Annotated in this window: 43 protein-coding genes and 1 pseudogene (1 of these 44 only partly in view); 22 read left to right on the top strand and 22 right to left on the bottom strand. The window is 74.0% G+C overall.

Annotated elements, in window-relative coordinates:
• Positions 1 to 110 precede the first annotated feature (110 nt).
• Positions 111 to 940 (bottom strand): annotated as a pseudogene (locus AB0F01_RS24190) (IS5 family transposase).
• Positions 941 to 1,615: 675 nt separating this feature from the next.
• Between AB0F01_RS24190 and AB0F01_RS24185 the strand changes: the two are divergent.
• Positions 1,616 to 2,080, top strand: coding sequence for a nitroreductase family deazaflavin-dependent oxidoreductase (locus AB0F01_RS24185; RefSeq protein ID WP_362099405.1), 465 nt, complete (start codon positions 1,616 to 1,618; stop codon positions 2,078 to 2,080).
• A 349-nt stretch (positions 2,081 to 2,429) separates the two neighbouring features.
• Here the strand turns inward: AB0F01_RS24185 and AB0F01_RS24180 are convergent, their stop codons facing one another.
• Complete coding sequence (locus AB0F01_RS24180) at positions 2,430 to 3,686, bottom strand: geranylgeranyl reductase family protein (RefSeq protein ID WP_362099402.1); 1,257 nt, start codon at positions 3,684 to 3,686, stop codon at positions 2,430 to 2,432.
• A 213-nt stretch (positions 3,687 to 3,899) separates the two neighbouring features.
• Between AB0F01_RS24180 and AB0F01_RS24175 the strand changes: the two genes are divergently transcribed.
• On the top strand, positions 3,900 to 5,261 hold the full coding sequence (locus tag AB0F01_RS24175) for a dipeptidase (RefSeq protein WP_362099399.1): 1,362 nt from the start codon (positions 3,900 to 3,902) through the stop codon (positions 5,259 to 5,261).
• 695 nt (positions 5,262 to 5,956) lie between these two features.
• Here AB0F01_RS24175 and AB0F01_RS24170 read toward each other — a convergent pair.
• The 3 genes from AB0F01_RS24170 to AB0F01_RS24160 form a co-directional block, all read right to left on the bottom strand.
• Positions 5,957 to 7,000 (bottom strand): NUDIX domain-containing protein, encoded by a 1,044-nt coding sequence (locus tag AB0F01_RS24170; RefSeq protein ID WP_362099396.1) that lies wholly within the window; start codon positions 6,998 to 7,000, stop codon positions 5,957 to 5,959.
• A 142-nt stretch (positions 7,001 to 7,142) separates the two neighbouring features.
• Positions 7,143 to 7,337, bottom strand: a complete 195-nt coding sequence (locus AB0F01_RS24165; protein WP_362099394.1) for a hypothetical protein — start codon at positions 7,335 to 7,337, stop codon at positions 7,143 to 7,145.
• 247 nt (positions 7,338 to 7,584) lie between these two features.
• Positions 7,585 to 8,556, bottom strand: a complete 972-nt coding sequence (locus tag AB0F01_RS24160) for an ROK family protein (protein ID WP_362099391.1) — start codon at positions 8,554 to 8,556, stop codon at positions 7,585 to 7,587.
• A gap of 220 nt (positions 8,557 to 8,776) precedes the next feature.
• On the opposite strand from AB0F01_RS24160, the gene AB0F01_RS24155 reads away from it, so the two are divergent.
• Complete coding sequence (locus AB0F01_RS24155) at positions 8,777 to 9,871, top strand: LacI family DNA-binding transcriptional regulator (RefSeq protein WP_362099389.1); 1,095 nt, start codon at positions 8,777 to 8,779, stop codon at positions 9,869 to 9,871.
• Positions 9,872 to 9,886: 15 nt separating this feature from the next.
• Positions 9,887 to 10,681, top strand: coding sequence for a hypothetical protein (locus AB0F01_RS24150; RefSeq protein WP_362099387.1), 795 nt, complete (start codon positions 9,887 to 9,889; stop codon positions 10,679 to 10,681).
• On the opposite strand, the gene AB0F01_RS24145 is transcribed toward AB0F01_RS24150, so the two are convergent.
• The 4 genes from AB0F01_RS24145 to AB0F01_RS24130 all read right to left on the bottom strand — a co-directional run bounded on the left by AB0F01_RS24145 (position 10,627) and on the right by AB0F01_RS24130 (position 14,561).
• Complete coding sequence (locus AB0F01_RS24145) at positions 10,627 to 12,330, bottom strand: serine/threonine-protein kinase (RefSeq protein ID WP_362099384.1); 1,704 nt, start codon at positions 12,328 to 12,330, stop codon at positions 10,627 to 10,629. The two genes, AB0F01_RS24150 and AB0F01_RS24145, sit on opposite strands and share 55 nt — an antisense overlap.
• Positions 12,331 to 12,379: 49 nt before the next feature.
• Positions 12,380 to 12,628: a helix-turn-helix transcriptional regulator gene (locus tag AB0F01_RS24140; RefSeq protein ID WP_362099381.1), complete on the bottom strand. Its 249-nt coding sequence runs from the start codon at positions 12,626 to 12,628 to the stop codon at positions 12,380 to 12,382.
• Complete coding sequence (locus AB0F01_RS24135) at positions 12,628 to 13,125, bottom strand: DUF2975 domain-containing protein (protein WP_362099429.1); 498 nt, start codon at positions 13,123 to 13,125, stop codon at positions 12,628 to 12,630. Before AB0F01_RS24135 ends, AB0F01_RS24140 begins: the two co-directional genes overlap by 1 nt.
• 104 nt (positions 13,126 to 13,229) lie before the next feature.
• Positions 13,230 to 14,561: an aldolase/citrate lyase family protein gene (locus AB0F01_RS24130; protein WP_362099378.1), complete on the bottom strand. Its 1,332-nt coding sequence runs from the start codon at positions 14,559 to 14,561 to the stop codon at positions 13,230 to 13,232.
• A 278-nt stretch (positions 14,562 to 14,839) separates the two neighbouring features.
• On the opposite strand from AB0F01_RS24130, the gene AB0F01_RS24125 reads away from it, so the two are divergent.
• On the top strand, positions 14,840 to 15,778 hold the full coding sequence (locus tag AB0F01_RS24125; protein ID WP_362099376.1) for an endonuclease/exonuclease/phosphatase family protein: 939 nt from the start codon (positions 14,840 to 14,842) through the stop codon (positions 15,776 to 15,778).
• A 27-nt stretch (positions 15,779 to 15,805) separates the two neighbouring features.
• Here AB0F01_RS24125 and AB0F01_RS24120 read toward each other — a convergent pair whose 3' ends face one another.
• From AB0F01_RS24120 to AB0F01_RS24105, 4 genes are all read right to left on the bottom strand, one after another.
• Positions 15,806 to 16,768: an electron transfer flavoprotein subunit alpha/FixB family protein gene (locus AB0F01_RS24120; RefSeq protein WP_362099373.1), complete on the bottom strand. Its 963-nt coding sequence runs from the start codon at positions 16,766 to 16,768 to the stop codon at positions 15,806 to 15,808.
• 63 nt (positions 16,769 to 16,831) lie between these two features.
• A complete protein-coding gene (locus tag AB0F01_RS24115; protein WP_362099370.1) occupies positions 16,832 to 17,620 on the bottom strand; it encodes an electron transfer flavoprotein subunit beta/FixA family protein in 789 nt (262 codons plus the stop codon).
• 216 nt (positions 17,621 to 17,836) lie between these two features.
• A complete protein-coding gene (locus AB0F01_RS24110; RefSeq protein ID WP_362099368.1) occupies positions 17,837 to 18,349 on the bottom strand; it encodes a flavin reductase family protein in 513 nt (170 codons plus the stop codon).
• 201 nt (positions 18,350 to 18,550) lie between these two features.
• Entirely contained in the window at positions 18,551 to 18,856 is a 306-nt protein-coding gene (locus tag AB0F01_RS24105; protein ID WP_362099426.1) for a thioredoxin family protein, read from the bottom strand.
• 387 nt (positions 18,857 to 19,243) lie between these two features.
• Between AB0F01_RS24105 and AB0F01_RS24100 the strand changes: the two genes are divergently transcribed.
• Positions 19,244 to 19,972: a lysophospholipid acyltransferase family protein gene (locus AB0F01_RS24100; protein WP_362099365.1), complete on the top strand. Its 729-nt coding sequence runs from the start codon at positions 19,244 to 19,246 to the stop codon at positions 19,970 to 19,972.
• 126 nt (positions 19,973 to 20,098) lie between these two features.
• Here the strand turns inward: AB0F01_RS24100 and AB0F01_RS24095 are convergent, their stop codons facing one another.
• Genes AB0F01_RS24095 through AB0F01_RS24085 form a run of 3 tightly spaced genes read right to left on the bottom strand, consistent with a single transcriptional unit; the run spans position 20,099 to position 23,351 of the window.
• On the bottom strand, positions 20,099 to 21,172 hold the full coding sequence (locus tag AB0F01_RS24095) for a low specificity L-threonine aldolase (RefSeq protein ID WP_362099423.1): 1,074 nt from the start codon (positions 21,170 to 21,172) through the stop codon (positions 20,099 to 20,101).
• Positions 21,169 to 21,915 (bottom strand): SDR family NAD(P)-dependent oxidoreductase, encoded by a 747-nt coding sequence (locus tag AB0F01_RS24090; protein ID WP_362099420.1) that lies wholly within the window; start codon positions 21,913 to 21,915, stop codon positions 21,169 to 21,171. Before AB0F01_RS24090 ends, AB0F01_RS24095 begins: the two co-directional genes overlap by 4 nt.
• 38 nt (positions 21,916 to 21,953) lie before the next feature.
• Entirely contained in the window at positions 21,954 to 23,351 is a 1,398-nt protein-coding gene (locus AB0F01_RS24085; protein WP_362099363.1) for a DUF6421 family protein, read from the bottom strand.
• Positions 23,352 to 23,604: 253 nt separating this feature from the next.
• Between AB0F01_RS24085 and AB0F01_RS24080 the strand changes: the two genes are divergently transcribed.
• Positions 23,605 to 24,291 (top strand): glycerophosphodiester phosphodiesterase family protein, encoded by a 687-nt coding sequence (locus AB0F01_RS24080; protein WP_362099362.1) that lies wholly within the window; start codon positions 23,605 to 23,607, stop codon positions 24,289 to 24,291.
• A 3-nt stretch (positions 24,292 to 24,294) separates the two neighbouring features.
• Here AB0F01_RS24080 and AB0F01_RS24075 read toward each other — a convergent pair whose 3' ends face one another.
• Positions 24,295 to 24,837, bottom strand: coding sequence for a GNAT family N-acetyltransferase (locus tag AB0F01_RS24075; protein WP_362099359.1), 543 nt, complete (start codon positions 24,835 to 24,837; stop codon positions 24,295 to 24,297).
• 91 nt (positions 24,838 to 24,928) lie between these two features.
• Here AB0F01_RS24075 and AB0F01_RS24070 point away from each other — a divergent pair, with 91 nt between their 5' ends.
• From AB0F01_RS24070 to AB0F01_RS24050, 5 genes are all read left to right on the top strand, one after another.
• Complete coding sequence (locus AB0F01_RS24070) at positions 24,929 to 25,321, top strand: VOC family protein (RefSeq protein ID WP_362099356.1); 393 nt, start codon at positions 24,929 to 24,931, stop codon at positions 25,319 to 25,321.
• 849 nt (positions 25,322 to 26,170) lie between these two features.
• On the top strand, positions 26,171 to 26,719 hold the full coding sequence (locus AB0F01_RS24065) for a DUF5134 domain-containing protein (RefSeq protein WP_362099353.1): 549 nt from the start codon (positions 26,171 to 26,173) through the stop codon (positions 26,717 to 26,719).
• A 135-nt stretch (positions 26,720 to 26,854) separates the two neighbouring features.
• Positions 26,855 to 27,796, top strand: a complete 942-nt coding sequence (locus tag AB0F01_RS24060; RefSeq protein ID WP_362099350.1) for a M56 family metallopeptidase — start codon at positions 26,855 to 26,857, stop codon at positions 27,794 to 27,796.
• Positions 27,797 to 27,863: 67 nt separating this feature from the next.
• Positions 27,864 to 28,535: a phosphatase PAP2 family protein gene (locus AB0F01_RS24055; protein WP_362099347.1), complete on the top strand. Its 672-nt coding sequence runs from the start codon at positions 27,864 to 27,866 to the stop codon at positions 28,533 to 28,535.
• A 208-nt stretch (positions 28,536 to 28,743) separates the two neighbouring features.
• Positions 28,744 to 29,463 (top strand): helix-turn-helix domain-containing protein, encoded by a 720-nt coding sequence (locus AB0F01_RS24050; protein WP_362099345.1) that lies wholly within the window; start codon positions 28,744 to 28,746, stop codon positions 29,461 to 29,463.
• Here the strand turns inward: AB0F01_RS24050 and AB0F01_RS24045 are convergent.
• Positions 29,451 to 30,953: a hypothetical protein gene (locus AB0F01_RS24045; protein ID WP_362099342.1), complete on the bottom strand. Its 1,503-nt coding sequence runs from the start codon at positions 30,951 to 30,953 to the stop codon at positions 29,451 to 29,453. The two genes, AB0F01_RS24050 and AB0F01_RS24045, sit on opposite strands and share 13 nt — an antisense overlap.
• A 200-nt stretch (positions 30,954 to 31,153) precedes the next feature.
• Here AB0F01_RS24045 and AB0F01_RS24040 point away from each other — a divergent pair, with 200 nt between their 5' ends.
• Positions 31,154 to 31,846, top strand: a complete 693-nt coding sequence (locus tag AB0F01_RS24040; RefSeq protein WP_362099417.1) for a DUF305 domain-containing protein — start codon at positions 31,154 to 31,156, stop codon at positions 31,844 to 31,846.
• 21 nt (positions 31,847 to 31,867) lie between these two features.
• Here the strand turns inward: AB0F01_RS24040 and AB0F01_RS24035 are convergent, their stop codons facing one another.
• The gene (locus tag AB0F01_RS24035; RefSeq protein WP_362099340.1) at positions 31,868 to 32,329 is read right to left on the bottom strand and encodes a DUF6214 family protein; all 462 of its coding nucleotides are present in this window, start codon (positions 32,327 to 32,329) and stop codon (positions 31,868 to 31,870) included.
• A gap of 376 nt (positions 32,330 to 32,705) precedes the next feature.
• Here AB0F01_RS24035 and AB0F01_RS24030 point away from each other — a divergent pair, with 376 nt between their 5' ends.
• Complete coding sequence (locus tag AB0F01_RS24030) at positions 32,706 to 34,076, top strand: FAD-dependent oxidoreductase (RefSeq protein ID WP_362099337.1); 1,371 nt, start codon at positions 32,706 to 32,708, stop codon at positions 34,074 to 34,076.
• A 241-nt stretch (positions 34,077 to 34,317) separates the two neighbouring features.
• Here AB0F01_RS24030 and AB0F01_RS24025 read toward each other — a convergent pair whose 3' ends face one another.
• Positions 34,318 to 35,079: a PaaX family transcriptional regulator C-terminal domain-containing protein gene (locus AB0F01_RS24025; protein ID WP_362099334.1), complete on the bottom strand. Its 762-nt coding sequence runs from the start codon at positions 35,077 to 35,079 to the stop codon at positions 34,318 to 34,320.
• Between the two features lie 74 nt (positions 35,080 to 35,153).
• Between AB0F01_RS24025 and AB0F01_RS24020 the strand changes: the two genes are divergently transcribed.
• From AB0F01_RS24020 to AB0F01_RS24000, 5 genes are all read left to right on the top strand, one after another.
• On the top strand, positions 35,154 to 36,878 hold the full coding sequence (locus AB0F01_RS24020; RefSeq protein ID WP_362099331.1) for an acyl-CoA dehydrogenase family protein: 1,725 nt from the start codon (positions 35,154 to 35,156) through the stop codon (positions 36,876 to 36,878).
• A 380-nt stretch (positions 36,879 to 37,258) separates the two neighbouring features.
• On the top strand, positions 37,259 to 38,413 hold the full coding sequence (locus AB0F01_RS24015; protein ID WP_362099328.1) for an exo-alpha-sialidase: 1,155 nt from the start codon (positions 37,259 to 37,261) through the stop codon (positions 38,411 to 38,413).
• A gap of 106 nt (positions 38,414 to 38,519) precedes the next feature.
• The gene (locus AB0F01_RS24010) at positions 38,520 to 39,197 is read left to right on the top strand and encodes a uracil-DNA glycosylase (RefSeq protein ID WP_362099325.1); all 678 of its coding nucleotides are present in this window, start codon (positions 38,520 to 38,522) and stop codon (positions 39,195 to 39,197) included.
• 68 nt (positions 39,198 to 39,265) lie between these two features.
• Positions 39,266 to 40,225, top strand: coding sequence for a BadF/BadG/BcrA/BcrD ATPase family protein (locus AB0F01_RS24005; protein WP_362099414.1), 960 nt, complete (start codon positions 39,266 to 39,268; stop codon positions 40,223 to 40,225).
• Positions 40,226 to 40,357: 132 nt separating this feature from the next.
• Positions 40,358 to 41,281, top strand: coding sequence for a hypothetical protein (locus tag AB0F01_RS24000; RefSeq protein WP_362099322.1), 924 nt, complete (start codon positions 40,358 to 40,360; stop codon positions 41,279 to 41,281).
• Positions 41,282 to 41,545: 264 nt separating this feature from the next.
• Here AB0F01_RS24000 and AB0F01_RS23995 read toward each other — a convergent pair whose 3' ends face one another.
• A complete protein-coding gene (locus AB0F01_RS23995; RefSeq protein WP_362099319.1) occupies positions 41,546 to 42,586 on the bottom strand; it encodes a lactonase family protein in 1,041 nt (346 codons plus the stop codon).
• 92 nt (positions 42,587 to 42,678) lie between these two features.
• Positions 42,679 to 44,160 carry an FUSC family protein gene (locus AB0F01_RS23990; protein ID WP_362099316.1) on the bottom strand — a complete coding sequence of 494 codons (1,482 nt, stop codon included), beginning with the start codon at positions 44,158 to 44,160 and terminating at the stop codon, positions 42,679 to 42,681.
• Between the two features lie 312 nt (positions 44,161 to 44,472).
• On the opposite strand from AB0F01_RS23990, the gene AB0F01_RS23985 reads away from it, so the two are divergent.
• The 3 genes from AB0F01_RS23985 to AB0F01_RS23975 all read left to right on the top strand — a co-directional run.
• Positions 44,473 to 44,949 carry an Lrp/AsnC family transcriptional regulator gene (locus AB0F01_RS23985; RefSeq protein ID WP_362099314.1) on the top strand — a complete coding sequence of 159 codons (477 nt, stop codon included), beginning with the start codon at positions 44,473 to 44,475 and terminating at the stop codon, positions 44,947 to 44,949.
• 19 nt (positions 44,950 to 44,968) lie between these two features.
• Positions 44,969 to 45,664 (top strand): HAD family phosphatase, encoded by a 696-nt coding sequence (locus tag AB0F01_RS23980; protein ID WP_362099312.1) that lies wholly within the window; start codon positions 44,969 to 44,971, stop codon positions 45,662 to 45,664.
• A 253-nt stretch (positions 45,665 to 45,917) separates the two neighbouring features.
• On the top strand, positions 45,918 to 46,199 hold the beginning of the coding sequence (locus tag AB0F01_RS23975; protein ID WP_362099310.1) for a DUF4142 domain-containing protein. The gene runs 468 nt beyond the window's last position; only the first 282 of its 750 coding nucleotides appear in the window; it begins with the start codon at positions 45,918 to 45,920; its stop codon lies off the right edge, out of view.

Genomic DNA, 46,199 nt, shown 5'->3' with positions numbered 1-46,199 from the left:
GGCTGCACGAAGGCCCACTCGGCATCGGACAGTTCATGGCGACGTATCACCCGACCATGATCCCCGATCGAAGATCATTTGACGACAGACCCTAGGGGGTGTCCGGAAAGTCATGGGAGCCAGAGTCGGAGGCAGGCGAGGGTGACCATGGCTTGGAAGTGGGCGGCTCGTTTGTCGTAGCGGGTGGCCAGGGCCCGGTTCTGCTTGAGCCGGCTGAAGCACCGTTCGACCACGTTGCGCCGCCGGTAGGCAGCCTTGTCGAGGCGGCAGCGGGCCTCGCCGCGGCGGATGCGTCCGTTGATCTGGTCGATCCGCTCCGGGATCGTGCAGGCGATTCCGCGTCGCCGCAGGTAGGCGCGGATCTTCCGCGCGGAGTAGCCCTTGTCCGCGACCACGCGGTCGGGCCGGGTCCGGGGCCTGCCCGGACCCGGCCGGGCGACCTTGATCCGGTCCATGACCGCTTCGAACTGGGTGCAGTCGTTGACGTTCCCGCCGGTCAGGGTGAACGCGAGCGGCCGGCCCTGACCGTCGCAGGCCAGGTGGATCTTGCTGGTCAGCCCGCCGCGTGACCGGCCGAGCGCCTCACCTTCCCAGGGCCCCCTTTTCGGGCCCCGGCCGCGTGCTGATGGGCTCGGACAGTCGTCGAGTCCACGCAGACGACCGACCAGTCCACGGTCCCGACGGCGTCGCAGTGCTGCTGGACATGGGCTAGCAGCCGGTCCCAGGTGCCGTCGGCGGACCAGTGCCGAAACCGTTCGTAGACCGTCTTCCACGGGCCGTAGCGATCGGGCAGGTCACGCCAGGCGGCACCGGTGGACAGCTTCCACAGGATCCCGTTGACGACCTGGCGCCGGTCCCGCACGGGCCTGCCCATCCGGCCCGGCGCCAGCAACGGAGCGATCAACGCCCACGACTCATCCGTCAGTTCATGTCGACGCACCACAACCGGAGCAACGAGCCACTGACTTTCCGGACACGCCCTAGCGGCCCCGGACCCAGGCCCGGACCCGGACCTCAGTCACCCACAGCGGCGTTCACTTGCGCGTGCGTGCCCCCGGCAGCCTGCTCGGTCGTCCGCCGGCGGCCGGCGGCCGGGGTGCGGTTTTCCGGACATCCGATTCGGGGGCGGGCACGATCGATCGCCGCGCTCTGCCCGCCGAGGATGAGGACATGACGGAGACGGAGACGGAGACCGGAAACCGGGACCGGGACGGGCATGACCGCCCTGGCAGAGGACCTGCACCGTGATTACGGACGCGGCCCTTCCGCCGCGCGGGCCGTGCGCGGGGTGTCGGTTGCCTTGACTCCCGGGACGCTCACTGCGGTGATGGGGCCTCGGGCTCCGGTCCCGACCGGGCCGGGCGCGCATACGGGTAACCCCCTCCGGCAAGAGCAGCGCACACAAACAAGAGCAGTGCTCTTGCTTTCGAGCGGTGACCTCATGCAGACTGACTTCCACACCGAGAGCACCGCTCGCAAACGTGAGCACCGATCTCTAATCTTTAGGGCGGTGCGGCGGACCACCGGCCGCCCTAAAGCCGCCAAAGCACTTCGCAGCAGTATGTGCCTCAGCCCGCCCCGTCCCACCCGCCCCGCCCCGTCCAAGGAGGCCCCCATGTCCACTCCCACTCCCACACCGCACGTCGTCAAGCCCGGCCGGTTCACCGTGGGTGTCGTCAACCGCGCCGTCGCCTGGCTGATCCGCCGCGGGTTCGGCGTCTGGGGTTCCCGGATCCTCGCCGTCCGGGGGCGCAAGTCCGGCGAGTGGCGGACGACGCCCGTCAATTTGCTGACGGTGGACGGGGCCCACTACCTCGTCGCCGCCCGCGGTCACGTCCAGTGGACCCACAACATGCGCGCGGCCGGCGGCGGGGAGCTGCGCCTGGGCAAGCGCGTCGACACCTTCACCGCCGTCGAGGTGGCCGACGACGACAAGCCGCCGCTGCTGCGCGCCTACCTCAAGCGCTGGAAGGCCGAGGTCGGTGCCTTCTTCAAGGGCGTCGGCCCGGACTCCTCCGACGCCGAGTTGCGTCGTACCGCTCCGGACCACCCGGTCTTCCGGATCACCTTCACGAGCTGACAGCGAGCGCCCGCTGCACCCTCACTGCTGCACCCTCGCCGCTTCACCACGTCGACCCGCTCACTCCGCCGACCCCGCCCCCCGTCGCGTGGCCCCCCGGTGAGCTCCGGCCGGCCGGAGCACCGGTCGGGCCGAACGCCCGCCCCACCCACGTCGCCCGATGGGCACCAGGCAGGAGCCCGAGACACCAGGCAGGAGCTCGCGGCGGAGAGCTCACCCTGCCCGTCCGGGCCGGTGCGATGCGAAGGCCCGTGCTCCACCGCCCCTGCGGGCCCTGCCGCCCCCGCCGCCGGCATCAACTCCCCGGAAGCATCGGGCCCTTACCGCAGCAAGTACCTCCGCCGAAGACTCACTGCCCCGAACCGTCGACCCTGCGTTCCGTCGTGTCGGCGTCCGCCGGGCGACGGTCGAAGGCCAGCAGGGCACGGTGTGCCAGGGGGTGGGTGCGGACCAGTTCGCCGAGAGTCGTCGAGCCCTGGGTGATGTCCTTGAACGCCTTCCAGGCCGGGCGGAAACCGGTGAGGACCGCGTGGAAGACGCCCGGGCGTCGTTCGAAGGCGGCGAGCATGCGCTTGCCCACGCTCATCTCGACGCCCAGTCCCGCCTTGACGGCGAAGGCGTAGTTCAGGGCCTGGCGCCGGGTGTCCACGGCGTCGTGCGCCTCCGCGATCCGGACCGCCCACTCCCCCGCGAGCCGGCCGGAGCGCAGGGCGAAGGAGATGCCCTCACGGGTCCACGGCTCCAGCATCCCGGCCGCGTCCCCGCACACCAGCACGCGCCCCCGGGACAGCGGCGAGTCGTCGGCACGGCAGCGGGTCAGGTGCCCGGAGGAGATGCTCGGTTCGAAGCCGGCCAGGCCGAGACGGCCGATGAAGTCCTCCAGGTACCGCTTCGTCGCGGCGCCCTCCCCCCGTCGGGAGATCACGCCGACGGTGAGGGTGTCCCCCTTGGGGAAGACCCAGCCGTAACTGCCGGGCATGGGGCCCCAGTCGATGAGCACCCGGCCCTTCCAGTCCTCGGCGACGGTGTCCGGGACGGGGATCTCGGCCTCCAGCCCCAGGTCGACCTGGTCCAGCTTGACGCCGACGTGGGCTCCTATCCGGCTGGCGCTGCCGTCCGCGCCGACGACGGCCCGGGCGAGCACGGTGTCGCCGCCCTGGAGGACCACGGCGACCGTGCGCCGGTCGGGCACGGCCGAGCCGTGCTGCTCGACCCGCTGCACGGTGGCGCCGGTGCGCAGTTCGGCACCCGCCTTCTGTGCGTGTTCCACCAGCTGCTGGTCGAACTCGGGCCGGTTGATCAGGCCGAACAGCATCTGCCGGGAGCGCCGCGTCCGGCTGAAGCGGCCGTTGTGGGAGAAGGTGACCGCGTGGACCCGGTCCTTGAGGGGGAGGTCGAAGCCGGGCGGGAGGGCGTCACGGGTGGGGCCGATGATGCCGCCGCCGCAGGTCTTGTAGCGGGGCAGCTCCGCCTTCTCCAGCAACAGCACGCTCCGTCCCGCGACCGCCGCCGCGTAGGCGGCCGAAGCCCCCGCGGGTCCCGCGCCCACCACGACGACGTCCCACACCTGCCGCACGTCGTCCGCTGAAGAGTTCTCGCTGCTCACGATGGTCTACTGCTCCCGATCCAGCCGCCTGCCGCTCTTGACCCCCGCATCCTACGGCGACGATCACCAGGGGCCGCTGTGGGAGGATCGACGGCATGGGTGGCCCGTACACCGGACGCCTCCCACACCGCACGATCAGCTCGTACGGGGAGCCCTCCCCCGCCACGGGGGAGTTCACACCCTTACAACGTCGCACCCACAAGGAGCGTGCCCATGTCGTCGCATTCGGTCGCCGCGACCGTCGCCTCGCTGATGCCGAGGGCGAAGGAGGAGCTCACCGAACTGGTGGCCTTCCAATCGGTGGCGGACTTCGGCCAGTTCCCGCGCAGTGAGAGCGAGGGAGCCGCCCGCTGGATCGTCGACGCGCTGACCGCCGAGGGCTTCCAGGACGTCGCGGTGCTCGACACCCCGGACGGCACGCAGTCCGTGTACGGCTTCCTGCCCGGCCCCGAGGGTGCCAGGACCGTGCTGCTGTACGCCCACTACGACGTGCAGCCGCCGCTGGACGACGCCGGCTGGACCACCCCGCCGTTCGAACTGACCGAGCGGGACGGCCGCTGGTACGGGCGCGGTACCGCCGACTGCAAGGGCGGCCTCATCATGCACCTGCTCGCCCTGCGCGCCCTGAAGGCGAACGGCGGCGTCCCGGTACACGTCAAGGTGATCGTCGAGGGCTCGGAGGAGCAGGGCACCGGCGGCCTGGAGCGGTACGCCGAGGCACACCCCGAACTGCTGCGGGCGGACGCGATCGTCATCGGCGACTCGGGCAACTTCCGTCCGGGTCTGCCCACCGTCACCTCCATGCTGCGGGGGATGACGTTGGTGCGGCTGCGGATCGACACTCTGGAGGGCAATCTGCACTCGGGGCAGTTCGGCGGCGCCGCGCCGGACGCGCTGGCGGCCCTCGTGAGGGTGCTCGACTCGCTGCGCGCGGAGGACGGCAGCACGACCGTGGACGGGCTGACCGGTGACGCGGTGTGGGACGGATTGCAGTACGACGACGAGCAGTTCCGGCAGGACGCCGGCGTGCTGGACGGCGTGCGGCTGATCGGTTCGGGCACGGTCGCCGACCGCATCTGGGCGCGCCCGGCGGTCACGGTCCTCGGCATCGACTGCCCGCCGGTGGTCGGCGCCACCCCGTCCGTGCAGGCGAGCGCAGGTGCGCTGATCAGCCTGCGGGTGCCGCCGGGCACGGACGCGGCCGAGGCGACCGAGCTGCTGCGGGCGCACCTGGAGGCGCACACGCCGTGGGGTGCCCGGGTGAGCACCGAGCAGGTCGGCCAGGGCCAGCCGTTCCGGGCCGACACCGGCAGCCCGGCGTACCGGGCCATGGCCGACGCGATGGCGGCCGCCTACCCGGGGCAGGAGATGAGCCAGGCCGGCCAGGGTGGCTCGATCCCGCTGTGCAGCACGCTGGCCGCCCTGTATCCGCAGGCGGAGATCCTGCTGATCGGACTGAGCGAGCCGGAGGCCCGGATCCACGCGGTGAACGAGAGCGTCTCCCCCGAGGAGCTGGAGCGTCTGTCGGTCACGGAGGCCCTCTTCCTGCGCAACTACGCCTCCGGCGCGAGCTGACACCGTCCGACCGGGGCCCGGGCCGCCCCCCGGGCCTATGCAGCCACCGGCCCGGGCCCGTACGACCCCCGGCCCGATCGCATGACGGCCCCGGCCCGGGCCCGTACAACCCCCGGCCCGGACCCATGGCAGTCCCCGGCGGGCAGCGAGCCCCCGCCGGGGCGGCATCACGTCCCGCGTGAGGGCCGAGGCCAAGCCTCCTCCTCCGGTCCGCCGGCAAGTCGCCGAGTCACCAGGTCACAGGCCACAGGTCACAAGTGACCTGGCGACCAGGTGACCAGGTGACCGACCCTCACGCCCTCCGGTCAGGGACGACGCTGCCACCGCGCAGGTCCGGGACCGACCGACGCTTCCCGGCGCCTCCGCAGGCCGATCGGCCAGGGTCCGGCGCCTCCCGGCCCTGGCGGCGGAAACGATCCGCGCCCGAATCTCCCCCGCTGCCCGCAGATCCGTCCGGGACCAGCACTCCCCCCGCCCGGCCCAACCCTGCGCACACCGCTCGGCCCGCTCTCGGCGCTTCCCCGACGCTTCCCGAGCCCCGGACACCGATCGGCGGACCGTCGGCGTCATCCGGCCGGGCGGGCGGCCCACCGCGGCCGGCAGCCCGTCGGTCGACAACCCACCGGTCGACGGCCCGCCGGGTAGGCGGCCCCAAGAGCTCAGCGGCCCACCGAGGTAAGCAGGCCCCCAAGAGGTCAGCGGCCCACCGGTGTGCCCGCCTCCAGGTACATGGCCCGGCCGCGTTCCCGCGCCCGCAGGGCCCGGCGGAGGCGTTCGTAGCGCACCGGGGGGAGGAGTTCGGCCGCTTCCTCCTCGGAGGCGAAGCGCCAGTCGCGCAGTTCGGGGCCGGGCAGCAGCAGCCGGCCGGCTTCGGCGGCCGGGAGGCGTCCGCCGTCGAAGAGGAGCCGGAGGCCGCCGTAGCCGGGCGGTGCGGGTGGTTCCCAGTCGACGACGAGCAGGGCCGGTGCCTCGGCCAGGCTGATCCCGGTCTCCTCGGCGACCTCGCGCATGCCCGCGCGCGCCGGCGCCTCGCCGGGTTCGACGACCCCACCGGGGAACTCCCAGCCGGGTTTGTAGGTGGGGTCGACGAGCAGGACGCGGTCGTGCTCGTCGAAGAGCAGGACGCCGGCGGCGACCGTCTCGGCGGTGGGTTCCGGGGTCTGCACGATGTCGCAGGCGCGCACCGATCCGGCGGCGACGGCCTCGGCGATGCGTACGGCGGTGTCGTACGGGCTCAGCGCGCTGTTGTCGACCGGGTAGGCGTCGGCGGTGAGCCAGGAGGCGAGGGCGCCGCGGTACGGCTCGATGTGGTCGTAGGACCACTGGCGGACCCGCAACTCGCCGTCCGGAAGACCCGCGGGTATCTCCCGGCCCGCTATGCGTTCGCGCAGGATCGTTTCCGCCGGGGCGAGGAGCACGTGCCGCACCGCGATGCGGCGGGCCGCGAGGCCGCCGAAGATCTCGTCGCGGTAGTCCTGGCGCAGCAGGGTCATGGGGATGACGAGGGTTCCGCCGAGTTCCGCGAGCATGGCCGCCGCCGTGTCGATCACCAGGCGCCGCCAGATCGGGAGGTCCTGGTAGTCGCCCACCTCCGCGAGGTGCTTGGGCGGGAGCAGGTGACCCAGCGCCCCGCCGATGACCTCGGGGTCGAAAAGCGTGCTGTTCGGGATCAGTTCGATCAGTTCCCGTGCGGTGGTGGTCTTCCCCGCACCGAACGCACCGTTGACCCAGACGATCACGGTTTCCCCCTCTTCGGTTGGCCCCCTGTGGCTTGCCCGCTCCACCCTGCCACGGAAACCAGTTCGGGCTCAGAACGGCGAAACGACGGCGCCGGTGCCCTCGCGTGAGGGCACCGGCGCCGCGCCGTCCGGCCGGGGGCCGTCAGTCGTCGCCCTGCGCCAGGTCACCGGCGGGGGCCAGGCTGTCCGAGGCGACGGCCACCTGGTCGAGGGAGCCGAGGGTGTCGTCGACGCTGACACCGGCGAGGTCCTCGCCGAGGGCGTGGGACGGCGTGACGGCCGCGACGACGAAACCGGTGGCCAGGGAGGCGATGGCGAGCATGCTGCGCTTCTTCATGCCCCGCTCAACTGCCGAGACCGCATCGGGGTCACGCCCCGGACGTGAATCGGTCGAAGTCGAACTCGCGCGCGCCCCTCGGACGTCCCCGGCGCGCGCCGAACGCGCCCCGGGACACCCACGCCCCCGGCCCGGCGGGGGGCAGAAACCGGCCCTCGGCTCGGCAGTTCGCGCCCTCGTCCGCCCGGCGGTCGCCCCGCCGCGCGTCCCCCGTCGGGCGCGGCCCGCACGGCACCGGGCCCGGCCGTCACACCCCAGCGACCCCAGCGACCCCCGCGACCGCCGGGTCCTCCCGCCGGGCCAGGGCCGCCGCCGCGGCGCCCACGAGGCCGGCGTCGGTGCCCATGCGGGCCGGGGCGACCGCGAGCCGCTGGACGAAGGAGAGGGTCGCGTACTCGGCCAGTGCCCGGCGCAGCGGGGCGAGCAGGACCTCGCCGGACTTGGCCACTCCCCCGCCGATCACCGCGATGTCGATCTCCACGAGCGTGGCGGTGGCGGCGATACCGGCGGCCAGGGCCCGGGCGGCCCGGTCGAAGGACGCCACGGCCACGGGGTCACCGGCCCGGGCGGCGGCGGCCACCGCGGCGGCGGAGGTGTCGCCGTCGGGGCCGGGTTGCCAGCCGTTCTCCAGGGCCCGGCGGGCGATGTTGGGGCCGCTGGCCAGGCGCTCCACGCATCCGCGGGCGCCGCAGGGGCACAGGTCGCCGTCGAGGTCGACGCTGATGTGGCCGATGTGACCGGCGTTGCCGGTGGGGCCGGGGTGGAGCCGCCCGCCGAGGACCAGCCCGCCGCCGACCCCGGTCGAGACGACCATGCACAGGGCGTTGTCGTGACCGCGGGCGGCACCCTGCCAGTGTTCGGCCGCCGCGATGGCCACCCCGTCGCCGATGAGTTCCACCGGCAGGTCCCCGGTCACCGCACGGACGCGGGCCACCAGCGGGAAGTCCCGCCAGCCGGGCACGTTCACCGGGCTCACGGTGCCGGCGGAGGCGTCCACCGGGCCCGCGCTGCCGATGCCCACGGCGGTGACTCCGGGCCAGAGCGGGGACGCGGTGAGCTCTCCGAGCACCTCCTCGACCGCGCGCATGACGGTGCCGCCGTCCTGCCGTGCGGGAGTGGGACGCTGAGCGCGGACCAGCAGGCCGCCCCGGCCGTTCACCAGTGCCCCGGCGATCTTGGTGCCGCCGATGTCGAGCGCGGCCACGAGGTCGGTGTGCATCAGTGTCGGAACTCCCCGTCAACCGTGAGACAAATCATGAGACACACATCATGGGATAAATACCGAGCCGGTCCCATGTGCGGCCGAAGGGTACACACGGGACGCATCACAACCCGGTCTCGCGGTGGGGTACGGGCCGGAGTGCACGGTGGACAGTGTCTCCCGACCGTGACAACGTTGTCCAGGTTCTATGCTCGACGCCACATCCTCATACAACCCCATGGACGTACACACCCCCGTGGACGACAGGACAGGACACCGCACCGTGCCGGACACGCACCGCCGCACCCACCGCCTCCCCGGGGCCCGCTACGGAAACCGTCCGACGATGAAGGACGTGGCCGCCCGCGCCGGGGTCGGACTGAAGACGGTCTCGCGGGTGGTCAACGGCGAGCCGGGCGTCACCGCGGAGACCGAACGCCGGGTGCAGGAGGCCATCGAGGCACTGGGGTTCCGCCGCAACGACAGCGCGCGGGTGCTGCGCAAGGGCCGCACCGCCAGCATCGGGCTGGTGCTGGAGGACCTCGCCGACCCGTTCTACGGACCGCTGAGCCGGGCGGTGGAGGAGGTGGCCCGCGCCCACGGCGCCCTGCTGATCAACGGGTCCAGCGCGGAGGACTCCGAGCGCGAGCAGGAACTGGTGCTGGCCCTGTGCGCGCGCCGGGTGGACGGCCTGGTGGTCATCCCGGCCGGTGACGACCACCGGTACCTGGAGCCGGAGATCAGGGCGGGGGTGGCCACGGTGTTCGTGGACCGTCCGGCCGGCCGGATCGACGCGGACGTGGTGGTGTCGGACAACTTCGGCGGTGCCCGCGACGGTGTCGCCCACCTCATCGCGCACGGGCACCGCAGGATCGGGTTCATCGGCGACATGCCCCGCATCCACACGGCGGCCGAGCGGCTGCGCGGCTACCGGGCCGCGATGGAGGACGCGGGCATACCGGTGGCGCCGTCGTGGATGTCGCTGGGCGTCACCGACCCGGAGCGGGTGCGCCGGGCGGCCGAGGAGATGCTGCGGGGGCCCGACCCGGTCACCGCCGTCTTCGCGGGCAACAACCGGGTGGCGGTCACCGTGATCCGGGTGCTGGCCGAGCAGGAGCGCCGGGTGGCGCTGGTCGGGTTCGACGACATCGAACTCGGCGATCTGCTCCGGCCGGGCGTCACCGTCGTGGCACAGGACGCGGCGGCCCTCGGCCGGACCGCCGCCGAGCGGCTGTTCCGCCGGCTGGACGGCGCCCTGCCCTTCCCCGAACGCATCGTGCTGCCGACCCGGCTGATCACCCGCGGCTCGGGCGAGCTGGCGCCGGCGGACTGAGCGGCGGCGCCCGCGATGGAGGACCGCACCCTGGAGGCGTTGGGGCTCGCCGGAGTCCCGCGCGAGGATCCGCTGCTGTACCCGGGTGCCTGGCCGGCCGACTCGGGGCTCCTGGACGGGGACCGGCTGCTGCCGCTGGAGAACCTGGCGCACCCGGACCGGGAGCCCGTCCTCGCCGTCGGATCCAACGCCTGCCCGGGCCAACTGCGCCACAAGATGGCCGAGTCGGGGATCGTGACACCGGTCCCGATGGTGCGGGCGCGGGTGACGGGCGTCGACGTGGGTGTGTCGGCGCACGTCAGCCGCGCGGGGTACGTGTCCGCGTCGCCGGTCGCGTCCCCGGGGACGGTACGGGAGTTGTTCGTGCTGTGGCTGGACCCGGGCCAGCTCGCCGCCGTCGACGCCAGCGAGGGCGCCCACCGGAGGGACGGCAACTTCGCCCGCGCCCTGCTGCCCGCTCCCGCCGTGCGCGTCGACCTCGCCGACGGGACCTCACTGCCGTGGGCGTACGCCTACGTCAACCGTCACGGCGTCCTGCACGACGGCACCGGCGTGCCGCGCGTCCACCCCGGGCAGCGGGAGCTGCTCACCGAACTGCTCGTCGGCTCCCCGGCGTTGCGGGAGCTGTTCGGCGCCACCGCGGAGGAGTTCTGCGCCCGGGCCCGTGCCGACCGGCGGCTGCGGGCGCGGGGCACGCGGTTGTTCGCCGAGGAGAAGCGGGTGACGCACTCCGGCCTGGAGCGGTACCTCGCCGGTCAGCAGACGGGGAGTCCGGGGACCGGTCCGTCGTTGGCGCCGCCTCGCATGTAGACGACGCTGACCCAGACGTCCTTGTTGCCGCTGTCGTCGTCCGTCCGGGCCCACCAGACGTTGGTCCACTTGCGGTAGGTCTCGCGGCGGCCGAGGTTCTGCTGGCAGTAGAAGTAGTTGGTGCCCTCCTTGAGGACGCCCTTGCGGATGCCGGTGGCGGTGTAGGAGGCGGTGGTGCGTCCGACGTGGCAGTTGTACCGGCCGCCGCCGATGGCGTGGCAGGCCGGCGCTTCCGCGCCCGGCACCTCGCCGGAGGACGGTCCGGTCGCGGTCGGCGCCGGTGTCGCGGGGGCGGTGGGTTCGGTGGGGGTTGCGCTGTCCCGGACCGGGCGCTCGCTGCTCCTCCCGCCGTCGTCGCCGTCGTCGCCGTCGCCTTCGTCGCCGCTGTCCGCGGCCGCCTCGGGGGTGCGCAGCGGATCGGTTCCGGTGCGGCCGGGCCCGGGGGCGGTGACATCGGTGCGCGCGTCCGCCCGGCCGCCGCCCGGGAGGCCGACCAGGGCGACGGTGATGCCGGCGGTGGCCAGGACGACGACCGCCGCCACGGCGGCGAGCAGCAGGCGGCCCTGCCGTGGCCGCCGTCCGGGCGGTGCCGGGGCGGCGGCCCCGGGGCTCCGGTCCCGGGCCTGCGGCGGACCGGACGGGGGCCGTGCGGGCGGGGGCAGTGCGGGCGGCGGGGGCGTGCGGGCCGCGCCGGTGGCCGGTACGTCGAGTGCTGTCTCGGTGCGCTCGGTAGGGGCGGAGGGCCGGTGCGGGGATGCCGTCGGGGCCGGGACGGCCACGGCGTCCGGGCCGGCGGTGCCCGCGACCGACCGCAGCAGGTCGCACGCCTCCTCGGCCCCGGGGCGGGCGTCGGGGGCCTTCTCCATCAGCCGGTGCAGGACGGGAGCGAGCGGACCGGCGCGGCCGGGCTCGGGCAGCGGGTCCGCCACGATGGCGGTGAGGGTGGAGAAGGCGGAGGTGCGGCGGAAGGGCGCGGTGCCCTCGACGGCCGCGTACAGGGTGGCGCCGAGGGCCCACACGTCCGAGGCGGGGCCCGGCTCGGCGCCGCGGGCCCGTTCGGGGGCCAGGTAGTCGAGGGAGCCGACGAGTTCGCCGCTGCGGGTGAGGTGGGTGGCCGAGCCGTCGCCCGGGTCCTCCATGGTGGCGATGCCGAAGTCGGTGAGCACGATGCGGCCGGAGCGGTCGAGGAGGATGTTGCCGGGCTTGACGTCCCGGTGCACCACCCCCGCGCGGTGGGCGGCGGCCAACGCGTCCATGACCTCCGCGCCGATCCGGGCCGCCTCCGGCGGCTGCAGGGTGCCGCGCTCGCGGAGCACGTCGTCGAGGGAGGGTCCGTCGACCAGCTCCATGACGATCAGCGGCCGGCCGTCGACCTCGGCGACGTCGTGCACGGCGATGACGGCCGGGTGGCGCACCCGGGCCGCCGCCCGGGCCTCGCGGCGCATCCGCAGCCCCAGCTCGGTCAGTTCGGGGCCGGCGGCGTCGGTGTAGGTGCGCAGTTCCTTGACGGCCACCTCACGGCCGAGGACCTCGTCGCGCGCCTGCCAGACGACTCCCATGCCGCCGCGCCCCAGCTGCCGTACGACCCGATACCGTCCCGCCAGCAGCCGCCCGGTCCCGTCCGGCCGCCCCTCGTCCCCCGCCGACACCGCTGCCCCATTCCTGTTGAGACCCGCCACCCCGTGTGTGGCGTACAGCCTAGAGGGCTTCGGAGGCGGCCATGGACTCGGGCGTCGGGTCCGGGTCGGGCTCCCAGCGCAACAGGTCGCCGGGCTGGCACCGGAGGACCTCGCAGAGCGCGGCGAGGGTGGTGAAGCGCACGGCCTTGGCGCGGCCGTTCTTCAGGACGGCCAGGTTGGCGGGGGTGATGCCGACGCGCTCGGCGAGTTCGCCCACGGACATCTTGCGCCGGGCCAGCATGACGTCGATGTCGACGACGATCGGCATCAGATCACCTCGGCGAGTTCGTCCCGCATCCGTGCCGCCTCGAGGTCCCGGGCCACGGCCTGGGCGAGCAGCATCCGCAGGACCAGGACGACGAGCGCCACGCCGAGCACGGCCAGGCCGGCCCCTCCGATCAGCAGCACGATGCCGGGCGCGACGGCCTCACCGGGCGCGAGGAGCGTGCCCAGGGCGAACACCAGCAGGGCGGCGGCCACGAACGCGCCGATCACGACGTGCACGTAGCGGAACGCGGCGTGGCTGAACACGGTGCCGCGCCGGACCATGGTGACCAGCCGCCAGACGCAGACCAGCACCACCTGGGCCGAGACCACGCCCAGCAGCACGATCAGCAGCAGGGGCAGGCGCAGGTGCGCGTACTGCTCGTTCAGTCCCTCCAGGTCGTTCGCCAGCAGCGGTACCAGCAGGCCCTGCACTCCCACCGATCCCAGCAGCAGTGCCGTCAGTACGGCACGGAGCGCGAACACCGTCACCTGTCCCATCACGTCCCCTTCCATCGAGCGACGATGGGAATCTATCGTTTTTCGATAGGAGGAACAAGCGTGAGGCCCACGGAGGGTGGCCGGGTACGAGGGCGGCCCGAGGGTCAGCGGGCGGAGGCGGTCAGGTCACCGCGCCGGGGGCCGGCGAAGTGCTCCAGGTCGGCGCGGGTCAGACCGGCCGGTCCCGCCGCCTCGGCCGGGTCCAGGGCGCCGCAGTCGAGGCCGCGCAGCAGGTACCCGGCGAGGGCCTTGGCGGTGGCCGGTTCGTCCATCACGTCGCCGCCGGCCCGGTCGGCGTAGCGGGCGAGCCGGGCGGCGGCCCGGGCGCAGCCCTCGCGGTAGAAGGCGAAGACGGCGGCGTACCGGGTCGGCAGGTGACCGGGGTGCATGTCCCAGCCCTGGTAGTAGGCGCGGGCCAGGGCACGCCGGGTGAGGCCGTAGTGCAGGCGCCAGGCGGCGTGCACCTGCTCGCGGGGGCCCACCGGCAGGACGTTGGTGGAGCCGTCCGAGACGCGGACGCCGGTGCCCGCGGCGGCGACCTGCATGACGGCCTTGGCGTGGTCGGCGGCCGGATGGTCACTGGCCTGGTGGGCGGCGGAGACGCCGAGGCAGGCGCTGTAGTCGAAGGTGCCGTAGTGCAGGCCGGTGGCGCGACCCCCGGCGGCGTCGATCATGCGGGCGACCGTGGCGGTGCCGTCGGCGGCGAGGATGGACTGGCTGGTCTCGATCTGGATCTCGAAGCCGATCCGGCCGGGGGGCAGGCCGTGCTCCTTCTCGAACGCCTCCAGGAGCCGCACCATGGCCGTGACCTGCTCCGGGTAGGTCACCTTGGGCAGGGTGAGCAGCAGGCCGTCGGGCAGGCGGCCGGCGGCCATCAGGCCGGTGAGGAAGATGTCGAGCGTGCGGATGCCGCGGTCGCGCACGGCGGCCTCCAGACACTTCATCCGGATGCCCGCGTACGGGGCGGGGGTGCCGTTCCCGGCGGGCGGCCGGCCGGCGCCCCGGGCGTGGCCCGCGGCGATGAGGCGCGCGGCGCGGGCGGCGTGCTCGTCCTCCTCGGCGTCGGTGCGGCCCCCGTAGCCGTCCTCGAAGTCGACGCGCAGGTCCTCGACCGGCTCGCGCTCCAGCTTGGCCCGGACCCGGTCGTGGACGTCCTCGGCCAGGGCCGGCTCCAGCCCGAGGGCGGCGGCGAAGGCGGCGGCGTCCGGGGCGTGGTCGTCGAGCAGGGTGAGGGCGCGGTCGCCCCACACGCGGGGGGTGTCGGCGGCGAAGTCCTCGCCGGGGACGTAGACGGTGTGGACGGGCTGACGGGTGCCCGGGTCGCCGGGGTAGCGGCGTTCCAGTTCGGCGTCGACCGGCGCGAGGAAGGCCCCGACCTCCTCGCCGACGGCCGCCGCGAGACTCGTCGCCACCCGCTCCTGCTGACCCTGGCCCATCCGGCACCCCTTCGCAGTGACCCGCACACCGACATTCCGCGAAATTCCACGATACGGAATCAACAATCCGCAGAACGAAGTTATCCGGCGGTCGATCGCGGGGTCAACACCTTCGCCGAGGGTGTTCCGCTCCTCGACCTCGGCATGTTCACGACTTTCTGGCACCGTCGTCCCGAGAACGGTCCACCACCTCGTCCCGCACCGCCCCGCGCACGAGCCACCCGGAAGCCTCCCGCACGCCCCAGCACCGAGCCGCCCACCGCGCCGAAGGAGCACCCGTGCCGCACCACGTCCGCGTCCCGCGCCGCCTCGGGCTGAAGACCGCACTCGCCGCCTCCGTCGCCCTGCCGCTCTCCAGTACAGCACTGTCCCCCGCACCGGTCGCGGCCGAGCAGGGCGCGCGCCGTCCGCTGGAGGTGATGTCCTTCAACCTGCGGTTCGCGAGCCCCGCGGAGCCCCACAGCTGGTCCCGGCGCAGACCCGTGATGCGCCGGCTCCTGCGCGACGAGCGCCCGCACGTCATCGGCACCCAGGAGGGTCTGTACGGACAGCTGCGCGACATCGCGGCGGACCTGGGTCCCGCCTACGACTGGATCGGCACGGGCCGGGCGGGCGGCAGCCGCGACGAGTTCATGGCCGTCCTCTACGACACGCGCCGGCTCGCCCCGGTGGAGTACGACCACTTCTGGCTGTCCGACACCCCGGACGTGATCGCCTCCAACACCTGGGGGAACGCCCACCTCCGCATGGTCACCTGGGTCCGCTTCCGCGACCTGGGGGAGGGCGGCCGGCAGCTGTGCGTGCTCAACACCCACCTGGACAACGCACGCCGGTCCGCCCGCGAGCGGTCCGCCGCCCTGATCGCCGCCCGCGTCACCGCCCTGGCCCGCTCGCAGCCGGTGATCGTGACCGGGGACTTCAACGCCGCCGCGCACCGCGGCACCGTCCACGGCACACTGCTGCGGGCGGGGCTGGTCGACACCTGGGACGCGGCGGAGCGGCGCGGGCCGTCGTACGCGACGTTCCACGGCTACCGTCCGCTGGTGCCGGACGGCGACCGCATCGACTGGATCCTGACCACGCCCGGCGTGCGGGTGCACCACGCGCGGCTCAACACCTTCGCTCCGCGCGGGCAGTTCCCCAGCGACCACCTCCCGGTCCAGGCGTCCCTGACCCTGCCACGCGCCGAGGCCCCCACGACCGGCGGGGGGTCGTGAGGGCCTCGTGGCGGGGGTGAGGGGTGATCAGCCCTTGCGGGTCTTGATCTCCTCGGTGAGCTGGGGGACGACGTCGAAGAGGTCGCCGACCACGCCGTAGTCGACCAGCTCGAAGATCGGGGCCTCGGCGTCCTTGTTGACGGCCACGATGGTCTTCGAGGTCTGCATGCCCGCCCGGTGCTGGATCGCACCCGAGATACCGGCGGCGATGTACAGCTGCGGCGAGACGCTCTTGCCGGTCTGGCCGACCTGGTTGGTGTGCGGGTACCAGCCCGCGTCCACCGCGGCACGCGAGGCACCCACGGCCGCACCGAGCTGGTCCGCCAGCGCCTCGATCACCGCGAAGTTCTCCGCGCCGTTGACACCGCGGCCACCGGAGACCACGATCGCGGCCTCGGTCAGCTCCGGACGGCCCGTCGACTCACGCGGCGTACGCCCGGTGACCTTCGTCCCCGTCGCCTGCGCGGAGAAGGACACCTCCAGCGCCTCCACCGCGCCCGCGGCCGGAGCCGCCTCCACAGCCGCACTGTTGGGCTTCACCGTGATGACCGGAGTGCCCTTGGAAACACGGGACTTGGTCGTGTACGAGGCGGCGAACACCGACTGCGTCGCCACCGGACCCTCGTCACCGGCCTCCAGGTCGACGGCGTCGGTGATGATGCCCGAGCCCAGGCGCAGCGCCAGACGGGCGGCGATCTCCTTGCCGTCGGTGGAGGACGACACCAGCACCGCGACCGGGGACACGGCCGCGTGGGCGGCCTGGAGGGCGTCCACCTTCGGCACCACCAGGTAGTCGGCGTACTCGGCGGCCTCGTGGGTCAGTACCTTGACCGCACCGTGCTCGGCCAGCGTGGCGGCGGTGTCGGCGGCGCCGTTGCCCAGCGCGACCGCGACCGGCTCACCGATCCGGCGGGCCAGTGTCAACAGCTCCAGGGTCGGCTTGCGGACGGCACCGTCCACGTGATCGACGTAGACGAGAACTTCAGCCATGGGACTTCTTCTCTCCTGCTTGCGAAGTGTGAAGGGGGCGGGAAGCGAGCCGAGCCGTGCGGCTCAGACGAACTTCTGGCTCGCGAGGAACTCGGCGAGCTGCTTGCCGCCCTCGCCCTCGTCCTTGACGATCGTGCCCGCGGTACGGGCCGGACGCTCGGTGGCCGACTCCACCACCGTGTAGGCGTTCTCCAGGCCGACCTCGTCCTCGTCGATGTCCAGGTCGGACAGGTCCCAGGACTCGACCGGCTTCTTCTTGGCCGCCATGATGCCCTTGAAGGACGGGTAGCGGGCCTCACCGGACTGGTCGGTCACCGACACCACCGCCGGCAGCGACGCCTCCAGCTGCTCCGAGGCCGCGTCACCGTCACGACGGCCCCTGACCGTGCCGCCCTCGACCGACACCTCCGACAGCAGCGTCACCTGCGGCACACCCAGACGCTCCGCCAGCAGCGCCGGGACCACACCCATCACACCGTCGGTGGAGGCCATGCCGGAGATGACCAGGTCGTAACCCGCCTTCTCCACGGCCTTGGCCAGCACCAGCGAGGTGCCGATGGCGTCGGTGCCGTGCAGATCGTCGTCCTCGACGTGGATCGCCTTGTCCGCGCCCATCGACAACGCCTTGCGCAGCGCGTCCTTCGCGTCCTCCGGACCCACCGTCAGCACGGTGACTTCCACGTCGTCGTCGGAGTTCTCCGAGATCTGCAGCGCCTGCTCGACCGCGTACTCGTCCAGCTCGGAGAGCAGACCGTCGACATCGTCGCGGTCGACGGTCAGGTCATCGGCGAAGTGCCGGTCGCCAGTGGCGTCGGGCACGTACTTCACAGTGACAACGATCCTCAAGCTCACGCCGGCTCTCCTACTGCATCGACATTTCTGGCTGCCTGCCTGCAGGCAGCATAGGCGCCTGAAGCGGCCGATCCCGGTCGGGGCGACCCACGCTCCGAACGAAATATTACTCGTCAGTACACCCAGTTCGTTCCCGCTAAGCAAGCGCTTTGAACTGTGACCTTCGCAACGCAGCGTAACCGGAACCGGACCACCGCGCAGCGCGGGAGGCCCGGCTCAGTCGCGCAGCCCCGTGAAGCGGCCCTGGTGGTACAGCAGCGGCCGGCCGGAGCCCGCCGGGTCGCCCAGCAGCACCTCCGCCAGCACGATGCGGTGGTCCCCCGCCGGGACCCGGGCCACCACGCGGCACACCGTCCAGGCGAGCACGCCGTCCAGCAGCGGTACGCCCTCCGGCCCGTCCCGCCAGGCGGTGGCCGGGCCGAAGCGGTCGGCGCCGCTGCGCGCGAAGGTGGCGGCCAGCTCCCGCTGGTGCTCGCCGAGGAGGTGGACCCCGACGTGGTCGCCGGCCGCGATCGCGGGCCAGGTCGACCCACCGGTGCCGACCCCGAACGAGAGCATCGGCGGGTCGGCGGAGACCGACGCCACCGAGGTGGCGGTGAAGCCGACCGGCCCCCGGCTGCCCCGCGCGGTGATCACCGCGACGCCCGCGGCGTGCTTGCGGAAGACGGAGCGCAGCAGGTCGGGCGAGCCGGGCAGCGCGGTGGTGCGGAGGTCGGAGGGGGCCGTCATGAACCGTCCTTCTGCGGGTGGGGACCGGGGCGTGGCGAGGGAGCGCGGCTGTTCACCGGGCCGTCCCGCGCGGCGGTTCGACGCGTCCGGGGGTCGCCGGACCGCCGGGTACCCACCTGGGCTGAAGGAGTTCCGACATGATGTCAGGCTGACGATAGGTGGCACACACAGTCAAGTCGGTCCGGAGTTCTGGGAGATGCGTCACGAGGCGTCGTCCCGGCCGCCGACGGCCTCCCCCAGGGCGGCGATCACGTCGGCCGTCCGCGGCTGTCCGGCGGCCCGGCGCACTTCGCGGCCGTCCGCGTCGAGGACCAGCACGGTGGGGGTGCGGACGATCTCCAGCCGGCGGACGAGGCCCAGGTGCGCCTCGGCGTCGATCTCCACGTGTGTCACCCCCGGGACCATCCCGGCCACCTCGGCGAGGATCCGGCGGGTCGCGCGGCAGGGGGCGCAGAACGCGCTGGAGAACTGCACCAGGGTGGCCCGCCCGCCGAGGCGCGCGCCGATCTCCGTGCCCCAGGGCGGTCCCGTTCCGGTGCTTCGGGGCCGCCCGTCGACGCCCCGCTCCCGCTCAGGCACCTGATCGTTCCCTCCTCCGCCGCCGGCGCGGCACCTCGGACGTCGTCACTGTCTGCAGCGTCCGCGGGGGCACGATGATTCCCGCGGGCCCGCCCTCCGGAGAGCGGCGGGGGCGCCCGGGAGGTAACGGCAGCGCAAAAGCAGGAGGTGGATCAGGGCGTCGACGTGACGAGAATCTCGCGGCAAGCAGGCACGAGGGCTGGTTCGAGGGCGCTTCTTGGGGCACCATCAGCCACAAGCCGTAAACCTACGGCTGCGTAACTTCGACTGGGATCCCTCCTTCCCAGGCAGAGACGGAAGGTTTCCACCCCGCTCATGGCAGAACTCGTCTATCGTCCCGTGATCGGTTTCGCCCAGACACTGTTCAAGGTGTGGGACCTGAAGATCGACTGCCGCGGTTCGGAGAACATCCCGCGCTCGGGCGGAGCGGTGCTGGTGAGCAACCACATCAGCTACCTGGATTTCGTCTTCAACGGCCTGGCCGCGCTGCCGCAGAAGCGGCTGGTGCGCTTCATGGCGAAGGAGTCCGTCTTCCGCCACCGCGTCTCCGGTCCCCTGATGCGCGGCATGAAGCACATCCCGGTGGACCGCGCGCAGGGTGACGCCGCCTACGCGCACGCGCTCGACTCGCTGCGCTCGGGCGAGATCGTCGGCGTCTTCCCCGAGGCGACCATCTCCCCGTCCTTCACCCTCAAGAGCTTCAAGTCGGGTGCCGCGCGCCTCGCCCAGGAGGCAGGGGTGCCGCTGGTCCCCATGGCGGTGTGGGGCACGCAGCGCCTGTGGACCAAGGGCCACCCGCGCAACTTCAAGCGCAGCCACATCCCGATCACCATCCGCGTGGGCGAGGCCCTGGAGGCGTCCAGGGACAAGTACGCGGGCGCCATCACCCGCCAGCTGCGCGAGCGGGTCCAGGAGCTCCTGGAGGCCGCGCAGCGCGCCTACCCGGTGCGTCCGAAGGGCCCCGAGGACACCTGGTGGATGCCCGCCCACCTGGGCGGCACCGCGCCGACCCCGGAGCAGGTCCGCGCCGCCGAGGCCCGCTGACACCCGGCCGCGCCCCGGCCCTCCCGGGGCCGCGGTGCGGCCCGCCGGTCGCGCCGGCCCCGACACGGCGGCCGGCCGGTGACCCCGTGGTCCCCGGCCGGCCGCTCACGCGTTCTGGCGGTCCCGCTACGCGCGGGCCATCTCCTCCTTGAGCGCCGCGACGAAGGTGTCCACGTCGTCCTCGGTCGTGTCGAAGGCGCACATCCAGCGCACGTCGCCGGCGGCCTCGTCCCAGAAGTAGAAGCGGAACCGCTGCTGGAGCCGCCGGCTCACCTCGTGCGGCAGGCGCGCGAAGACCGCGTTGGCCTGCACCGGGTGGAGGATCTCCACACCGTGCACCGCGCGCACCCCCTCGGCGAGGCGCTGGGCCATCTCGTTGGCGTGCCGGGCGTTGCGCAGCCACAGGTCCCGGGCCAGCAGGGCCTCCAACTGCACCGACACGAAGCGCATCTTGGACGCCAGCTGCATGGACAGCTTGCGCAGGTGCTTCATGTGCCGGATGCCGTCCGGCTCCAGCACGACGACGGCCTCGCCGAACAGGGCGCCGTTCTTGGTGCCGCCGAGCGAGAGCAGGTCGACGCCGACCGCGTTGGTGAAGGTGCGCAGGGGCACGTCCAGCGTGGCGGCGGCGTTGGCCAGCCGGGAGCCGTCGACGTGCACCTTCATGCCGTGCGCGTGCGCGTGCTCGCAGATGGCCCGGATCTCGTCCGGGGTGTACACCGTGCCCAGTTCGGTGGCCTGGGCGATGGAGACCACCTGCGGCATGGCGCGGTGCTCGTCGTCCCAGCCGTACGCCTGCCGGTCGATCAGCTCGGGGGTGAGCTTGCCGTCCGGGGTCGGCACGGTGAGCAGCTTGATGCCGCCGACCCGTTCCGGGGCGCCGCCCTCGTCCACGTTGATGTGGGCGCTCTCGGCGCAGATCACCGCGCCCCAGCGGTCGGTGACCGCCTGGAGGGCGACCACGTTGGCGCCGGTCCCGTTGAAGACCGGGAACGCCTCGGCGGTGGGGCCGAAGTGGCTGCGGACGACCTGTTGGAGGTTCTCGGTGTAGGCGTCCTCGCCGTAGGCGACCTGGTGCCCGCCGTTGGCCAGGGCCAGGGCGGCGAGCACCTCCGGGTGGGCCCCGGCGTAGTTGTCGCTGGCGAAGCCGCGGACGTCCGGGTCGTGATGACGACGCGCGTCGGTCCTCGGCGGGTTCACGGCTTCTCGGTCAGCCACAGACGGTTTCCGTTCACTTCCGCGGCGGGCTTCTCCCAGACCCCGACGATGGCCTCGGCCAGGTCCTTGACGTCCGTGAAGCCCGCGAACTTCGCGTTGGGGCGGTCGGCGCGCATCGCGTCGTGCACCAACGCCTTCACGACCAGGATGGCAGCCGCCGAGGTCGGCCCCTGCTCGCCCCCGGCCTTGCGGAAGTAGTCGGCCATGGCCAGGGTCCACGCCTCGGCCGCGGCCTTGCCCGCCGCGTAGGCGGCGTTGCCGGCGGTGGGCTTCGTCGCGCCCGCCGCGCTGATCAGCAGGTACCGGCCGCGGTCGCTGCGCTGCAGCGCCTCGTGGAAGGCGAGGGTGGTGTGCTGCACGGTGCGCACCAGCAGCAGTTCCAGGAAGTCCCAGTCGTCCAGGCTGGTCTTGGTGAAGGTCTCGCTGCCCCGCCAGCCGCCGACGAGGTGGACCAGTCCGTCGACCCGGCCGAACTCCTTCTCGGTGCGGGCCGCCCACTCGCGGGTGGAGTCCAGGTCGAGCAGGTCGACCGTGTCGCCGGTGACGGTGGCGCCGCCGTGCGCGTAGCGCGCCGCGTCGACCGCCTCCGCCAGTCGTTCCGGATCGTTGTCCGAGCCGACGACGGTCGCTCCCGCCTCGGCCAGCCTGAGCAGTGTCGCCCGACCCGCGGGTCCCCCCGCGCCGGCCACCGCGATCACCGCTCCGTCGAGCGCCCCGTGCCCCATGTTCCTCGCCTCCTGAGCAGTGGTGTGAACGAGATCGCTCACGCGGCGACCCGCTCGGCGCTGTCCGCCGTGATGCCCTTGATCGAGGCGATCACGTGCTTCAGCTTCTTGGACAGTGCCTCATAGAACATGCTCAGCGGAAACTCGTCGGGCAGCACGTCGTCGACGAGCTTGCGCGGCGGCTGCGTCAGGTCCAGGGCGTCGGGGCCCTTGGCCCAGGTGGAGCCGGGGTGCGGGGAGAGGTAGGTGGAGACCAGTTCGTAGCCCGCGAACCAGTGGACCAGCTTGGGGCGGTCGATGCCGTCGCGGTACAGCTTCTCGATCTCGGCACAGAGCCGGTTGGTGACCTCGGGGGCGCGTTCCCAGTCGATGGTGAGCTTGTTGTCGGTCCAGCGGACCACGTCGTGCTTGTGCAGGTAGGCGAAGAGCAGCTGGCCGCCGAGGCCGTCGTAGTTGCGGACCCGCTCGCCGGTGACGGGGAAGCGGAACATGCGGTCGAAGAGGACCGCGACCTGCACGTCGCGGGCCTGCGGGACGCCCTCACCGGCCAGCTTGACGGCCTCCTTGAAGGCGGTGAGGTCGCAGCGCAGCTCCTCCAGGCCGTACATCCAGAACGGCTGGCGCTGCTTGATCATGAAGGGGTCGAACGGCAGGTCGCCGTGGCTGTGGGTGCGGTCGTGGACCATGTCCCACAGGACGAACGCCTCCTCGCAGCGCTTCTGGTCGTGGACCATGGCGGCGACGTCCTCGGGCAGTTCCAGGCCCAGGATGTCGACGGCGGCGGCGGTGACGCGGCGGAAGCGGGCCGCCTCGCGGTCGCAGAAGATGCCGCCCCAGGTGAAGCGCTCCGGGGCCTCGCGCACGGCGATGGTCTCCGGGAAGAGGACCGCGGAGTTGGTGTCGTAGCCCGAGGTGAAGTCCTCGAAGGTGATGCCGCAGAACAGCGGGTTGTCGTAGCGGGTGCGCTCCAGCTCGGCCAGCCAGTCGGGCCAGACCATGCGCAGCACGACCGCCTCCAGGTTGCGGTCCGGGTTGCCGTTCTGGGTGTACATGGGGAAGACGACCAGGTGCTGGCGGCCGTCCTCGCGCTGCTCGGCGGGCTGGAAGGCCATCAGCGAGTCGAGGAAGTCGGGCACCTGGAAGCCGCCCTCGGCCCAGCGGACCAGGTCCTGGACCAGGGCCTCGTGGTAGGCGCGGTCGTGCGGGAGCAGCGGCGACAGCTGCCGCACGGCCTCGGCCACCTCGCTCACCGCGCTCGCCGCGTCGGAACGGTCCGGGGCACCCTCGGCGTCGAAGTCGATCGAGCCGTCCTTGGACTGCCAGGGCCGGATCCGTTCCACGGCATCCTTGAGCACGGGCCACGCCGGGTGGTCGACCACCCTGTCCGTCGAAGGAACCTTCTCCTCCGCACCCACCTGCACAAGAATTTCCGTCATCGTCCACACTCCACGGGAGAACCTAGCGTACGACGACCGTATACATACAAGGTTTCACTCAGCAAGGGGTCACCCCGGAAGTTATCCTGCCCCACCCCCCGCTTCACCGCACTTTTTCCTGTCGATCACGCGTGTGGGCGACGCTGTGACCGAAGAGGGTTCAGCATCTGGACGCGACGGGCACAGGCGATACGGTCCAGGAGGGCCGTAGGGACGCGGCCCCCCGCCGCCGTCGACGGAAGCGAGTCCAGTCTTGAACTTCCTCACCATCGGTCATCGCGGAGTCATGGGTGTCGAGCCCGAGAACACCCTCCGGTCCTTCGTCGCCGCCCAGGAGGCGGGCCTCGACGTCATCGAACTGGACCTGCACCTGAGCAAGGACGGCGTCCTCGTCGTCATGCACGACCCGGACGTCGACCGCACCACGGACGGCACCGGCGCGATCGCCGACCAGACCCTCGCCGAACTGCGCGCCCTCGACGCCGGGGGCGGCGAGCGGATCCCCACCTTCGACGAGGTGCTCGACGCCGTCCGGACACCGCTCCAGGCGGAGATCAAGGACGTCCGGGCGGCCCGCGCCCTGGCCGAGGTGATCAACGAGCGGAACCTGGCCGACCGCGTCGAGGTGGCCTCGTTCCACGACGACGCGATCGCCGAGATCGCGCGGCTGGTGCCCGGCGTCCGCACCGCGCTGGTGGCCAGCCGCCCCATCGGCACGGACGTCGTCGACCGGGCCGTGGAGGCCGGTGCCTCGACCGTGTGCCTCAACATCCGCCGGCTCACCCTGGAGATCGTGGAGCACGCGCGCAAGGCGGATCTGCGGATCATCGGATGGGTGGTGAACACCCAGGACCACCTCCGGCTGGTGCGCGCCCTGGGCCTGGACGGCGCGACCACCGACTACCCCGAGATCAAGCGCACCGGCCGGTTCACCGCGTGAGGCTCAGGCCAGTTCCTTGACCAGCAGCTCGAACCGAAGGTCGGGGCGGCGCGGGATGCCGAAGCGCTCGTCGCCGTACGGGAAGGGGCTGGTCCGTCCGGTACGGCGGTAGCCGCGCCGCTCGTACCAGGCGATCAGCTCCTCCCGCGCGGTGATCACGGTCATGTGCATCTCGCGCACGCCCCAGGTGTCGCGCGCCTGCCGCTCGGCCTCCTCGATGATCGTCCTGCCGAGCCCGGCGCCCTGGAGCGCCGGGCTGACCGCGAACATCCCGAAGTAGGCGTGCCCGCCGCGGTGCTCCAGCTGGCAGCAGGCGATGATGCGGCCCTCCCGCTCCACGGCCAGCAGCCGGCTGTCCGGGTCCCGGACGACCTCCAGCACGCCCTCCGGGTCCGTGCGCTGCCCGCCCAGGATGTCCGCCTCCGTGGTCCAGCCGGCCCGGCTGGCGTCGCCCCGGTAGGCGGACTCGATCAGCGCGACGAGGTCGTCCACGTCGGCCTCGGTGGCGTCACGGTAGGTCAGGGGAGCTGCTGCGACGGATTCCATGGGTGCTTCTCCGGGTGCTGTGCGCGTCTTCGCCGCACCGGGGTGCGGCTCGGCCGGGGTCGAGCGTAGCGCGGGCACTACCCTCGGCCGCATGGTGCACGTACTGGGCAGCCGCGTCCTGATCCGTCCCTCCGACCCCGAGCGGTCGCGGACCTTCTACGGCGAGGAGCTGGGACTCGCGGTGTACCGCGAGTTCGGCACCGGTCCGGAGCGGGGCACCGTGTACTTCCTCGGCGGCGGCTTCCTCGAGCTGTCCGGCCGCTCGGACGCCCCGCCGTCCCCGTCGGTACGGCTGTGGCTCCAGGTCGCGGACGTCGCCGCGGCGCACGAGGAGCTGCGGGAGCGGGGCGTGGAGATCGTCCGGTCCCCCGTGCGCGAGCCGTGGGGGCTGATCGAGATGTGGATCGCCGACCCGGACGGCACACCGATCGTCCTGGTCGAGACACCCGCCGACCACCCGCTGCGCCATCGGCCGGGCATCTGACCCGTCCGGCCGCCTCCGGCGCCCGCGCGGGGCACGCCCGGCGGGACCGGGGCCGACCGCGACGCGTCGGCCGGGCGGCTCGCGTGCCGGTGCGCCCGGGTCACGCCCGCAGCGCGCGCCCAGGCGTACCTCCAGCCGGTCCCGCAGGGCGCCGAGGAGTGTGGGTAGCTCGCCGCGGTCCGGTCCGGTCCGTCCGGCTCGGACAGCACGGCGCTCCCGTGGGCGAGCTGAACCGGCAGGATCCCGTCGGCGAGGTCGCGCCCCCGACCCGGAGGGCCGGGCGTGGGTGACGCGGCGGTCGCGGGTGTGGCCGCGGCGTTCGACCAGACCGGCGCTCCGTGAGCTGCTCGAGGCGCTGGGCGACGGCGGTCCCCGAGGAGAAGGTCGCGCGGGCCAGGTCTCGCGGGCCACATCCCCCGGGGGCGGCTCGCGACCGGTGCGGCGCGGGGAGCCCAGCAGGTCGAACTCCGGGCGGGTCAGGCCCGCCCGGCGCGGGGGGCGTCCTCGGCCTGCCAGGGCGCCCACGAGGCTGTCGACCACCCGCTGGGCGACCGGGCGCCGGTGCGCTGATCCCGGAGGGGCGGCCGGGTCGCGGCCCGCCCGCGACCGGGAGAGAGGAGCGGTGCGGGGGACGGAGGTCCGGGGGCGGTCGGAGCAGGGGGCGCACTGCTCGTGAGGGACCACGGCAGCACGTATTTCACTCGTGACATACGCGCGGGGACCTGCGACGCTCCCCGCACGCTCCCCGTGTACACCCGTGCGCTCGCGTGCGGCGCACGGGCCCCGGGCATCCCTTGACCGACCGTCCGGCCGACCACGGGGCCGCCGGCGGGCCGAGGGGAGGTTCGCGTGCACGGACCGGCGTCGTCCGGCTGGCTGCTGGTCGCGCTCTGCGCGGCGACCGGCGCGTACTGCCTGCTGCGGATGCGCAGCGGGGTCGAGGAGCAGCGGCGCGCCGCCGGCGGGGAGGCGGTGATGGGGTTCGGCATGGCCGCCATGGCCGTGCCCGCCACGGCGTTCACGCCGCCGTCCTGGGCGTGGCCCGCGTTTGCGGTGCTGTTCGGGGCGACCGGGCTGCACGCGCTGTGGGCGGCCCGTGCGAGCGTGCGTCACCTGCACCACCTGGTGGGGGCGGGGGCGATGGTGCACATGTCGGTGGCGATGGCCGCCTCCCCGGGCGGCCACCGGCCCGGCGGCGCGGGCCTGCCGCTGCTGACCGGGGCCCTGCTGCTCTACTTCACCGTCTACGTGCTGGCCACGGGCGTCCGGCTGATACCGGTGCCGGCCGCCGCGGGGGCGGGGCCGCCGGGCCCCGGCTGGGGCGACCGGCCGGAGGTGGCCCGGGCCTGCCGGCTCTCCATGGGCATGGCGATGGTGGCCATGCTGCTCATGATGTGAGGCGCGCTCCGGCTCGGACCGGCCAACCACCGCGTCCCGCCCCCGCCTTGCGAGCGGGACGGGAGGGCCGTTGCCTGCGTCACTTCCCCGGGCGGCCCGTACCCACCGGACCGGGCCGCGTCCTACGCTGGGCCCATGATGCTCCCCGCGGCCCTGCTGGTGCTCGGCGTGCTGACCGCCGTGGCAGGACCCCGGCTGCTCGCCCGGGCCGACTGGCCGGACCGGGAACCGGTGGTGGCGCTGTGGATGTGGCAGTGCGTGGTCGCGGCCGTCCTGGTGTGCTGCGCCCTGTCGATGACCTTCAGCGCGGCGGCTGCCTGGCAGGCGGTGGGCGGTTCCGTCTTCGCCACCGCGCCCGGCGCCGTCGTGGAGGCGTACGCCCTCGGCACGGCCGGACCGGTCGCGGCGGCCACGGCCGTGGTCCTGGCGTGCGGCGGCCTGTGGAGCGCGGCCATGCTCGTACGGGAGGTCGTGCGCGCGCGGGCCCGGCGGCGGGCCCGGCGGGCCGAACTGGTGATGCGGGCCCCGCTGCTGCCGGGCGAGGAGCCGGGCGGCAGGGGGGACCGGCTGGTGGTGCTGGAGGGCGAGCGGCCGGACGCCTGGTGGCTGCCCGGGACGCCGCCCCGACTGGTCGTCACCACGGCCGCGCTGCGCCGTCTGAAGGGGCGCCAGCTGGACGCCGTCCTGGCCCACGAGCGGGGGCACGCCCGCGCCCGGCACGACTGGCTGCTGAACTGCTCCGGCGCGCTGGCGTCGGGGTTCCCGCAGGTGCCGGTGTTCGCGGCGTTCCGCGACGAGATGCACCGGCTGGTGGAACTCGCCGCCGACGACGTGGCCTCCCGGCGCTTCGGCCGCCTCACGACCGCCCTGGCCCTGGTGGAACTCAACGAGGACCGTGGGGTGTTCGGCCCCTGCCCGACTCCGCACGCGCAGGTCCGCGCACGGGTGCACCGGCTCCTGGCGCCCCCGGACCGGCTCACGGCGGGCCGCAGGCTGCGGCTGACGGCCGCCGCGTCGCTGGTGCCGGTGGTCCCGGTGCTGCTGGCATTCATGCCGGGACTGCGGGCACTGGGGTAGTCCAGGGGGCCACGCGGGGCAGCACCGCATGCGGCCCCAGGGCCCCCAGGTCGGCAAGGATCACCCCATGCACCCCTCACCCGTGGACTCACCGCCCGCCCCGCCGGACCCCCGGCCGGCCGCCCGGTCCGCCGGCATCCTGGCCCTCGGCTCGGCACTCCTGCTGGTCCTGGTCGCCGTCCGGTGGCAGCCGCTGGTGGAGCTGGACCGCGGCGTGTCCGGCACCACCCACCGCTGGGCCGTCGCGGAACCCGGACTGACACGGGCGGCGCGGATCCTCACCGACTGGGTCTGGGATCCGCTGACCATGCGGGTGCTGTGCGGGGTGGTCGCGGTGGTGCTGGTGTGGCGGTACGCGGCCCGCTGGACGGCGGTGTGGCTGGTGCTGACGGTGGCCCTGGCCGCGGCGCTGCAGCAGGGCCTGAAGGCGGCGGTGGACCGGGCCCGCCCGGTCTGGCCGGACCCCGTCGACTCCGCGCACTACGCCGCGTTCCCCTCGGGTCACGCCATGACCGCGACCGTCGTCCTGGGGCTGCTGCTGTGGCTGCTGCACCGCCGCGGCGCGGCCCCGGCGGTGTGGCGCACGGCGGTGGCGGTGACGGCCGTCTCCCTCGTGGGGGTCGGTCTCACCCGGATCTGGCTGGGCGTCCACTGGCCCACGGACGTCCTCGGCGGCTGGCTCCTGGGCGCCTCCGTGGTGGCCACGGCGGTGTGGGTGCACCGTCTGCGGCGCCCCTGAGGCGGGCGGGCCGGCCGGAACGCCTCCCATCCGTCTCCCACGAGGCCGGTGCGTCCGGCGCGAGGCGCGGCGGACCAGGAGAAACGCCGTCCCCTCGGGCGATCCCCCGCGTCGCCCGAGAAGACGGCAGCCGGAACAGGGCCCCGTAGGGCCGGACCGGACGCGCTGAGTATAGTTGGCTGCCAGCCAGTCAACGCAGGAGTCAAGCATGTCCCCGCGCAGCGCCTCGGTCAATGAAGAGTTGCGAAGGCGTTCGAAGGAGCGGCTTCTGCAGGCCGCCGTCGAGGTGGTGGGCGAGCGAGGCTACGAGGCGACGACCCTCGGCGACATAGCGGACCGGGCGGGCACCGCACGCGGTCTGGTCTCCTACTACTTCCCCGGCAAGCGCACCCTCGTGCAGTCCGCGGTGCACCGGCTGATGCACCGCACGCTGGAGGAGGCCCTGGAGCGGGAGCCGCGCACCGAGGACGGGCGGGAGCGGATGGCGCGGGCCATCGACGCGATCCTGGGCCTGGCGCGGGAGAGGCCGGTCCTCATGCGCCAGCACATGGCCGGCCTGCTGCAGGCCGAAGGGTTCGTGCCCTGTCCCGAACAGCGGCGGCTGGCGGAACTGCTCAGCGACACCGTGGCGCGGCACGGGTCGTCCGACGTCGGGACCGACTACCCGATGCTGCGCGCGCTGCTGATGGGCGCCGTGTTCGCGGCCCTGATGCCGGGGGCGCCGATGGAGGTCCCGGTGCTGCGTGCGGAGTTGTTCAAGCGTTACCGGCTCGACTGGGAGATGGGCGTCCCGCCGGGCACCGAGGCACCCGACGGGACGCGTGGTCCGGGCCGGACGGACCTGTCACGGTTCTTCGCGACCGGGCCGGCGCCCGGGTGCCCGGTGCCGCACGGCCGTACTGCCGGGCCGGAGGGTCAGTCGAAGTAGTCCGGCTGCGTCTGCACGTTGAGCTCGCGCAGGTGGATCCGGCGGGCCGGATCGGTGCGCCGGTCGTCGATCCGCAGGACGTCCAGGCCCTTGGCGATGTCGTTCGAGTAGATGTGGCCGTTGTAGTAGTACGCCGACCAGGATCCGCCGGTGACGAGGCGGTCGGTGTTCAGCGGTCCCCGCTCGAACCAGGCGATCTCCTTGGGCTTCGAGGAGTTGGTGAAGTCCCAGACCGACACGCCACCCTGGTACCAGGCCTGGACCATCAGGTCGCGGCCCTTGACGGGGATCAGCGAGCCGTTGTGGGCGACGCAGTTCTCGGTGTCCGCCTGGTGCCGGGGGATCTTGAAGTAGCTGCGGAAGACCAGCTTGCGGTGGTCACCCCTGCCCTTGATGTCGTAGATGCCGTTGGCGCCCCGGTGCGGTCCGACCTCCGCGTTGCAGGTGGCGCCGCCTCCGCCGCCCAGCTCGTCGGTGAAGACGACCTTGTTCGCCTTCTGGTTGAAGGTCGCGGAGTGCCAGAACGCGAAGTTGACGTTGTCCTGGACCCGGTCGATCACCTTGGGGCGCTCCGGGTCGCGGATGGAGAACAGGATGCCGTCGCCCATGCAGGCACCGGCCGCCAGGTCCTCGGAGGGCAGCACGGTGATGTCGTGGCAGCCCGTGGTCTTGGAGACACCCGGGTTGGTGGGCGCGCCCGGGTTGCCGCCGCCGTCCGGACCCTCACCGGGGAAGAGCACCGGGAAGCCGACGACCGCCGCCTTGTGCGGGGCCTTGCGCGGCACCTTGATCACGGAGATGCCGTCGTGCGGCGGCTGGCAGTCGGGGTAGGAGGCGCTCGGCGAGTACGAGGACACGTAGACGTAGACGTTGCGGCGCTCGGGCACCAGGGTGTGGGTGTGCGAGCCGCAGGCGGTCTCGACCGCGGCGACGTAGCGCGGGTTGCGCTTGTCGCTGATGTCGAAGACCTTCATGCCCTCCCACGAGGACTTCTCCGTCGCGGGCTGCGTGGTGCTGTTGCAACTGCTGTCGCTGCGCGAGGAGTCGGTCGACAGGAACAGCAGGTCGCCGGAGACGGAGATGTCGTTCTGCGAACCGGGGCACAGGACCTGGGCGACCGTCCTGGGCTTCGCGGGGTTGCTGATGTCGAAGATGCGGAAGCCGTCGTAGTTCCCGGCGAAGGCGTACCGGCCCTGGAAGGCCAGGTCCGAATTGGTGCCGGACAGCGCGTCCTTGGGGATGTTGGCCACGTGCCGCATGTTGCGGGAGTGGGCGACCTCGTCCTGGCCGGGTATCTCGCCGTTCTCGATGGCCGTGCGCGCTTCGGCGCGGTCGCTCTGCGACACCTCTTTCGGGGCGGTCGGCCCGTCCCCGGGGTCGGGGATCGCGGTGGCCGGGGCGGCGGTCATGAGTGCGGCCAGCAGTCCGCCGGCCGCCGCGGCAACGACCAGACGTCTGCGGCGCGTTCGGGATCGGGGCAACAGGATCACTGTTATTCCTCCCTGGTTCCGTTCGTGCGGAACGGTTTTCGCTCCGGCAGTATCGTTGTAGCCATGCACATATCAAAAGAGGGCGACGGGGCCGCGGTGGAGTTTTCCGTCCGGTGAGACGTGGAAGCGTGCCGGAGCGACCACGCACGCCGACGAAGCACCGCGCGCTCCTGCCCACACCCCCGCCCCAGGAGGTTGATGTGCTCTTCCGCCGCCCGCCCCGCTCCCCCGCCTTTCTGGCGGGACCGGCCGTTCTCGCCGCCCTCGCCGTCCTCGGCCTGGCCGCCTGCGACTCCGGATCCGAGGGCGGCGGCGACTCGGCCGCGAGGCCCGGCCCTTCGGTCATCGCGCCGGGGGAACCCGGAGGGGAGAACCGCACCCTGTCCGCCGAAGAGGCCGCGGAGCGGCGCGCGGAGGACGACTCCCCCAACGCGGCCGACGTCTCCTACACGCGGATGATGATCGCCCACCACGCCCAGGCCCTGGAGATGACCGAACTGGCCCCGGACCGCGCCGAGTCCGGCAGGATCGTCAAGCTGGCGGAACGGATCGCCGCCGCCCAGGGCCCGGAGATCGAGGCGATGCGGGGCTGGCTGAAGACCCACGGCAAGACGGAGACCGACGCCGGCCACGACTCGGGACACGGGGCCGGCCACGACCACGCGACCATGCCGGGGATGGCCACTCCGGCTCAGCTGAAGCAGCTGCGGGCGGCCGAGGGGAAGGCCTTCGACCAGTTGTTCCTCACCCTGATGATCACCCACCACCAGGGGGCGATCACCATGGCGACGGACGTGAAGGCCCAGGGCAACAACATCCGGATCGAGGAGATGGCGGACGACGTGGTCGCCCAGCAGACCAGCGAGATCACGCGGATGCGCGCCCTGCTGTGAGCGGCCCCCGGGCCGGCCGGTTCAGCGCCGGGCGTGGCGCGGGGTCAGCAGCCCCGCGTCGCGCGCCCGGCCGATGAGCCGCAGGGCACCGCGCCGGCTGTGCCCGGTCGCCCCCATCACGGCGAGCACCGGGTCGGCGCCCTCGCGCTGGGCGGCGCGGTACTCGTGGGCCGCGAGCCGGCGCCCCTCGGTGCCCCGCGGCGGGGCGGCGCGGCGCCGACGCGCTCCGCCGACGCTCCCGTCGGGCGGCTGGGTGACGGCGCCGCACGCCCGGGCCAGCGGCTCCTCGATCCAGTCGGCGAAGGCCGCCAGGTCGTCCGGGGAGAGCGCGGGACGGGCGCGGAGGTCCTCCACACCCATCCCGTCCTCGGACACCGTGACCAGCCCCTCGACCCGTGCGCCGTCGGTGAACGCCAGCCGGACGTGGAACCAGCGGGTCGCGCGCTCCCCCTCCCGCACCGCCCACGCGGGCCACACGGACACCGCGCCTTCCTCCGGGGAACGATCACAAAGAGCAAGAAAAGTGGCCTCAAGCACAAACACAACGTAATCGCGTGATCACTTTTTATACGGCCGAACACGCACCGGGAGAACCGCGCGGCACCCTGTCAGCTCAGCCGCCCCGGTGCCATGCTGGAACCACCGGCACTCGGCCGCGGCTCCCCGGGCTCCGGTGCCGGACCGGGCGGTGCGGGGAGCGGGCGGTGCGCGGAGCGGGGTCCGAAGCCGCGTCCCGCACGGTGCAGGAGAGACGGCAGGGCGGGGCGCCCTGGCCGGCCACGACAACGGGGCGAGGCGCGGTGCCGGGCCCGCGAGCCCGGCGTGATCCGCGCACGAGGCCCCGGGTGAGGAGTTCCACGTGCTCCGTGTCGCCGTCGTCGGTTCCGGACCCAGCGGGTGCTACACCGCCCAGGGTCTCGTCCAGCAGCACCCGGGGGTGCGGGTCGACGTCCTGGACCGCCTGCCCTGCCCCTACGGCTTGGTCCGGTACGGCGTGGCGCCGGACCACGAGAAGATCAAGTCGCTGCAGAACAGCCTCCGCGCGGTCCTGGAGCACGACCGGGTGCGCTTCCTCGGCGCGGTCCCGGTCGGGCCCGGCGGGGTGCCGGCCGCACGGCTGCGGGAGCTGTACCACGCGGTGGTCTACTGCGTGGGCGCCGCCACCGACCGGCGCCTCGGCATCCCCGGTGAGGACCTGCCGGGCAGCTGGTCCGCGACCGACTTCGTGTCCTGGTACAGCGCCCACCCGGACGCTCCGGGGCGGGCCCCGGACGGCTCCCCGGCGGACGGCGGCTTCCTGCGCGGTGTGCGGTCGGCCGTCGTCATCGGCGTGGGCAACGTCGCCGTGGACGTGACCCGGATGCTGGCGCGGCGCGCGGCGGAGCTGACCCGGACCGACGTGCCGCACTCGGCGCTCACCGCCCTGGCGGCGAGCACGGTGACCGAGATCCACATGGTGGGGCGGCGCGGGCCGTCGCAGGCCCGCTTCACCACCAAGGAACTGCGCGAGCTGACCACGCTGCCGGACACCGCCGTCGCCGTGGACGCCGCGGAACTGGCCCGGGACCCGGCCTCCGCGGACCCGTCCGCCCTGCCGCCGGCGCAGCGCCGCAACGTGGAGGTGCTGCGCGGCTGGGCCGCCGCTCCCGCGCCCCGGGCCCGTCGCGTCATCCGGCTGCGCTTCTACCTCCGCCCGGTCGAACTCCTCGCCCGCGACGGCCGGGTGGCCGGGGTGCGCTGGGAGCGGACGGTGCCGGACGGGCGGGGCGGGGTGACCGGTACGGGCCGCTACGAGGACGTCGGCGCCCAGCTGGTGCTGCGCTCCGTCGGCTACCGCGGCCTGCCGCTGGACGGGCTGCCGTTCGACCCGGCGAGCGGCACGGTCCCGCACCGGGCGGGACGGGTGCTGCGGGACGGGACCGTCGCACCGGGCGAGTACGTCGCCGGCTGGATCAAGCGCGGCCCGACCGGCGTCATCGGCACCAACCGGCCGTGCGCCAAGGAGACCGTCATGTCACTCCTTGCGGACGCCCCCGCGCTCGGACACCGCGACCTGCCCGGGGATCCGCTCGCCGCCCTGCGGGCGGACGGCGTCGATCCGGTTCCCTGGACCGGCTGGCGGGCCATCGAGCGCGCCGAGGCGGCCCTCGGCGCCTCCCTGGGCCGCGACGTGGTCAAGCTCCCGGACTGGGACTCCCTGCTGGCCGCGGCACGCTCGGCCGGGCCGTGAGCGGCCGGCCCGGCCGGCGCCGGGCGCGTACGGGGAACAGTGCGGGGCGTGCGATCACGCGGCGCCGGGGAGCGCCCGTGTCCCCGCGGCCGGGTCCCCTCGCACTCCCGCACGTCCGGCGGGGGACGGCCCCTCCGGCGGAGCCGGGGACCGGGCAGACCGTCGCGGCCCGGCGGACGGGGCGGGCGAGGCGGGTGGCGGACGGCGTCCGTGACGGGGGTGACGGGCCGTCCCCCGCGCCTCACCTCCCGCCCACCCGGGCGCGCACCTCCTCGGCCAGCTCCCGCTGGTAGCCGGTGTACGCGGCGCGCAGGGTCCCTCCGGGCCAGTCGGGGGGAAGGAGCGGCGTGGGCAGTACGGGGTCGGTGAGCAGGTGCCGGACGACGGCGGCGAACGCGGCGAGACGGTCGGCCGGACGGTCGGCGCGGCCGATGTGGTCCAGGAGCGCCCGGGCGGTGCGGGACCAGGCGTCCAGGGGCCACAACGCGGCCGCCAGGCCGGGCGCGGGACGGGCGGGGCGGGCCGTGCAGCGTTCGGCCACGTCGTCCAGTTCCGCGGGCAGGGGGCGGACGAGGTTGTCCGGGCGGAGCCAGACGCCCTCGCGCAGTTCGGCGAGGCGCAGGGCGGTCAACCGGGTGCGCAGGTCGGCGCGTTCGGCGGGTCCGCGGCCGGTGGCCGTGACCACGACCATGACCCAGTCGCCGTGCCAGGGGCGGGTGTGGGGCCGCAGGGCGTCGTCCTGGCGGCGCTGGCGGGCGAGCAGGCGGTCACTGAGCCGGTAGCCGCCGGTGTCCGTGCGCAGCAGGTCGCCGGCGGCCACCATGCGGCTGAGCGCCGCCCGCAGCGTGGAGCCGCCGACGCCGAAGCCCGCCACCAGCCGCCCCAGGTCGCGGGCCGGCAGTTCCGGCGGGTGGGTACCGAGGAGCAGGCTCAGGACGACCGAGCGCGCGGACAGGAGCCGCGGCGGCAGGTCTCCGGCCGGGTCCGGGGCGTGGGTCCGCATGACCGCGTACTCTACGGCGCCGCACGGATGTTGCATCATTGCTGCAACCGCAGCGTAAGTGCAACACTCGGCTCATGGTGACCACATACGCGGACGAACGACACCCGGCACCCGACGAGCGCGGCACCCCGGCCCCCGACGCGCGCACGGCGGCCGACGGGCCGGGCGGCACGGCCACCCACGAGGTGACCAACCAGCCCGGCCCGCTCACCCCCTACGACGCCTCCGACGACGCCGCCCTGCTGGAAGGGCTGCGGCGGGAGGGCGCGGGCTGGGCGGAGGAGGACGTACGGCGGCTGGGGCGGCTGGCGGGCAGCGCGCAGGTGCAGGAGTGGAGCGACCAGGCCAACCGCCACGCGCCCGAACTGCGCACCCACGACCGGTACGGGCACCGCGTGGACGAGGTGGACTTCCACCCGTCCTGGCACCACCTGATGCGCGCCGCCGTCGCCGAAGGACTGGCGGGCTCCCCCTGGGCGGACGGCCGGCCGGGCGCCCACGTGGTGCGCACCGCGGGCGGACTGGTGTGGGGGCACACGGAGGCGGGCCACGGCTGCCCGACGTCCATGACCTACGCGGCGGTGCCCGCCCTGCGCCGGCAGCCGGAGCTGGCGGCGGTGTACGAGCCCCTGCTGACCAGCCGGGAGTACGACCCGGCGCTGCGGGTGCCGACCGACAAGCCCGGACTGCTGGCCGGCATGGGGATGACCGAGAAACAGGGCGGTTCCGACGTCCGCACGAACACCACCGCGGCCACGCCGACCGCGGAATCCGGCGTCTACACCCTGCGCGGGCACAAGTGGTTCACCTCGGCCCCGATGTGCGACGTCTTCCTGGTGCTGGCCCAGGCCCCCGGCGGGCTGTCGTGCTTCCTGGTGCCGCGCGTCCTGCCCGACGGCTCCCGCAACACGTTCCGCATCCAGCGCCTCAAGGACAAGCTCGGCAACCGGTCCAACGCCTCCTCCGAGCCCGAGTTCGACGGCACCGTGGCCTGGCGGGTCGGCCCCGAGGGGCAGGGCGTGAAGACCATCATCGAGATGGTCAACTGCACGCGGCTGGACTGCGTGACGATGTCGGCCGCGCTGATGCGGAAGACGCTCGTCGAGGCGGGCCACCACGCCCGCCACCGGAGCGCCTTCGGGGCCCGGCTGGTGGACCAGCCGCTGATGCGCAACGTGCTGGCCGACCTGGCCCTGGAGTCGGAGGCCGCCACGGCCCTGACGCTGCGTCTGGCCGGAGCGGCCGACCGCGCGGTGCGCGGGGACGCCGGGGAGGCCGCGTTCCGCCGGATCGCGACCGCCGTCGGCAAGTACTGGGTGACCAAGCGCGGCCCCGCCTTCACCGCCGAGGCGCTGGAGTGCCTGGGCGGCAACGGCTACGTCGAGGACTCCGGCATGCCCCGGCACTACCGGGAGGCCCCGCTGCTGTCGATCTGGGAGGGGTCGGGCAACGTCAACGCCCTCGACGTGCTGCGCGCGCTCGGCCGGGACACCGCCACCGGCCGGGCCCTGTTCGACGAGCTGGCCCTCGGCCGGGGCGCCGACGCCCGGCTGGACGCGGCCGTCGCCCGGCTGGAGGAGCGGGTGGCGCAGGGGTCCCCGGTGGGGGCGCGCCGCCTGGTGGAGGACATGGCGCTGGCCCTCCAGGGCTCCCTGCTGGTCCGTCACGCCCCGCCCGCGGTCGCCGACGCCTTCTGCGCCACCCGGCTCGGCGGCGACTGGGGCCACTCCTTCGGCACGCTGCCCGCCTCGGCCGACCTCGGCGCGATCCTGGAGCGCGCCCTGCCGGCCGACGGCTGACGCCGCACCGCCGGGTGGCGCGCGCCCGGGGCTCCCCCACCGTGCGCCGCCCGGCCCGTCGCGGCCTCGGCGCGGTCCCCGGCGGCCTCGGGCGCGGTTCCCCGCGACGTCGGCGCGGGCACCAGCGGCCTCCGAGACCCCCGGCGGCCCTCGGTGCGGTCCGCGTGCCGAGGCGTCCGGCGGACCGCTCCCGTCCGTCCTCGCTTCCTCTCTGCCTCTTGCTCCCTCTCCGCCTCTCTCCGTCCCCTCTGCTCCCCTCCCGCCCGGTTCCCCTGTGCCACCCTTTCCGGCCCCCTCTCCCCCCGGGCCCCTCTCACCCTCCCTCCGGCCCGGCACACCGCTCCGACCTGGGGCGCCGCCTGATCCAGAGGTGACTGTCAGTGGCCGGGTGCAGACTGGCCGGTGTCCGAGTGAGAGGCGTCGGGGAAGACGCCGCGGAGGTGATCGGCATGACCGAAGTACTGCTCGCCGTCGGTACCCGCAAGGGCCTGTTCATCGGGCGCCGACGCGGCGGCACCTGGGAGTTCGACGAGAGTCCCTACTTCAACGCACAGGCCGTGTACTCGGTCGCGCTCGACACCCGGGGGCCGGTCCCGCGGCTGCTCGTCGGCGGCGACAGCTCTCACTGGGGGCCGTCGGTGTTCCACTCCGACGACCTCGGCCGCACCTGGACCGAGCCGTCGCGCCCGGCGGTGAAGTTCCCCCAGGACACCGGCACGTCGCTGGAGCGGGTGTGGCAGCTCCACCCGGCCGCGGCCGAGCCGGACGTGGTCTACGCGGGCACGGAACCGGCCGCGCTCTACCGTTCCGAGGACCGGGGCGAGACCTTCGAGCTGGTCCGCCCGCTGTGGGAGCACCCGACCCGGTCCCGGTGGATGCCGGGCGGGGGCGGCGAGGGCCTGCACACCGTGCTGACCGACGAGCGCGACCCCCGGGCGGTGACGGTGGCCGTCTCCACGGCGGGCGTGTTCCGCACCCTGGACGGCGGCGCCAGCTGGACCCCGTCCAACTCGGGGGTCTCCGCCGTGTTCCTGCCCGACCCGAACCCGGAGTTCGGGCAGTGCGTGCACAAGGTCGCCCGGGACGCGGCGGACCCGGACCGCCTGTACCTGCAGAACCACTGGGGCGTGTACCGCAGCGACGACGCCGGAGCGCACTGGACGGACATCGGCGAGGGCCTGCCCTCCACGTTCGGCTTCGCCGTGGTCGCCCACCCGCACCGCGGCGACACCGCCTACGTCTTCCCGATCAACGCCGACGCCGACCGGGTGCCGGCCGGGCGGCGCTGCCGGGTCTACCGGACGTCCGACGCGGGCCGCAGCTGGGAGCCGCTCGCCGCGGGCCTGCCCGAGGGCGACCACTACGGCACGGTGCTGCGGGACGCCATGTGCCACGACGGCGCGGACCCGGCCGGCGTGTACTTCGGCAACCGCAACGGCGAGGTGTACGCCTCCTCCGACGACGGGGACATCTGGCGTCAACTGGCCTCCCACCTGCCGGACGTGCTGTGCGTGCGGGCCGCGGTCCTCGGGTGAGCCCGCCCGCGCCGCCCTGCGCTTGCCGGCCGGGCGGGACCGCGTCGCGCGGCGGCTTCGGCCAACCGTTGATCACCGCCGCCGTCACGGCAGTAGGGTGACGCCCGTGGCACCACGACCCTTGCATGAGATCGTCGAAGCGGGCTGGGCGAAGGCCCTGGAACCGGTGGCCGGGCGGATCGCGGAGATGGGGGACTTCCTGCGCGCGGAGATCGCCGCGGGACGCACCTACCTGCCCTCCGGCGCGAACGTCCTGCGCGCCTTCCAGCAGCCCTTCGACGAGGTACGCGTCCTGATCGTCGGACAGGACCCCTATCCCACCCCCGGGCACGCCGTCGGGCTGAGCTTCTCGGTGGCGCCGGAGGTACGGCCGCTGCCGGGCAGTCTGATCAACATCTTCCGGGAGCTGAACCAGGACCTCGGCCTGCCGCAGCCCTCCAGCGGCGATCTCACGCCGTGGACGCGCCAGGGCGTCCTGCTGCTGAACAGAGCCCTCACCACCGCCCCCCGCAAGCCGGCCGCCCACCGCGGCAAGGGCTGGGAGGAGGTCACCGAGCAGGCGATACGGGCGCTGGCCGCGCGGGGCAAGCCGCTGGTGTCCATCCTGTGGGGCCGGGACGCCCGCAACTGCCGTCCCCTGCTGGGTGATCTGCCGTCGGTGGAGTCGGCGCACCCCTCGCCGATGTCGGCCGACCGCGGGTTCTTCGGGTCCCGCCCGTTCAGCCGGGCCAACGACCTGCTGATCCGTCAGGGCGGGCAGCCCGTGGACTGGCGCCTGCCGTGAACGACGGGCGGGCCGGGCACCCGTCGGCGGACGCCGGTGCGGCGTCCGCGGGACCGGCGTTCCTCGCCGTGGACTCCGGCGGTTCGGGACTGCGGGTGGTGGTCGGCGCCGCGGGACGCGGTCCGCTGGCCCGCGCGGCTTCCCGCACGCCGGTGCGGACCGGTGAACGGGGCATCGATCCGGGTCACTTCATGGAACAGCTGCTGGACCTGACCCGTCCCCTGGTCGCCGGGGCCGGGGTCGGCCGGCTGGAGGCGGCCGTGGTCGGGGCGGCCGGGCTGGCCAGCCTGGGCGACGCGCTGCGCGCCGAGCTCCCGGCCGCGCTGGCCCGCGAACTCGGCGTGCGGCGGGTGGCGTTGGCGGCCGACGCGGTCACCGCCTACGTCGGCGCCCTCGGAGCGCGGCCGGGCGCGGTCGTCGCCGCCGGCACCGGCCTGATCGCGGTCGGGACCGACCTCACCGGCTGGCGGCGCGCCGACGGCTGGGGCCACCTGCTGGGCGACAGCGGCGGCGGCGCCTGGATCGGCCGCGCGGGCCTGGAGGCCGCCCTGCGCGCCCACGACGGGCGGGACGGCGGCTCCGCCCGTCTGCTGGCCGAGGCCGAGGCCCGGTTCGGCCCGGCGGCCGGGCTGCCGGGGCAGGTGTACCCGCGCCCCGACCGGCCCGCCGTGCTGGCCTCCTTCGCGCCCCGGGTCGGCGCCTGCGCCGCCGAGGGCGACGCCGTCGCCCGGGACATCCTGCGAACCGCGGCCCGGCACATGGCGGAGGCCGCCGCCGCGGTCTGCCCGGCTCAGGGCGCACCCGGACCGCTCGTCGCCGTCACCGGCGGGCTCACCGGGCTGGGCGATCCACTGCTCGGCTCGCTGGCCGGGGAACTGCGGCGGCGGCTGCCCTCGGCCAGGCAGGTGCCGGCCGAGGGGGATCCCCTGCACGGGTCGGTACGGATGGCGACGGACCTCGCCACCGGCTCATTCACGCTTCCGGGTGATGACGCGCTGCTGACCGTGGTGGCCCCCGTCCGCGCATGAGGCCCCGGGCAGGTCAACGGCCTCCCGGTGCCCGATATCCGGACGTAACTCATCAGACAAATACGGACGGATACCGCTCACCTGCACCCTCCCCGAACAGGGAAGCCCGGGAAACCACTAACATGCCGCACCATGAGCACCCCCACTGGGCCCGCGTCCGGCCTGCCTGTACGAATGCCGCGCCCCCGCCAGCCCGGGAGGCACCGCCGCCCCGAGCCGCTGGTGGCTCCCGAGGGCGCGCCCGCGCTCGTCCTCGCCGTGCCGGGTACGCCCAGTAGTGCCACCCGCTCCCTCGCCGACGAGGTCGTGAGCATCGCGCGCTCCGAGCTGCCCGGACTGGACGCCCGCATCGGTTACCTGGACGGCGACGACCAGGAGTTCCCCTCGCTGCAGGCCGTGCTGGCGCACGCCGCCGAGGAGCGTACCGCCCGCTTCGAGCTGGCCCGCGCCGCCGGAGCGGACGTCAAGGAGCCGGACGGCCCGGTCGCCGTGGTCGTCCCGCTGCTCGCCGGCCCCGACGGCTCGCTGCTGCGCCGGGTGCGCCAGGCCGTGATGGACAGCCGGGTCGCCGCCGACCTGACCGACGTCCTCGGCCCGCACCCGCTGCTCGCCGAGGCCCTGCACGTGCGGCTGTCGGAGGCCGGGCTGGCCCGCGCCGACCGTGCCCGTCTGTTCACCGTGGCGACCGCCGCGGACGGCATCATCCTGGCCTCCGTGGGCGGGGACGAGGCGGTGCAGGCGGCCGGGATCACCGGCATGCTGCTCGCCGCGCGCCTGGCGGTCCCGGTGATGGCCGCGGCCCTGGACGACGAGGGCTCCATCGCCTCCGTGGCCGAACAGCTGCGCGGCTCGGGTTCGCAGCAGCTGGCCCTGGCGCCCTACCTGATCGGCCCGGAGATCGACGCGAGTCTGGTCGAGGCCGCCGCCCAGGAGGTGGGCTGCTCCGCCGCCGAGCCGCTCGGCCCCTACCCGGCGATCGGCAAGCTGGCCCTCGCCAAGTACACGACGGCGCTCGGCATCGCCACCCCGCAGGCCCAGGGGTCGCCGGTGCGCTGACGGGCGGGACCCGCTCCACCAGACGCCGGCAGAGGCCCGCTCCCGACAAGGGGGCGGGCCTCTGCCGTTCCCGGCCGGTGCTCCCGCCGGGTGGACCGGCGGGAACGCCGGCCCGGCGGGCGCTCCGCCGCCCCGCACGGCTTCGCCCCGGCCGGTGCGCGGCGGGCGCGTGTCCTTCGCCCCGCGCCCCGCTGGACGCCGGCGGGTGTGGGCTGTCGCCGGCGGGTGTGGGCTGTCGCCGGCGGGTGTGGGCTGTCGCCGGGCTCAGCGCATCACGACGCAGGAGGCGGCGGGTACCGGGAGGGAGCCGCCGCGACGCGGCAGACCCGTGTCGGGGTCGGTCGGGAACCAGGTCACGTCGCCGGAGCGCTCGTTGGCCACGTAGAGGACGCCGTCCGCCTCCGTCAGGGCGCGCGGCCACCGTCCGCCGCAGGGCACGGTGGCGAGCAGGCGCGGCTTGTCCCGCCCGCCGCCGGTCTCCGCGTCCAGCGAGAAGACGGACAGCACGTCCTCGCCCCGGGTCGCGGTCCACAGCCGGCGGCCGTCGGGCGAGACGGCGAGGCCGGAGGGGTAGGCGTCACCGGCGGGGGCGCCGGGCAGGACCGGGATCTCGATGAGCGGTTGCAGCACTCCCGCGTCGGCGTCCCAGCGGCACGCCAGGAGCGTGGGGCTGAGCTCGTTGAGGACGTAGGCGTGCCGGCCGTCGGGGTGGAAGGCCAGGTGGCGCGGCCCCGATCCGGGGCGCAGCGCGGTCTCCCGGTGCAGGACGGGCGCTCCGTCGGCCAGGGCGCACACCAGCACGGAGTCCGTGCCGAGGTCGACGGCGACCGCCCATCGTCCGGCGGGGTCGGCCTGCACCTGGTGGGTGTGGGGTCCCTGCTGCCGCTGCGGGTGGGGACCGGACCCGCTGTGGCGCAGGACGCCGGAGGCGGAGCGGGCCAGGGTGCCGTCGGGGCGGACCGGGACGGCGGTGAGGCTGCCGGAACCGTAGTTGGCGGTCAGCAGGTGTCCGTCGAACAGGCCGAGGTGGGTCGGCCCGCTCGCGGCGACCGGCACCGGCCCTCCCGCCGGCTCCAGCCCGTCCCCGGTCACCCGCAGGGCGGCCACCGCGCCCTCGTCGGTCTCGCTGACCGCGTACAGGGTGCGCCCGTCGGCGGCGAGGGCGAGGTAGGAGGGGTCGGGCAGGCCGTCGAGGGTGCTGAGGGCGGTGAGTGCGCCGTCGGCCCCGACGGCGGCGGTGACGATGCCGGGCCCGCCCGCCGCCGTGAACGATCCGATGTGAGCCCGTCGTCCGCCGTCCGCCACCACTTCGCCCCTCTCGTCGCTGCAGGTCCGGGGCGACCGTAGCAGTCAGGCGCGCCCGGGCCGGGTCCCGTGGGTGCGGCCCGGGCCCGGCGTCAGGCTCCGACCAGCGGAGATCCGGAAGGGGCCCGGAGCGGCGCGGCGAGTTCGGCGAGCGCCTTCTCCAGGCCGTGCAGCGGGGCGGGTTCCGGCACGGTCCGCGGTGCGGCGGGGGCGATGTCGCGGCCCTCGGTGAGCGCTTCGACGGCCGCTTCGACGCGGCGGCACGCGGCGGCGAGGCGTGCGTCCCGGGACGCCTCCGGGTCGGCGACGACGGTGACCAGGGCCCGCAGTTCGGCCGCGCAGTCGTCCAGCAGGGCGAGCACCCGGCGGGCCCGCCGCTTGCGGTGGAGCACGGGGTGCAGCGGGTGCACCAGCGGGGCGACCGAGAGCCGCACCCGGGCGAGCAGCTGCTCCAGTTCGGCGATCCTGGGCGCCGGGTCCGCGCCGGCCGCACCGGCCAGCCGTGCGGACGCCTCGGCCGTGCAGGCGTGGACGCAGCGCAGGGCCCGGCGGATCCAGTGGTCGGTCACGCTGTGCGTGGTGACGGGCAGGACGAACGCCACGGCCAGGGCGGCACCGAGGGCCCCGACGCCGGTCTCGGCGAGCCGGAGCGCCAGCAGACCGGGGGTGAGGACGCCGAGGAGGCCGTAGAGCATGGCGGCGAGGACGGTCACCCAGAGCATCATCCAGGTGTAGGAGAGGGCGGCCGTGTAGAAGATGCCGAACACGGCCACCGCGACGATCACCAGGGTCGGCAGGGGTGCTTCGTGCGCGGGCACCGCGACGCACAGGGCCAGGCCGATGCCGAGGACCGTGCCCAGCACCCGCCGGAAGCCGCGGACCAGGGTCTCGCCGCGGGAGGCGGTGTTGACGAAGGCCCACCAGGTGGCGCCGACGGCCCAGTACCACCGTTCCCCGGAGACCAGCTGGCCGACGAGCAGGGCGAAGCCGGAACCGGCGGTGGCCTGGACCGCCTGGCGGGTGGTGACCCGGGCCAGACCGGTGCCCTCCGGCGGTGCGGGCGCGACGGCGGGGGGCAGGCGGCGCTCGTAGCACCAGAGCCCGAACCGTACCGCTGCCGCGGTGAGCACGGACAGCAGGACGGCGGCGCACAGCTCGGGCAGCGCGCCGGGGGTCGCGTGCAGGAACTGGGCGACGAAGTAGGTCATGAAGGCGAACACGCCGAGGCTGTGTCCGCGGGGGCCCCAGCGGCGGGCGTACACGCCCAGGGCGACGACGGCGAGGAAGGTCAGGTCGCGGGGCACCGGCCGGTCGTGCAGCAGGGCGGCGGCCGTCAGGACGGGCAGGCCGGCGGCGGGCAGCAGGGCCGTGGTCACGGCCTGTCCGCGGACGGTGGCGTCGGTGACGGTGAACAGGGCGAGGAGCGCGGCGAGTCCGCCGGTGACGGCGCCGGTGAGGGAGTACCCGGCCGCACCGCACAGGGCGACCGCCGCTCCGATGCCGAGCACGGCCCGCGCCGCGAAGCGCAGCCGCACCCGGCCCGGGTCCGGCGCGATGAACACCCTCTTCAGCACCTGTGAACCGCCCCTCCGTGATCTGCGGGCACCGGCTCGGAACCGGCATGAAAAAGGCGCCGCGGGGGTCCGCAGCGCCATCGACCCCCATATCTGAGCATCCGTGGCACCGACGGCTCAACCGGCCCCTTGGGAAGTGGTCCATCGGTCCAGTGACCGGGGGCCGGAGCGGGCCGTCGGCGTGCCATTGGCCACCCGCGCCTGGTCCGGCGTTCGGCGGGCCCGCAGGGCCGTTGGTACAGTCATGGCGACCGGTACTGGACCACCGAGGCACCCACGGGGTGACCGACGGACCGGGAGGAGGCCGCGGGCATGGCCGTGGACGAACTCGACACCCGCATCCTGCGGCTGCTGCTGGAGCAGCCGCGCACGAGCGTGCGCGAGTACGCCCGGATCCTGCAGATCGCACGCGGCACGCTCCAGGCCCGCCTGGACCGGATGGAGCGCGACGGCGTGATCAAGGGGACCGCCCCCTCCCTGTCACCCGCGGCGCTCGGCCATCCCGTGCTGGCGTTCGTGCACATCGAGGTCACCCAGGGCCATCTCGACGAGGTGGGTGACGCGCTGGCGGCCGTGCCGGAGATCGTGGAAGCCTTCTCCATCACGGGCGACGGAGACCTGATGACCCGGGTCGTGGCGCGCGACAATGCGCACCTGGAGGACGTCGTCCAGAAGCTGATCAACCTGCCGGGCGTGGTGCGCACCCGCACCGAGGTGGCGCTGCGCGAGCGGGTCCCGCACCGGCTGCTGCCGCTGGTGGAGTCGATCGGCCGGGCGGCGGGCCGTTAGGGGCTGGCATCCTGGCCCCATGAGCACCTTCGGCACCCTGTCGGTCATCTTCGATCTCGACGGAACGCTGGTGGACAGCGAACCGAACTACTACGAGGCGAGCCGGCGGACCCTGTCCGAGTACGGCGTCCCGGATTTCACCTGGGAGGAACACGAGCGCTACGTCGGCATCAGCACCCGGGAGACGATCGCCGACTGGCGCGAGCGCTACGGGCTGCGCACCCCGGCGGAGGAGCTCCTCGCCGTGAAGAACCGTCACTACCTGGAGCTGGCGGGCTCCACCACCCGCGCCTACCCGGAGATGCGGGCGTTCGTCGACGCGCTGGCGGCGGAAGGGGTGCCGATGGCCGTGGCGTCCGGCTCGTCCCCGGCCGCCATCGAGGCGATCCTCGCCGTCACGGGGCTGGACGCGCTGCTGCGCACCGTCGTCTCCGCCGAGGAGGTCGCGCACGGCAAGCCGGCACCCGACGTCTTCCTGGAGGCGGCCCGCCGGCTCGGCGCGGACCCGGCCGACTGCGTGGTGCTGGAGGACGCGGCACCGGGCGCGGAGGCCGCCCGCGCCGCCGGCATGCGCTGCGTCGCCATCCCCTACGTCGCCTCCCAGGCCGACGCCCCGGAGTTCGCCGCGGCGGACCTGTTGCTGCGCGGCGGCCAGCGGGAGTTCACCGCGAAGGGTGCCCTGAAGTGGCTGGAACAGCAGGCCGGGCGGGGGTGAGCGGACGGTCCACCGGGCGGTGAGGGGCCGGTGGGACGACACGCCCACCGGACGGTGAGGGGCCGGTGGGCCGACACGTCGGGCAGCCGGTGAGGGGCCGGTGGGCCGACACGTCGGGCAGCCGGGGGAGGCGGGGCGGAACGGTTCGCGCCGTTTCGGCAGCACGGGGAAAAGTTTCTCGCCGGACACTGATTGTCTTGCCGCTTCCATCCGTACTCCCTGGTGTTGGGCCGTTCTCATCCCAGGAGGCACGATGCGCATCTCGCGCAGCACGGCAGGAACCGCGTTCGTGGGCGGAGCCATGATTCTCACCCTCACCGCGCTGGCCTATCCCACCATGCTGGGCGTGCAGAACACCTCGACCAAGCAGGACCGGGTGGTGGCCAACACCAACTACGGCCCCCTGACCGAGGCGGACCGCGACTTCGTCGTGAAGGTGCGCGCGGCGGGGCTCTGGGAGCACCCGTTGGGGCTGATGGCCATCGAGCGAGGAACGACGCCGGAGATGAAGGAGGCGGGCGAGCACCTGGTCGTC

Origin of the sequence: Streptomyces sp. NPDC029526 (genome assembly GCF_040637405.1) — a bacterium.
Taxonomy (GTDB): Bacteria; Actinomycetota; Actinomycetes; order Streptomycetales; family Streptomycetaceae; genus Streptomyces.
This window is presented reverse-complemented; position numbering and strand designations above follow the sequence as displayed.

What these genes read in the sequence shown, in the direction of transcription:
- AB0F01_RS24160 (WP_362099391.1), bottom strand. Translation starts at nt 8,556, where the DNA reads ATGCACACCGACCTCGTGGCCGCGCTCGACATCGGCGGCACCAAGATC.
- AB0F01_RS24085 (WP_362099363.1), bottom strand. Translation starts at nt 23,351, where the DNA reads ATGACGGAAATTCTTGTGCAGGTGGGTGCGGAGGAGAAGGTTCCTTCG.
- AB0F01_RS24110 (WP_362099368.1), bottom strand. Translation starts at nt 18,349, where the DNA reads ATGACGGCCCCCTCCGACCTCCGCACCACCGCGCTGCCCGGCTCGCCC.
- AB0F01_RS24140 (WP_362099381.1), bottom strand. Translation starts at nt 12,628, where the DNA reads ATGCCGATCGTCGTCGACATCGACGTCATGCTGGCCCGGCGCAAGATG.
- AB0F01_RS24060 (WP_362099350.1), top strand. Translation starts at nt 26,855, where the DNA reads ATGATGCTCCCCGCGGCCCTGCTGGTGCTCGGCGTGCTGACCGCCGTG.
- AB0F01_RS24055 (WP_362099347.1), top strand. Translation starts at nt 27,864, where the DNA reads ATGCACCCCTCACCCGTGGACTCACCGCCCGCCCCGCCGGACCCCCGG.
- AB0F01_RS24130 (WP_362099378.1), bottom strand. Translation starts at nt 14,561, where the DNA reads ATGGGCCAGGGTCAGCAGGAGCGGGTGGCGACGAGTCTCGCGGCGGCC.
- AB0F01_RS24025 (WP_362099334.1), bottom strand. Translation starts at nt 35,079, where the DNA reads ATGCGGACCCACGCCCCGGACCCGGCCGGAGACCTGCCGCCGCGGCTC.
- AB0F01_RS24175 (WP_362099399.1), top strand. Translation starts at nt 3,900, where the DNA reads ATGTCGTCGCATTCGGTCGCCGCGACCGTCGCCTCGCTGATGCCGAGG.
- AB0F01_RS23985 (WP_362099314.1), top strand. Translation starts at nt 44,473, where the DNA reads ATGGCCGTGGACGAACTCGACACCCGCATCCTGCGGCTGCTGCTGGAG.
- AB0F01_RS24165 (WP_362099394.1), bottom strand. Translation starts at nt 7,337, where the DNA reads ATGAAGAAGCGCAGCATGCTCGCCATCGCCTCCCTGGCCACCGGTTTC.
- AB0F01_RS24135 (WP_362099429.1), bottom strand. Translation starts at nt 13,125, where the DNA reads ATGGGACAGGTGACGGTGTTCGCGCTCCGTGCCGTACTGACGGCACTG.
- AB0F01_RS24000 (WP_362099322.1), top strand. Translation starts at nt 40,358, where the DNA reads ATGAGCACCCCCACTGGGCCCGCGTCCGGCCTGCCTGTACGAATGCCG.
- AB0F01_RS23980 (WP_362099312.1), top strand. Translation starts at nt 44,969, where the DNA reads ATGAGCACCTTCGGCACCCTGTCGGTCATCTTCGATCTCGACGGAACG.
- AB0F01_RS24090 (WP_362099420.1), bottom strand. Translation starts at nt 21,915, where the DNA reads ATGGGGCACGGGGCGCTCGACGGAGCGGTGATCGCGGTGGCCGGCGCG.
- AB0F01_RS24155 (WP_362099389.1), top strand. Translation starts at nt 8,777, where the DNA reads ATGGACGTACACACCCCCGTGGACGACAGGACAGGACACCGCACCGTG.
- AB0F01_RS24120 (WP_362099373.1), bottom strand. Translation starts at nt 16,768, where the DNA reads ATGGCTGAAGTTCTCGTCTACGTCGATCACGTGGACGGTGCCGTCCGC.
- AB0F01_RS24050 (WP_362099345.1), top strand. Translation starts at nt 28,744, where the DNA reads ATGTCCCCGCGCAGCGCCTCGGTCAATGAAGAGTTGCGAAGGCGTTCG.
- AB0F01_RS24020 (WP_362099331.1), top strand. Translation starts at nt 35,154, where the DNA reads ATGGTGACCACATACGCGGACGAACGACACCCGGCACCCGACGAGCGC.
- AB0F01_RS24185 (WP_362099405.1), top strand. Translation starts at nt 1,616, where the DNA reads ATGTCCACTCCCACTCCCACACCGCACGTCGTCAAGCCCGGCCGGTTC.
- AB0F01_RS24150 (WP_362099387.1), top strand. Translation starts at nt 9,887, where the DNA reads ATGGAGGACCGCACCCTGGAGGCGTTGGGGCTCGCCGGAGTCCCGCGC.
- AB0F01_RS24075 (WP_362099359.1), bottom strand. Translation starts at nt 24,837, where the DNA reads ATGGAATCCGTCGCAGCAGCTCCCCTGACCTACCGTGACGCCACCGAG.
- AB0F01_RS24070 (WP_362099356.1), top strand. Translation starts at nt 24,929, where the DNA reads ATGGTGCACGTACTGGGCAGCCGCGTCCTGATCCGTCCCTCCGACCCC.
- AB0F01_RS24100 (WP_362099365.1), top strand. Translation starts at nt 19,244, where the DNA reads ATGGCAGAACTCGTCTATCGTCCCGTGATCGGTTTCGCCCAGACACTG.